Here is a 55,970-nt window from a genome sequence, read left to right as displayed (position 1 = left end):
AAAGCGCAAAATGTGTGGATAACTGAGCTTTTTCAGGGTTCATGTTGAGAATATTTGAAAAAATTGTGGATAACTACAAAGTAGATCCTGGAAAGCTGGACTCTTTGGTATTACGCAAAGGTCTTATACCATCCGTGGACTTGCCCAGATAATCCTTGACAATTTATCGCCGCATGAGATTAACGCAACTGAAAAGGATCTGCGCGAAAACATCCGGGATGCTTATGAAAGCAAGCAAGAGACTGAACGCGCATTCACCAACCCGTTAACCAGGAGGTTACCGATGCTTAAGAGAAGAACTTCACGTCGCCTGTTCGCGACGTTTGGCTTCATGCTGCTGGCGCTCACCGTGTTTGGCTGCGCCTCCGTGAAGCACGTGAACACCACCGATGAGACGCTGGACCTCAGCAAGAACTCTGTGCTGCTGCTCAAGCTGGATACCAACAACCTGATCAACCCCATTTTCAAGCCGCGGATCGAATGGCTGCATCTGAAAAACATCACCACCAACAAAAGCTACAGGGTCTTCATCCCCTCTTCCGGAGTGGACATCGGCCAAAGCGACAGGGTGCTTCACTGGCTCGCCGTTTACCTTCCCGCCGGATATTACAAGATCGAGCGCATCAAAGGCTCCGCCTCCGCAATCCTCATGGACGCCGAGTTCGATTTTCCCACCACCCTCAATTTCAACCTGCCTGCCCGATCAGTTTCTTACGCCGGCACCATCGCCCTTTCCCTGCGGGAACTGAACCCCGACATCGGTGAAGTGCGCGCAGGATCCATCCTGCCCCTGATCAGCCAAACCGCCTCCGGCTTCGGCAAAGGCACTTTCGACCTGGCGCTGGATTCCAGCCAGGACGACCTGCGCCAGTTCCGCCTCAGGAAACGCGCCCTGGCCAACGCCGAGATAGTGACCGACACCGTCACCAAGCCCTGATCCGGCCGGAACGGTCCTGAACATCTAGGGTTTGGCAGGGTTTGGCAGGTTTCCGGGCTGCTTGGAAACCCCATCGGCTCCCAATATCAATACGGTATCAATACGGAATCAATACGGATTTCATCCGTAATGATTCCGTATTGATACCGTATTGATATTGGGAGCGAGCCAAGGAAAATCAGAAAAGGGCGGGGAAAATTCCCGCCCTTTCGATATGGTTTAGCGTTCCGCGAAGGATCAGCCGAGTTGTTTGATCACGGCTTTGCCGGGGAAGACGGCGGCAGCGCCGAGTTCCTCCTCGATGCGGATGAGCTGGTTGTATTTGTCCACGCGTTCGCTGCGGGAGATGGAGCCGGTTTTGATCTGGCCGGTGTTCATGGCCACGGCGAGGTCGGCGATGAAGGTGTCTCCGGTTTCGCCGCTGCGGTGGCTGACCACGCAGGTCCAGCCGGCTTTGTGGGCGGTGTTGATGGCGTCGATGGTCTCCAGCACGCTGCCGATCTGGTTGAGCTTGATGAGCACGCTGTTGGAGGCTTTGGCCGCGATGCCGCGTTTGATGATGGCGGGATTGGTTACATAGAGGTCGTCGCCCATGATCTGGATCTTGTCGCCGAGGGCGGCCTGGAGTTTGATCCAGCCTTCCCAGTCATTTTCGGCGAGGCCGTCCTCGATGGAGACGATGGGATATTTGGCCACCATGGCCACCCAGTAGGCGATCATTTCGTCGGTGGAGGCGAGTTTGCCCTCGAAGGCGTATTTGCCGTCGATCCAGAAGCTGGAGGCGGCGGGGTCGAGGGTGATGAAGACGTCTTCGCCGGGTTTGTAGCCGGCGGCGGTGATGGCTTCCATGATCACTTTGAGGGCCGCCTCGTTGTTTTCGAGGTTGGGCGCGAAGCCGCCTTCATCGCCAACTCCGGTGGCCAGGCCGCGGTCCTTGAGGATCATTTTGAGGGCGTGGAAGATCTCGGCGTTCATGCGGATGGCTTCGCGGAAGGATTTGGCGCCCAGGGGCATGATCATGAACTCCTGGATGTCGATATTGTTGTCGGCGTGGGAACCGCCGTTGATGATGTTGCTCATGGGAACGGGCAGGGTCACGGCGCCCACCCCGCCGAGGTAGCGGTAGAGGGGGAGGTCCAGTTCGATGGCGCTGGCGCGGGCGGCGGCCATGGAAACGGCCAGGATGGCGTTGGCGCCCAGCTTTTCCTTGTTGGGGGTGCCGTCGAGGGCCAGCATCACCTGGTCGAGCTCTGCCTGGTGGGTGGATTCCAGTCCGCAGAGGGCCGGAGCGATGATGTTATCGATGTTATCCACGGCCTTGAGGGTGCCTTTGCCGCCGTAGCGGGCTTTGTCGCCGTCCCGCAGTTCGATGGCTTCGCGTTCACCGGTGGAGGCACCGCTGGGCACGGCGGCGTGAGCTATCACACCGCTTTCCAGCTGGATGTCGGCTTCCACGGTGGGGTTACCGCGTGAATCCAGTATTTCCCGTCCCTTGATATAGAGAATTTCTGACATGGGGTTATGCTCCTTGGAGGTGTTTATTTTTCGAAGATGTTGGCCAGGGTCTTCACGGAACCAAGCAAAGCGGAGGATTCGTAGGGAATCACGACGGTCTTGTCGCCTTGTTTGGTCACTTCGGAGAAGGCGGCCACATATTTGAGGGCGATGAGGTATTGGGCGGGGTCCGTTTTGCTGTCTTTGACGGAGGAGGCGATGAGTTCGATGGATTTGCGTTCGGCCTCTGCCACCAGCAGCTTTGCCTGGGCCTCACCCTCGGCGCGGGTGATCTTGGCGGTCTTGTCGCCTTCGGCCACGCGGATCTGGAATTCGCGTTCACCGTCGGCCTGGAGGATCTTGGCACGTTTGTCGCGTTCGGCGCGCATCTCTTTTTCCATGGCGGTGCGGATCTCTTCCGGAGGCAGGATCTCCTGCAGCTCCACACGGTTGACCTTCACGCCCCACTTGTCGGTGGCTTCGTCCAGGATGTCGCGCAGTTTGGCGTTGATGGTGTCGCGGGAGGTGAGGGTGAAATCGAGGGTGAGTTCGCCGATCACGTTACGCAGCGAGGTTTGGGTTAGTTTTTCGATGGCCTCGGGGAGGTTGCCGATCTCGTAAACGGCCTTGTAGGGATCGGTGACCTGGAAATAGAGCAGGGCGTTGATGTTGATGGAAACGTTGTCGCTGGTGATCACGTTTTGACGGGGGAAGTCGTAAACGGTTTCGCGGAGGTCGATGCGGTTTTCCTGGCGCTGGGTGACGATCACGTTGCCGCGGTAGTCCGCCTTGTTGTAGCGCCAGTGGATGGGGCGGATCTTGTCGAAAATGGGAACGATGATGTGGATGCCGGAGGGCAGGGTCTTGAAATACTTGCCCAGACGTTCCACGATCACGACCTCGGCCTGACGGACGACAATGATGCTGCGGGAGATGAGGGTTATCACAAAGAGGGCGATAGTGATCCCAACCAGAATAGGAACTGTCATGATTCACTCCTTAGGGTTAAGCTTTGGTTCACGATATTTACGGCCCATAATCTGACAAGGAAAAAAAACCTCGGGCCGGGGCAGCGGAAAATTGCACTTGACAAATATCAAAACTTCCGGCGGAGATGTTTTTTTCCGGACAAAGCGGGTTTTGGGGCCGGACATCCCGGTTCACTTGCAGATATATTAGTTCAAAGCAGGGAGATAACAATGAAAAAAGTTCTGGTTTTGCTGCTGTGCGCGCTGGCCCTCTGCGGCTGTGCCCCACGGCGGCTCAACGGCTGGAACGAAGAAGACGGGATCCTGCTGGCCCGGGAACTGGCGGCGGACATCGTTGGCAGCGCCTGGCTGCGCGAACACTTGGAGAGCCAAGGCCGCGCGCCCGCCCTGCTGATCCGCCCGCTGGAATGCCACGGCGAATGCCAGGCCTGCCTGAGCGGCCTGGAAACAGCCTTGGCGCGGGAATTGCTGCTTAGCGGCCAGGTCCGTCTGGTGCGGTTCCGGGGAGGGGAAAGTCCGCCCGCGGACAGCATCGGCCTGCTGCTGCAAGACCTTTCGCTGCAGGACAGCGGGGCCGACGCCCTGCTGACCGGCTGGCTGGAAGAACTGCCGGACCCCCAGCTGTTGACCCACAGGATCACGCTGCGACTGGTGGACGCGAACAGCCAGGAGCTGCTGCTGCAGACCGCAAGAACGCGCAGCAAACCGCTGTGGCTGAGGCTGGATGAAAAAGCCTGAGCACAGCTGACAAAGCATGATAGCAAAAATAACATACAGGGAGAATTAATGCAGATCACCAAACTGGACCAGATGTTCGAAATTCTGAAACCGCGTCCGAACAAGCGCCTGGTAGCCGCCTGGGCGGTGGACGCCCACACCATCTGCGCGGTGCATCAAGCCGTGGAAATGGACCTGGTGGAAGGCATCCTGGTGGGCGATGAAAAGCTCATCCGCAGGGTTTGCGAGGCTGAAAAGATCGATCCCTCGGTGTTCCGGATCGTGCCCTCCAGCTCAGACAACGCCGCCGCCAAAGCCGTGGACATGATCAACAGCGGCGAAGGGGATTTTCTGATGAAAGGCCTGCTGAGCACCGACCGCTACATGAAGGCCATCCTGAACAAGGAACGCGGCCTGATGGAAAACGGCGCCATCCTGGCCCACGTGACCGTGGCGGAACCCAAAAGCTACCACAAACTGCTGATCTTCGGCGACGTGGCCATCATTCCGCTGCCGGATCTGGCACAGAAAGTGGCCATCACGAACTATCTGATCCGCACGGCGCATTTTTTGGGCATCGAAAGACCCAAGGTGGGGCTCCAAGCCGCTTCGGAACAAACTTTGCCCAAGATACCCTCCTGCGCCGACGGCGCCCTCATCGCCAAGATGGCCCAGCGCGGGCAGATCAAAGGCGCGATAGTGGAAGGACCGCTGGGCTTCGACCTCATCGTGGACAAGGAAAGCGCGCTGATCAAAGGCGTGCAGAGCGAAGTTTGCGGCGACGCCGACTGCATCCTCTTTCCCAACATCGAGGCCGGAAACTGTTTCTACAAATCCGTGGTGAAACTGATGGACAGCGAACTCTGCGCCGTGGTGATGGGCGCCCGGGTGCCCTGCGTGCTCACCTCCAGGGGTGACAGCGAACGCTCCAAACTCTATTCCATCGCCCTTGCCGCGCTGCTGGCCGGAGCGGGACAGCCATGAACCCCATCCGCTCTTTGGAAGAGCTGGCCAGCCACGTGCGCGGGCTGGGCGGCAAAACCCGCATCGCCGTGGCCGCCGCGGAGGACCCGAACACCCTCTCCTCCATCGCCAGAGCCGTGTCTGAAGGTTTCGCCCTGGGCTTTCTGCTGGGCGATGCCCAAAAAATCGCAGCTGTCTGCGCCGCCGAGGGGATCGACCCCAGCCTGTTCGAGATCAGAAACGTGCCCGATCCGGGCGCAGCCGCCACCGAAGCGGTGAGAATGACGCGCAGCGGGGAAGCCGACGCGCTGATGAAAGGCCTGGTGGGCACGGACAAGTTCCTGAAAGCCGTGCTGAACAAGGAAAAGGGACTGCTGCCGCCCAAGGCGGTGATGAGCTACGTCTGCGCGCTGGAATTGCCCAAGCATAACAAGCTCCTCTTCATCAGCGACACGGCGGTGCTGCCCCAGCCGGACCTGGAGCAAAAGATCGCCATGGTGAACTACAGCGTGGCGATGGCCCGCCGCTTCGGCATCGAAAAACCCAAGGTGGCCCTCATCTGTGCCACCGAAAAGGTTTCCCCGGGCATGGAAAGCACCCTGCACAGTGCCCTCATCGCCAAAATGGCCCAGCGGGGCCAGATCAGGAACTGCGTGGTGGACGGACCGCTGGACGTATTTCTGGCCTGCGATCCCGCCGCGGGCGAGATCAAGGGCGTGGACAGCCCCATCGCCGGAGAGGCGGACATCCTGATCTTTCCCAGCCTGGAAAGCGCCAACAGCTTCTATAAAGGCCTGATGCTCTTCGCGGGGGGCGAACTGGCCGGGCTGATCCAGGGAACCGTGAAACCCGTGGTCGTGATGAGCAGAAGCGAAAGCGCGGCCTCAAAATATTATTGCGTGGCACTTTCGTGCCTCATGGCAGGTGAAAAATGAAAATAGCGATAGCAAGCGACCACGCCGGCTACGAACTCAAGGAAGCCATCAAAGCGGCCTTTCCGGAACACGAGTTCGAAGATTTCGGCACCAACTCGGTGGACTCGATGGATTATCCGGACACCGGCGCGCCCGCGGCGAAAGCCGTGGCCGCCGGCAAAGCCGAACGCGGCATCCTGATCTGCGGCAGCGGCATCGGGATGAGCATCACAGCCAACAAGGTGCGGGGCATCCGCGCCGCTCTGTGCACAAACACCGATCTGGCCCGCCTTTCCCGCATCCACAACGACGCCAACGTCCTCTGCCTGGCGGGGCGCTTCACCGCGGTGCCCTACGCCCTGGAGATCGTGAACAACTGGCTGAGCTCGATGTTTGAAGGCGGACGGCACCAAAGCAGAATTCAAAAAATCAAGCTACTGGAAGGAGACAAACAGTGAAACACATCCAAAGGCAAGATCCCGAGCTCTACGCGGCCATGGCGGCGGAACTGAAGCGCCAGCGCGAAAACCTGGAGCTGATCGCCTCCGAAAACTTCACCTCAATGGCGGTGCTGGAGGCCCAGGGCAGCGTTCTCACCAACAAATACGCCGAAGGCTACCCCTACCGCTGGAGCAAAAAGACCGGCAAGATCAACTATGACCTCTACGGCCGCTACTACGGCGGCTGCGAATACATCGACGAGGTGGAGCGCCTGGCCATCGAACGCGCCAAGCAGCTGTTCGGCAGCGAACACGCCAACGTTCAGCCCCACAGCGGTTCCCAGGCGAACATGGCCGCCTATTTCGCCCTCGTGAAACCCGGTGACACCGTGCTTTCCCTGGAACTGGCCCACGGCGGGCACCTCACCCACGGTCACCCGCTTTCCTTTTCAGGACAGTTCTACAACATCATCCACTACAATGTGAACAAGGACACCGAGCAGTTCGACTATGAAGAACTGGAGGCCCTGGCCAAGGAACACAAGCCCCAACTGATCCTGGCCGGCGCCAGCGCCTATCCCCGCAAGATCGATTTCGCCCGCTTCCGTGAGATCGCGGACCTGGTGGACGCCAAACTGATGGTGGACATGGCCCACATCGCGGGACTGGTGGCCGCCGGTTTGCACATGAACCCCGTGCCTTACGCCGATGTGGTGACCTCAACCACCCACAAGACCCTGCGCGGACCCCGGGCGGGGATCATCCTCTGCCGGGAGGAATATGCCAAAGAGATCGACGGCCGGGTGTTTCCGGGCATCCAGGGCGGCCCGCTGATGCACGCCATCGCCGGCAAGGCCGCCGCGCTTTACGAAGCCTTGCAGCCTGAATTCAAGGCCTATCAGAAACAGGTGATCGACAACGCCCAGGCCCTCGCCGCGGCTTTGACCCAGCAAGGGCTGAAACTGGTTTCCGGCGGCACGGACACCCATCTGATGCTGATGAACATGGGCACCGAGGAAGAAGGCGGCCCGAGCGGCAAAAAGATGGAGGAATCCCTCGACAAAGCCGGCATCACCGCCAACAAAAACACCGTGCCTTTCGATACCCGCAGCCCCTTTGTGGCTTCCGGAGTGCGCTTGGGCACCCCCTCCGTGACCACCAGAGGCATGGGCGTGGACGAGATGAAGCTGATCGCCGCCTTCATCAAGCGCGTGCGCGACAACCATGCCAACGACGAATACCTGGCCGCGATGAAGGCCGAGGTGCGCGAGCTGACGGATAGATTCCCGCTGTATCCGGATCTGGACTGATCCCGGGTTTTTCCAGACAAGGGCGGACGCTGTTCCGCCCTTTTTCTGTTGGCTGGGGTCGGGCGACGCGGGTGCATGACTGCAGCAAACATCCATCCCCCCAACGTCATTCCGGGCTTGACCCGGAATCCAGCAGCAACCTTCGCCCAAGCCTGGATTCCGGATCTCCGGAGCTAAAGCACCTGCGTCCGGAATGACGGTTCAGGGCGGGATGGTGGATGTATAAATCCGTGTAATCAATTAAATCAGTATGATCCGTAGGGAAAACGAAAACGGGAGCCGGTAAGGTGGGACCCGGATGTTTTAACTTGCGTGACAGTTGACCAATAAATATCTTGGCAATGTAACAAATCCCGATTATATATTCTGCAACAAAAAGATAATCCAGCGGCGACAGAGCCGTACCAAGGAGAAAGAAAATGAATATCAACTGGGAAGAACTTCCGGGAAAATTGGGAGCTTTCGGGATCAAGCTGGCCATTGCCCTGGTCATCTTTTTCATCGGCAATTGGATCGCCAAAGCCATCGGCAAGATGGTCCGCAACATGATGTTGAAACGCAAAGCGGACAATTCCATCGCCACCTTCATTGGCAACATCGTTTACGCCATTTTGCTGCTGATCGTGGTGCTTTCCGCGCTCAGTGTGCTGGGTGTGAATACTTCTTCCTTCATGGTGATCGTCGGCGCCGCCGTATTGGCCATCGGCATGGCCATGCAGGGCACGCTGGGTCAGTTCGCCAGCGGCGTGATGCTGATCGGCCTGCGTCCCTTCAAGATAGGTGACGCCGTGATCGCCGGCGGACAAACAGGAACTGTGCACGACATTGGCATCCTAAGCACGACCATCCTCACCAGCGACAACAAAAAGATCATCGTGCCCAACAGCGCCATTGCCGGCGGGGCCATCACCAATTTCTCCGCCATGCCCACCCGCAGGGTCGAGCTGGCCATCGTGGTGCCCGGAGCCACCGACCTGAACAAAGGACGTGACATCCTTAAAGGCATTCTGGACGCAGAAAGCCGCATCCTCAAAGATCCCGCGCCCTCCATCGCCATCGCCGACGCCTCCGCGGCCGAGATCAAATACGGGATCGCCGCCCACGTTAACAACGCGGACCTCGGCGCCGTGCAGGCCAGCCTGCTGGAAAACATCAAGCAAGCCCTCACCGCCGCCGGAATCTGGGCCTAAGGAGAAGATACATGAAAAACCTTATCCTCGTCACCACCATCCTGCTGGCTATGTGCTTTCTCGGAGCCGAAGCCTGGGAGATCGATTCGGACATCATGGTGAACCTCACCCAAAGCCAGTTCAGCGACAACTGGAACGGCAGCGAGCTCAGCAACATCACCTGGGCCGCCACCATGAACAACACCGCCCAGAAACAGCTGGCCGAGTGGCTGAAGAACAAGAACACCCTCAAGCTCGCCTTTGGCCAGACCCACCTCCAGAAAGAGAATGCCGCCGGCGACAGCGTTTTCTGGGAAGCGCCCCAGAAATCCACCGACCAGATCGCCTTCGAATCCCTAATGCAATTCACCCTCAAGAGCTTCGTGGATCCATACATTTCCCTGCGCGCGGAATCCCAGTTCCTGGATGAAACCGGCACCGAGACCCTGTTGGTAAATCCCGTGCTCTTCACCGAAAGCGCCGGCATCATGAAGACCATCATCGACGCCGAAAAGACCAAGCTGAACGTCCGCCTCGGCGGCGCCGTGCGCGAGAACTGGAACCGTCGCGTCTCCGGCATCCCCATCGACGGCGGCGTGGAGGGGATCGTGGAATTCAAACAGATCCTCGGGCTGCTCAACGCCAGCTATAACAGCCGCCTTTCCGCCTACCAGGCCCTGTTCAAATCCGACGCCACAGCCGCCGATGACAACTGGAAGGCCCTCGACTACAAGTGGGAAAACCTGCTCAGCTTCAACCTCTGGAAGCTGCTGAGCCTGAACCTGAACTTCGACGTGATCTATGAAAAGGAGCAGAGCCCGGACATCCAGTGGAAAGAGATCCTGGGCCTCGGCTTCAGCTACGCCCTGTTCTAGGAAACACTCATAAACCGCTTCAGGGGAGGATCTTTGGTCCTCCCTTTTTTGTGGGTAAACTTGGATGGAACCATCATCACGACAGGGTTTCGGGCGCAAAGAGGCGGAGGAACAGCGATGCGGATGTGAAAATAATCAACACCCCGGCTGAAACGGAGGCGATTTTCCCTTGACATATTTCCCCAAGTTATAAAGATTGATGTACGCGCCTTGGAGCGGATCGCTTTTCGTTTTCACCAGAAAATCAAAATGAGGAAAGAATGTCTCGATCAACCATCATCCTCTGCGCGGTCCTGCTGATGGGCTCCGCGGCGCTTACAGCCCAGGGCGGGGAGTGGGAATACTTCATTTACGGCAATGAAGTCCGCGCTTTAGCCCACAACTCCGGGAACGTGTGGATAGGAACCACGGCCGGATTGGTGCAATACGACACCCTCACCCAGCAAAAACAATTTTTCAACAAAGCCAACTCCCCCCTTGCTGACAACTGGATCAGTGCCCTGGCTGTGACGCCCTCAGGAATCCTCTGGATCGGCACTTCCAAAGGACTCTACCGCGTTGAGGGGGACAACTGGCAGTTTTTTGACAGCCTGAACAGCGGCCTGCCCACCAACGGGGTGCGCGAGATCCATTGCCTGTCCGACACCGAGCTGTGGCTGCTGATGGCCAACAACGGCGGAAATGACCACGTCTGCCACCTGGAGGGGGAAAACTGGGTGTCCTACTCCGCGGGCTCCTGCCCCATCGGGGGCCAGGCGATCAGGGACATGGCGCTGGACGCGCAGGGCGTTCCCTGGCTGGGCTGGTACAACACAAGCACCGGCACCTTTGGCCTCTCGCACTTCGCCGGCTCGTCCTGGATCACCCAGTCCTTATCCGCTCTGGGCCTGCCCAACCAGGACATCTTCAGCCTTGCCCACGACGGCAGCCGTCTCTGGCTGGGAACCAGCACGGGCCAGCTGTTCAGCCTCGGTGACGGAGGCGCGCAGGTTCATGATTTAACCCAGTATCCCTACAACATGTATTTTGTCACCGAACTCGGGGTGGACAGCCAAAACAGGCTTCTGGCCTCCTTCCATGCCTGGGATGATCAGGAATACCTGCTAAGAAGGCAGGGTGATGGCTGGGAATTACTGGACCCCAACCCCCAGGTGCCGCATCTGGAACTGGCCATGGCCCTGATGGAGGATGCCGGGGGCAGGATCTGGCTGGGAACCAATGGTGGGCTGGCCATCCATGACGGAAACTCCTGGAGCGCTTTCGACTGCTCGAACTCACCTCTGCCCACCAACAGCATAGGCTGCCTGGCGACCGACCACCAGGGCGACCTTTGGATGAGCTTACACAACTTTCAGGGAGGCATCTCCGCCCTGGCGAAAAAAAGCGGGGATGACTGGACCTTCATGTACAGCACGGACCATCCCAATATCCGCAATCCCAAAGACCTGGCCTTCGGCCCGGAGGGGACCATGTGGTTCAGGGACGATTACATCAGCAACGGAGCTGTGGTCAGTTTTGACGGAACCAACTGGGTCCAATACAGTTATAACGGCCAAAACCTGCCCGAAGGCATGCTCGCCCACCTTAACCTGGACGGCGACGGCATACCTTGGGTTGCGATCCACAGCCCGGACTACCAGACCCGCATTTACAGGCTGGAGCAGGGGGCCTGGGAAGAAAAGGCGGTGCTGCTGCCCCATGTGACCGACATGGCCTTTGACGGAGCGAACAATGCCTGGCTGGCCACCTGGGACGGCTTGGTTTACCTGGGGGACACCACCGAGATCTACACCACCCAAAACTCCGGCCTGCCGAACAACCAGGTCAGCTGCCTGGCTTACGGAGCGGACAGGAAGCTCTGGATAGGCACCTCGACCGGCCTTGGCAGCTATCTGGACGGTGTTTGGGAGGCCTGGGACCTGTTGCACGGAGACCATCCCTTCCGCTGTTTTGTGGATCTGGAGACCGCTCCGGACGGGCGCGTTTGGGGAGCCACCCAAAACACTGGCCTGGTCAGCTTCAACGGCACTGAATTCAGCACATTCGCGGAGAATAACTCCCCCCTGCTGGACAATTGGGTTTCCGGACTCGCGCTGGATCCCCAGGGTAACCTGTGGCTGAACGACCACGGAGACGGCCTCATCCGCTTCCACCCCTCCGCCACGCCGGCAACTGACCCTGCCCAGGTGCCGGAGCAGCAATTGCCCTGCCTCAGCGGCTTCCCCAACCCCTTCAATCCCTCCACCACCCTCAGGTTCACCCTGCCAGAAGGCGGCCCTGCCAGTTTGGCTATCTTCAACCTCCGGGGCCAGATTGTGCGGGAGCTCTGCTCCGCTGACCTGAAGGAAGGCGAACACAGCTGCGTTTGGGATGGCCGGGACAGCTTGGGCCGCGAAGTTCCCAGCGGCGTCTATTTCGCCCGCCTGAAAACGCGCGCGGGCAGCCGCGGCCTGAAGCTGCTGCTGCTGAAATGACCGGGATCCGCCCGCTTCCCCGGCCAGCCTCAGGAAAAATAGTTGACAGGGATGCGGCCCGCCGAAAGTAATAATATCAGAATTTCCTTTCCAAGGGAGGAGAGATGACCAAGAGACTTATGCTACTGCTGGCGGCCGTGGTGCTGCTAAGCTTCAGCCTGGCCCAGAGCCAGAGAACCGGGATCATCAGCGGAGTGGTTCGCAACGAAGCCGGCGAAGCGCTGAAGAACGTGAAGGTGGCATGCTATTTGGACTATCAGCAGGTGGCGGTGGTAAGCTCCGACGCGCAGGGCAATTTCCTCGCCCGCGACCTCATCCCCGGCAAATACCTCGTCCACGCGTCCCTGGAGGGCTACGAGCTCTGGAAACGCGATCAGGTGGACCTAAAAGCCGGCCGCAACGCCATCCTGAACATCCGCCTCAAACCGGGGACCCTGGTGCCTGAACCGGTGGTGGAGCCTTTGCCGGATATCGTGAAACTGCAATCCGGCGTGACCAAAGTGGGGGAAATCCACGTCCGCGGAGGCCGCGCCAACGAAATGCACGCCACGGTCTATGATATGGGCGACGGCGGCTACAGGCTTGCGCCCGCTCCCCCCGGAGGCGCTTACGGCCATGCCCTCAATCAGGGCCAGTATCCCCCGGACTGGAACACCGAGGACTACGCCGCCATCACCCCGAACATCTTCCACAGCCCGCTCACCGACCCCCTTTCCACCTTTTCCATCGACGTGGATACAGCCACCTACAGCAACGTGCGCCGGATGCTGAACAACGGCCAGCTGCCCTCGCCAAACACCATCCGGGTGGAAGAGATCCTCAACTATTTCGACTATGATTACCCCCAGCCCCAGGGTGAGATCCCCTTTTCCATCTACACCGAGATGGGCGTTTGCCCTTGGAACCAGAAGCGCAACCTCGTCCACATCGGCCTCCAGGGCAAAGAGATCGACATGAGCCAGGCCCCGGCCAACAACCTCGTCTTCCTGCTCGATGTCTCCGGCTCCATGGACTATCCGAACAAGCTGCCCCTGGTGAAACGCTCCATGGACCTGCTGCTGGAAAACATGAGGCCTCAGGACAGGATCGCCATTGTGGTCTATGCCGGCGCGGCGGGCCTGGTGCTGCCCTCCACCTCCGGAGAGGAAAAGGCCAGGATCTCCGCCGCCATGAACAACCTTGAGGCCGGAGGCTCCACTGCCGGCGGAGCGGGCATCCAGCTGGCTTACAAGACCGCGGTGGCCAACCTCATCCCCGGCGGCAACAACCGCGTCATCCTCTGCACCGACGGCGATTTCAACATCGGCGCCTCCTCCGACGCCGACATGACCAAACTCATCGAAGAGAACCGCAACAAGGGCGTCTTCCTCACCGTGCTCGGTTTCGGCATGGGCAACTACAAGGACAACCGCCTGGAACTTCTTGCCGACAAAGGCAACGGAAACTACGCCTACATCGATGACATCATGGAGGCCCGCAAGGTCCTGGTGAACGAGCTCGGCGCCACCCTTTACACCATCGCCAAAGACGTGAAGCTCCAGGTGGAATTCAACCCCGCCCACCTGAAATACTACCGCCTGATCGGCTATGAGAACAGGCTACTGCGCGACGAGGATTTCAAGGACGACACCAAGGACGCCGGCGAACTGGGCGCGGGACACTCCGTGACCGCCATCTACGAGATCGTGCCCGCCAATTCCAAGGAAGAGATCCCCGGCCTCGACCCCCTCAAATACCAGAATACCACCATCACCGACGAGGCGCGGAACTCGCCCGAGATCATGACCGTGAAGCTGCGCTACAAGCTGCCCGACGGCGATACCTCCATCCCCCTGGAAACCCCGGTTTACAACAAAACCCTCGGCCTGGCCGACGTTTCCCGCACCTTTGGTTTCTCCGCCGCCGTCACCGGATATGCCCTACTGCTGGCTGACAGCGAACATAAAGCCGCCCTCACCTGGGACATGGTGCGCTCCCTCGCCAGCGAGAACCTCGGCGCCGATCCCGATGGCTACAAAAAGGAATTCCTTTCCCTCATCGACAAGGCCCAAACCATCATGCAAGCAAACAGACCCGACTGATCATCCACTCCTCGAACACGTCTCTGACGTGAACCGGCGGGGCCAGACAGGTCCCGCCTTTTGTATCTTTTCTGGAAATGGTTGTGGAAAGAGAGATGCCCGGAATCAGGGCAGGGTAGGCGTGAGAAGGGGGATCACGCTCTGGTCGAAGACCTTGCCGCGGAGGTCGTGGGCGCTGAGCAGGAGGCTTTGGCCCTGGCGTTCGAGGAGCAGAAAGTGGAATTTTAGTTTGAGGACCTGGCTGCGGGGATCGCGGCGTTTGAAGCTGGGGCGCTTGATCCCGCCGCCGCCGCCGGAGACGAGGTAGGTGGTTTCGCCGTGGCTGAGGCGCTCATAGTGATGGTCGTGGCCGGAGAGCACGGCGCTCACGCTGTGTTTGGCGCAGAGCGCGGGCAGGAAGAGCTGAAGGTCCTGATCGCCCCCGTGGTAGCCGCTGCTGAAGGGCGGGTGGTGAAGCACCAGGATCCGCGGCAGCGGTGATCGCAGCTGCTCCAACAGCCAGGCGTACTGGGGCGAGCCGGGCAGCAGGCTGAGGTTGGAATCCAGGCAGATGATCAGCAGGCTGTCGTGCACGCTGCTGTACCAGGAATTGATCCGGCCGAGGTTGGCACTGAAGAGTTCCGCGGAGCCGTCGTGATTGCCTCTTACGGCGAGGAGGGGGATCCCGGCCAGAGGGGCGCTGAGCTCAAAAAAGCGGGTGTAGGCTGCCTGATCTCCCTTGTGGCTGAGGTCACCGGTGTGGATAACGAGGTCTGGGATCTGGGCTGCCATGGCGGTGGCGAGGGCTGTTTGCACGCGGGGATGGGCCTGGGTGTCGCCCCAGACGGCGATTTTGGCCGCGGTCGGCAGGGCCAGCAAGGCCAGGCAAAGGAGCAGAACGGCCTTCATCCCAAGGAACGGTAGTGGTCGCGGAATTTCTGCAGATCGGCCCAGGCGGGCCGTTTCCAGTTGGGATTACGCAGCAGGGCGGCGGGATGGTAGGTCACATAGCTGGGAATGCCCTGGAAAGTATGCACCTCGCTACGCAGCTTTTCGAGGGTGAGCCTGCTTTGCAGCAGGGTTTGGGCGGCAATGCGGCCCAGCATGAGGATGATTTTGGGCTGGATGATCTCGATCTGCTCCAGCAGCTGGGGCAGGCAGGCATCGCGTTCGGCTGCCTCGGGATCTCGGTTGTGGGGCGGGCGGCACTTCAGGATGTTGCAGATGTAGATGTCTTCACGGCTGAGTTCGATGGCCGCCAGCATGTTATCCAGCAGTTTGCCCGCTTCACCCACGAAGGGGCGGCCGGTGCGGTCTTCCTCAGCCCCCGGGGCTTCGCCGATCAGCATGGCGCGGGCCCGGGGATTGCCTTCACCATAAACAATGTGGTTTCTGAGGGCGCCCAGGGGGCAGTTCTGGCAATTGGAGTGGCTTTGGCGCAGGCTCTCCAGGCTGGCTTCATCCTCCCGGGCCGCTGCGGCGGGGCGGTAGAGTTCCCTCAATCCAAGGTTGCGCAGCAGTTCCAGGTGTTGCAGCAGGGCGCGGGGCATCGGTCCGGCTATTCTTCCTCGTCGTCCTGGTCGTCGCCGAAAGTGAATTCTTCGTCGTCGTCTTCGTCGGAATAACGGTCGAGGTTGTCGTGAAGCAGTTCTTCGATGTGCTCCTCGGAATCGTCGAAGGTCTCTTCTCCGGTTTCGGGGTCTTCATCGGCGAAAGGTGAGGCCATTTTGGCCATCATCTCGTTTGCCTCCTCGATCTCGGCGAAATAATCCGGAACCTCGTTCGAGGCCACGTGTTCCATGGACAGCACGGAGATCTTCTCAGGAAAGCGCTGGCGCACATAAACCGGCAATTGGGTGAGCCTCTGCGACTCCAGTTTGGCCAGGAGGCAGAAAAGGTAGTTGAGGTCGGTTTTCTCGAGGAATGTTTCGATGTTTTTATCGATCATGAGTTTGCTCCTTGGGCAAGGAAGCCGGCGACCGGCTCCCGGTAGCGGCTGACGCGGTTTTCCTCGGCGCGAACGATGGCGAGGACGTCGGCAACGGCGTCGGACAGTAAGTCGTTCACCACCAGATAGTCGTAGGCGGGGATGAACTCCAGTTCCTGGCGGGCAACGGTGAGGCGTTTGGCGATCTCCGCGGGTGAATCGGTGGCGCGGTCGAGGAGGCGCTGGCGCAAAACTTCCATCGAGGGCGGCACAATGAAGACCTTCACATAGGGTATGGCGGTGGCGCTGATCTGGGCGGCGCCCTGGACGTCGATGTCCATGATCACGTGGCGGCCGGCGGCAAGGCGGCTCTGGATGAAGCTGATGGAGGTTCCGTACCAGCGTCCGAAGACCCTGGCGCTTTCCAGAAAATCCCCTTCGGCCTGGCGGGCCAGAAATTGTTCCTCATCCACGAAGTGGTAGTGCACGCCGTTTTGTTCCTGCCCCCGGGGTGGCCGGGTGGTGTAGGAAACGGAGTAGTCGATGCCCGCGTGAGCCTTCAGCACTTCGTTCAGAATGGTGCTCTTGCCACCGCCGGAAGGGGCGGAGAGAATGATGAGGAAGTTTTTGTTTTTGGTGATCACGGCTTGCCGGGGTCAGCCTTCTATGAGTTTGGAATATTCGAGGGCGGTAAGGAGGTTGGCCAGTTCTTCTTCGTTGTTCAGGCGCACGCGGTACAGCCAGCCTTCTTCATAGGGCGACTGGTTGATGCTTTCGGGGCTGTCTTCGGTTTCCTGGTTTTTTTCCTCAACCAGGCCGCTGACCGGGCTGATGAGGTCTTCGGCGGATTTCACGGCTTCGATGGTGCCGCAGGGCTCTCCGGCGGAAACCTTCGCCCCGGCTTCGGGCAGTTCCAGAAAAACTATCTCCCCCAGTTCGTGCTGGGCAAAATCGGTGATGCCGACTGTGGCGAGGCCGTCCTTGACGCTCACCCATTCGTGGCTTTCGGTGTAGTATAGATCATCGGGTACAAACATTGTATCCTCCTGTGTTAGTGCTTATACAGCTGTATCAGGCCAAATCCCCGCAGGGCGTTTTTGTGTCAAGCACAAGTTTGCCAGCGGCTGCCGCTCTTCCGCTGCTGAAACGGGCTTGAGGTGGGGCAACTTTTTTCGGGGGGATTTTTTCCGCTTGACCAAATGCGGCGGCGCCTAACGAGTGGAGAAAATCCCTGCCTGAGGGTAGCAAAGATGACGCACACAGCCAGCAAAAGGATCCTGGCGATCCACGACCTTTCCAGCTTCGGCCACACCTCGCTGATGGCCTTCATCCCCATCATGTACCGGCTGGGGATCAGGGTTTGCGCCCTGCCCACAGCCATTCTTTCCGCCAATACGGACTATCCGGATCCGCGGTGGATCGACCTCAGCGACCATCTGGATGCTTTTGCGCAGCACTGGACGCGGTTGGAACTGCGTTTCGACGCCATCAGCACAGGCTTTCTGGCTTCCGCGGAGCAGGCAGACCTGCTGGGCGGGATCATTGGCCGGCTGAGGCAGCCCGGCACGCTGGTGGCCGTGGATCCCGTGATGGGCGATCAGGGCAGGCTCTACTCCTGTTTCGGCGGATCCATCGTGGCTGCCATGCGCCAGCTGATCACCGCGGCGGAGATCATCACCCCCAATTTCACTGAAGCGGCGCTGTTGGCCGGGGCCGATCCCACCGCCAGGGCGAATCCCGATGAGGTTTTGGCCTGGTGCCGGGCCATCGCGGTCACGGGACCGCGCCAGATCGTGGTGACCTCCGTTCCCACCGGGGATCCCAACAGCCTGGAGGTGCTGCATTACGACGCGCTCACGGACAGCATCAGCAGCCATCCCTTTGCCGTGAGTCCCGGTCAACACCCCGGGGCGGGCGATTGTTTTTCCGCGCTGCTGCTGGCCGGAAGGATGAACGGTTTTTCGCTGCCGGCTTCCCTGCGTGCCGCGGTGGAGATCATGAGCCGCGCCATCCTCGAAGAGCTGCCTCCCGGAGCGGACCGGAGGGAGGGCATCGCCATGGAACACCTGATGCAGTGGGACCTGCGCTCCTACTATGGAGTGAAAGGTTGAAAACAGTCATCCTGCTCTTTGTTTCCAACATCTTCATGACCTTCGCCTGGTATGGGCATCTCAAGCACAAGAACGCGCCCCTGCTCACCGTGATCCTGATCTCCTGGGGCATCGCCTTTTTCGAGTATTGCTTCCAGGTGCCGGCCAACCGCATCGGGCACGGCACTTTCAGCGCTTACCAGCTTAAAACCATCCAGGAGGTGATCACGCTGGTGGTCTTCAGCGTCTTTTCCGTGCTTTACCTCAAGGAGGAATTCCGCTGGAACTATCTGGTGGGCTTTCTCTTCCTGATCGGGGCGGTGTTTTTCATTTTCAAAAAGTGGTGAGCCCTCATCCCTTCAGGCCGCGGTAGATATCCCTGATCTGGCCGGCGCTGATCTCGATGGGGTTGTTCGCCATGTTGCGGCTGGCCAGAACCTCGCCCACGCTCTTCTCGATGAAGGAGTCGTCAAGCTCCAGCTTCACGCCGATGGGCAATTCCCCCAGCCAGGCGGTGAAACCTTCACGGTTCAGTCCCAAAGCGGCGAAGAGGGCATCCAGTTCTCCATTCAGGGCGGGATAATTAAGCTCCAGCACCTGGCGCATCACCACGGCGTTGCTAAGCCCGTGGGGCAGGCCAAATGAGGTTGTGAGCGGATAGCCGAGCGAATGCTGCAGGGTGGTGCCGGTCTGGGCGATGGTGATGCCCCCGAAAAGCGAGGCCCGCATCAGCTCAGTTCTTCCGGCCAAGTCTTGCGGCTGCTCCAAAACAGATTGCAGATGCTTTAGGATGGCCCCGGCACCGCTGTGGATGAGAGGGTACAGCAGGGGGTCGCGCTGGTTCGAATAGATGCCTTCCAGCAAGTGGGAAAGGGCGTCCAGAGCTGTGTTGAGCGTAACGGCGGGATCCAGGCTGAGGGTGTGGCGCGGATCGCAAACCGCCAGACGGGGAAAGGCCAGATCGTGTCCAAAGCCTGCCTTGATGCCGCTGAGGGGATCGGTGAGCACGGAGTACTGCGTCACCTCCGTCCCGGTGCCGGCAGTGGTGGGAATGGCGGCCACGGGCAGGGCGGTCCTGAATCTGTCCGTCTGATAGAGCTCATCGCGGCCCAGAGAGTTGGCCGCGGCCAGGGAGATGGCTTTCGCGGCGTCGATGGGGCTGCCGCCGCCGATGCCGATCAGGAAGTCACAGCCGCTCTCACGTAGGACTTTGGCCCCGGCCAGAACGGTGTCCAGGCTGGGGTTTTCCTCCACCTGGTCAAAGAGCTCCCAGTCCAGATCGGCCCGTTCCAAAACCACGATCAGTTCGTCCAAAGCGCCGCTGAGCCTGGCACTGGAACGCCCCGTAACGATCAGGGGCCGGCTGCCCAGATTCAGGAGCTGGCCCGCCGCTTGCAGCAGCGCTCCCTCTCCGAATTGGATCCGCGTGGGTAGATGGATCATGCTGTGTACCTCGCTAGGGCGTTTCTAACCTTTCGCGGATTTGCTGTCAAGGATTTTTTAGGCTATCTTTCAAATCGAGTAGGTGGAGGGATCGGCTGGACTGGCTATTCCAGCAAGGGCTGGATTCCGGATCTCCGGCGCTAAAGCACCTGCGTCCGGAATGACGAATCGATACTTGTTGGGTTAAGGTTCTTCGATCATTTTGTCCCTCAAACCGCTCGGTTTGAAAGAGAGCTTTTTTGCCTCACAGAAAAGGCTGGAGTCGAGGAACCCAAGCGCCTCGGCTCCAGCAGAACTTACACCGCCCAGCCCCAAAGGCCCGGTGAGAACCATTGGCATTCCCGGCAGTGGGCAGGGCGTGAAATTGAAACGGTCAGCTCGGGCTGGCCCGTTTTACATACAGCCTTTCCTTTGTGTCTCCTGGCTGTTGTCGATCAATTTGCCAGTGTCGTCGATCCTGCGGTTGGGATTGGACACAGGGTAATTGTATGGATGGAAGCGGTAGTGGATGTTTTCCAGATTCCTCGCATGGGCGTTTGGCAAAACATCTTCGTAATTGCCTTCAAAGGTATTGCTGTAGAGGATCTGGTTGGTGGCGGGATTCTCCACCCGCACGTTCATGATCACCCTGGCGTTTCTTGTCACATCCTCCACGTAACCGGCTGAGTTTTTGATGGGCGTATACATGATGCCGAGTTCGTTGATCCTGTAGGTGACAACTTTGGTGGCGGGAGTAAGTTCGAAAGCGCCATTCTTGGTCACTTCATAAGCCGGTTTCATCCCCTCCTGGAACTTGAATGAAAGATTGGCTCCATTGATTTTTCCGGAGTCTATCCAGTTTTTGTGGATCTGGTCGAAATCCCGCTCCAAAACCTTGTAACCCGAATTCACAAATTGGCGGATCACAGCGTCTTCCACTGCCACGATCACATCAGCGTCTGAAGTCGTTACTTCTTCGATCGAGCCAAAAGTGATCATGTCTGAGGTTGATACCGTGCCGGAAAGCTTGGCGGGCAGGTTCATGTCGATGATGGCCTTCTCGATGGCCAGGGCGGCCGATTGTTCGTAGGACAGAACGTAGCTCTTGGTGGTCGAGCAGCCGCTCAGCAACACGATTACAGCCAGGAAGAGAACATAGTGGAGTTTCATTTTCACTCTCCTCTTATTTTTTTCGTACTGGGGTACGTTTAACTATTAAGTTTCACGCAGGTACCCTAATAAATCGGGGTTCGCTGCGCCGTCCTTCCAGCCTGCCCAGGTAGGTTCCGGAATCATCGTAAACATCCCTGAACGCGGAAACCTTGTACCAGTAATCACCTGGCAAAACGGAATACCAGGGCTCCGCACCGTGATTGCAGATGCTGGTGGCCACAGAGTCCACCACGGCATAATCCGAATTATAGGCCAGCCCCCGGTAAACATAGTAGCCATCGGTGTTCAGGGCCGGGTTGGCGATCCATCGCACCTCTACGAATTTGTTGGCGGAACCCGCCGGGGAGGCGAAACACTGCACGCCGCTTACCTGGTCCGGCACGATGATGTCCGGATTGTCATAGGGATCGAGGGGGTTGTTGTGTTTGAGGCAGGCCGCGGTGAGCAGCAGGACCATAGCGGCAAGCAAAAGTTTGGTTTTCATCGGGGCCATCCTAAAAGCGCACCCGGATCCCATCCAGACATAAACCTACAGTCTTACTGTCATAGTTTTCAAGGCGATCGATCAGAGCTTCGAAGCTTATAACATCAGTCGTCAGGAAATAGTCAAAAACGGTATAGCCCAAGATTACAATGCCCAGTCCCAAAAAAACTCCTGAATAATATCTTGGAGTTTGAGCCAGGCTGAAATACTGCTGGATCTCATCAATTTGGGTCGCTGTCAGGTATTGATCGTAATAATAGTTGCTGCGGTTGTACAAGTAAAAAGAAGTGCCGAATGAAGCTGCTGAAAGTCCCAAGGTTACAATACGCAGAATTCTCTTATTTTTTGAGGTTGAGTAATGCTCATAACTTGCAGGTGCAGCATAACCTCCGCTTACGCCATTGAGTTCCAGTCCGACAGAGTTGGCACCCGTTAATCCACTTTCCCCTGTACGTATGTAGGATATGATCTGAGCCAGATCGACATCTTGCCCATGAATATTCTCAGCACCCAAACCATTTCCCACAAACCCATCAGCCAAGACGGGGATTGTCACCAAAACACATACAAAAAAAGAGAACCAAGACAATTTCATCCTTTCTCCAATGTTACTCATGAATGCATTTGGTCATCCAAAAAGTCTGTATGAATTTGTCAATGAAAATATGTCGAAATCAAGTCTGGATTGACACTGGCGTCATCAAGCCATCTGTTTTATTCCCGCACCGCCTTTACATGATAGAACTTTCTTACCGCGGTAGCATCCAATTCCAACCAAGTATTCTCAGTGGCGGGCAGCTCTGTCCAACCCGGGCCACTCAAGGGGAGAGGCGAATCGGCCTGGCATACCACGTAGCTGAGGGCGTTGGGTACGGCGTTCCAACTGAGGTGGAGCTGTCCGGTATCCGTTCTGGATATCTGCAGGTCCGGTGGCTCGATGAAGATGCCGGGAGTCACGAAGACGTTGGAGACCACCAGTTCGGCCTCCTGTCCGTTGGTGGGGGCCATGCCGCCCAGCAGCCAGAGATTGATGTGCAGCAGCATGTCCGCGGATTCGGCAGGGATGTCTGCGCCGGTGTAGGTCCATTCTTCGATCACGTAGTAAGGCTGAGGCGGCTCAAAAAAATGGTCGTGCAGGCTACGGAAATACACGTAATCCGGTTGCCAGAGGAAGGAGTGGGAGGTCCAGGATCCGTTCAGTTCCACCGGGAAGGGATGATGGTTGCCCGCGGTGTAGTAGGGCTGAACGGTGTAGCTGCCGCAGGGGTAGCCCGGATCGCCCCAGCGGGAAAACTCGATGTCGATCTCGCGCAGGTCGTCGGCATAGAGGAAGGGCGCGGCCACCACGTTCTGGTCATAAAGATCGACCCTGCTTTCCAGCCAGAAGAGGTAGATGCCGTAGCCGGCAGGGGCCAGGGTCCAGACCTCGGCGCAGTTCCAGACGCCATTGATCTGGCGGATCTTCAGATGCAGCTTGCCATCGGCATCCACCCAGACGCTTTCCTCGCTGTCGGAAAAGTGGTTCGGTCCGGGACCCCAGAATTCATTTTTCACCCACCAGTCCCTTCCGGCGAAGCTGATCACCCGGCGGGAAGATTTATCCGGTTGAGCGGCTTCAACGGCAAAAAGCAGTCCCGGCAGGATCAGTGCCAAGACTATTGAAAACAGCAGGGCGGAGCTGTGAACTCCGCCCTGAAGCTTGATCTTGCCCATTTTTCCTCCTTGCCGGAGATGTTTAGAATCTCACCTGCGTGCCCAGGGTCAGATAGTGGAAACTGGCGAAGGTGAGCAGTTCATCGATGTCCGAGCCGCCTTCCAGGAAGCGGTAGCCAAGGTACATGGTGGCGTTGTCATTGATGTTGTAGCGAGTGGAGAGCAGAAAATCCTCCGCGCGTCCGAAAGGCGACCAGAGGCCCTCGCCTTTGAGCAGGATGCTGAATTTATCGTTGAAGTCGTAGCCCAGCTCGATGCCGATCAGCGGCACGGGCGCCAGATCGGTCTTTTCCGCATAGACATCGCCCTGCTCGAGGGAGATCACGGCGTCGCGGAGCTTCACGCTCAGGCCGATGGCCCGCAGGATCTGCTTCTGGTTTTTGAAGCGATAGAGATATTGAGCCCGGAAGCTGTTGAATTTGTAGCGTCCCTGAATGGGGATTCCGGCCACGAATGTGGAATCCATGAAGATGATGTCACGGTCCAGGGTGCCCACTGGCTCGATGTTCAGCGGCGCGGCCAGCAGGGAGATCTCGTGGCGGGGATGCACCAGCCAGTGCAGGTTGAGGCGTCCAAAGAGCTGGGGATCGACGTCAAAATCGTCCACAAAGGAAAAAGGGGTGCTAAGGTCTGTATCTGCGTTGGGAATGCGCGCGTCGTTGTAACCGGGGAAAACAAAGCCGGTTTCCAGATCGGCGGAAAACTGGCCATAAGCCAGGCTCAGCGCCACCAACAGGGATAGTGCAAGCAGGAATCGTTTCATTTCATTCTCCAGGAAATTTATCTTGCTTACAATTTAAGCGGGAAAAGCTCCGCGCAAAGGGATTTTTACTGTCGTACCGCAAAAGTTTGCAGATCAATCGGCCCTTGGCCCCATCCCATTCACCCCTTGTCTGCCTCCCGCACACTTCCCGCCTGGCAGGCGGGAAGTGTGCGGGAAGCCAAGGGGAGGTGGACCGGAAGTGTAATAAGGGCGAGGCTTGGAGTAAACAGAGAAATGTTCAGCACAGAGCAGCAGAGTTCGGCAGAGAAGAAGCGGATGGAGGAACTTTGTAGCATAGACTTCAGTCTGTTGGGTGCCCGGAATTTATTCCGAGGCACAATGGGGGATGACTAATCTAAAAACAGAGGCACAGAGATGGGGAGGACACAGAGGTTTATTACCACAGAGAAAAACAGAGCAAAAGCGGAGTAAAAGCAGAGTACTGGAGGCTTAGGTTTTTGTCCGTTGGGGACGTCTCTCCGGAACCCGGGTGGGTTAAGCTAAGACTATCGTGAGCTAAAATGGCAGCCGCTTAGCGCAAACCTCAAAAAGAGAATTCGTAGGCCAGACCCAAGGCCAGACGGAGATTGTTTTCGTAGCCGTTGCCTTCCGACCCTTTGGCCAAGTCCTCCACGGCTTCGGCCCCCAGTCTTACGTCCAGGTTTCGATAGGAGTACTTTATCCCGGCGTTGAAATCCTTGCCGTCATATTCGCCCATGAACGATATTTCGTCGAATGGCCGAACCTCAACCGAGGCAAAGACACCGCTTAACATACTTGGTACCGTGCCAGTGAAGCTGTTGGCTCCCATACCCATGCTTAATTCGACTCCTATATACACCTCTTTCGAGAAAACAAAATATGGCGAAAAATACTCATAGTCGACCTTGTCGGGATGATCGATCCAGCCAAGATCATGAGGATCATAAACGGACGATGGTGCCCCTTCATCTCCAATCTCCGGATCCCAATAGGGCCGATAATCCTGAGAACGGCGCCGATTGACCGGAGAAAGGATGTTATCCATGCCAACCGCGATCTGGGGGATGTACTTGGATTCTTTCAGCAGCCGCAGTTTGGCATCGAAAAAGTAGACATAATCTCCGCCAAAGAAAGCCACTTCAGCCCAGTCGAACATACCCACCCCAACCATGCCGTAAAAATGGAGGCCGTTTTTGTCCTGGTCAACATAGGAAGGCCTTTCCACATTCCTGTAATAGCCGACCAGGGTCACTTTCACGGATCTGTGGGGAATAAGATAGGCGTCCGGGGTGCGCAGCCCTCCCAAAGTTTGCAGGGGCGCGGCTTCGCTTACAGCAGTCAGAGCCGACAGAACAAACAAAATTAGGATCACTTGTTTCATGCTATCCTCCACCGATTGGTGTTTTTCTCAGTCTTAGGTAATCGTTCGGCGGGCAGATTTTCCGTCAAGACATATTTTGTGACAAAGCCACAAGAAAAACTTGACAGAAGTAATGGGTGAATAGAGTGTCACCGCTCGTGGATAAAGTTTCCGCTGGTGGGGCCAGCCCTGCGCAGTGGATGCTGGAATGCGGAAAAGAGCAGGCTGATCCGGCCTGATATGCGCGATCAAAGGGTTCGCGGCAGCTGCCAAGCCGACCGTGGACGCAAAAATAAAGGAGTCACAAAATGGACAGGTACATCGTACTAACCGCTTTGTTTTTGGTCGTTTCTGTGGCGGCAGCCTGGGGTCAGGCGGCAGCCGTGCCGGAAGCGGAGAGCTTTGAAGTTTCGCAGGAAATGTCCGCTCCCGTAAGTTTTGGCGGAGCGCCATCCGGATCCGGCAACGCATACTACCCCGAAGTAATCCCCTCCGGAAACCTGCCCCAATCCGACGTGTTGGGAAAACCGGCGGATTACGTTACCGACTATTCCGTTCAGTATCAAAGCCGGGACGGCGGTTTGACCACCGGGCTGATCATCGGTGTGGGTGTCTGCGCGGCAGCCTGTCTGCTGTATTATCTGCTGTACGCGGCCTCTTTATAACGATCACAGACCCGGCCAGCCGGGCTGATCCCGGCTGACCGGCCTTTTTCCCATGGCGAAACAAGCCCTCGCGGCCTTGGCGCTGTTGCTGTCCCTGAGCTTGGGGGCGCAGGCCTTTCCAGGTTTTGGGGCTGACTTTGAGCGCACGCTGCAAACCGCCGGAGGCGAAGAACACAGCTCCGGCAAGATCCGCATCCAGTTTCCGGGCGAAGTGATGATCTTCGTGGAGGAGCCTCTGTCCCAATGGCTGCATTACACTGATGACTACTTTCTGGTGCACTATCCGGAGCAACAGGCCAGCTACAAGATCCCCAAAAAAACTGAGGTGTCGCCGCCCTTCATCTCCGCGCTTATCTCGGCGGTGCAAGAGGATTTCGGGCTTTCCAAACTCGGCTTCACCATCCTCTCCAGCAGCGTGGACCAGGACACGCTCACCGTGCTGTGGCAGGCCCCGGATGAGCTGAAGGCAAGGATAAGCCTGGTGGAACTGAACTACCTGGGGCAGGCGTTGGTGGCAAGCAGAAGTTACAACTCCGAACAGGTGCTGGTGGCCGCCAACACCTATGCGCGGCACATATCCCACCACGGCTATCAGGTGCCCCTTAAAACCTGCGCCTGGCAGCTCACCGAGGCGGGACCGAGAACCGAGACCATCGAGTATCAAAACCCGGAGTTCGCCGATTACTCCGTCCTGTTGGACCAATTCAAGGCGCTGGAGCGGGAACTGGACCAAAGCAAGGAATGAAAAAGCTGATCTTTTGGCTGTTGCTGCTGCTGGCAGGGGTGGGCCTGAATGCCACTCCGGCGGAGGATTACGCGCGGACTGTGAGCCCGCCCCCGGCAACCCGGCCAGCCCCAGACCCGGAAGCCTCATCGGCACCAGCACGCGGATTCACCAACGCGGACCAGCTGAAGCTGCTGGTGAACGGAGCGCTGACCCTCTATCAGACCTTCATTTCCTCGCAGAATGAGCCCGCCTGCATGTTTGAGCCCAGCTGTTCCGCCTTCACCCGGGAGGCTTTTTCCAGATATGGAATCCTCGGAATCCTGATGGGCGCGGACAGAGTTCTGCGCTGCAACGGACTGGGCTACGAATATTACGATCCTGCCGACATCAAAGACGGGATCATCCGTGACCCGGTGGATAAATACCGGCTTTGGCCCTGAATTGATGCGGCAAGGCTGCAAGATGCCCCTCCTGGCCGTTCTGGCCTTCCTGCTGGCCGCTGTGCCTCTTTTTGCCCAAAACCCTGGCCTGGAACATATGCTGCGGCTGAACCGCCGCTTCGCCTCCCAGCTTCTGGCCGAACAGGATTACCATCGCGCCGCGGATGAGTATCAGAAACTGGCCTGGCACTATTCCCTGGCGGATTCCACCCTGGCCACGGCTGATACCTTGCGCTATCTGGCGGGACTCTGCCAGCGCCGGCTGGGGGATTTTTCCCGCTCCAACCTGCTCCTCGCCGCGATTCGGGACAGGGAATCCAGCCTCGGGGTGGAGGCCGGTCTGCTGCAGGCAGCCAACCATTTCAACCTGAAGGCGCACGCACGAAGCCTGGACCTGCTGGCGGAAATCGATTCCACCAGCCTCCGGCAAACGCAACGGCTGGACCATCTGCGGATGGCCAACCATCTGGCCACCGGGCAACTGGACCTGGCCCGGGAGCTGAGCTTCGGACTGGGCGGGGCCGATTCTCTGAAGTTTGCGGAACTGATCTCCCGGGTCGCATCCGCGCCGGCCAAAAAACCTGCTTTGGCCGCGCTGATGTCCACCCTGGTGCCCGGCAGCGGCAAGCTCTACACCGGCCAGATCTGGGACGGCGTGACCACTTTCATCATCTGCGTTTTTTCCGGCTGGCGCGCCTGGGAAGGCTTCAGCGAAGCGGGGCTCAAATCCTTTGACGGCTGGCTGTTCGGGGCGGTGACAGCCTATTTCTATCTGGGCAACATATACGGCTCCGCCGTATCCGCCAGAAACTTCAACGAGCGCACGCAGAACGATCTGCGCAAAGAACTGGAACGCATCATCAATGCGGAGAATTAGCCTGCTGATCCTCTGCCTGGCCTGGCTGGCCTCACTGCCGGCGAAACACGGAGCCCTCCTGGCCGTGGCCGACTCCCTGCGGGCCAGCGGCGATACCTATGCCGCCATCACCGAATACAAGCGCTATGTGAGCTATGAGGGCGAGGATCGCGTTTCCGGGGAGGTTTTTCTGCGGCTCGCCCTTGCCAGCGGGGAATTGGGAGAATACCGGGACGCCCTGGCATATGTGGAAAAAGCGTTTTTCGCCGCGGCTACGGACAGCTTGAGAGCGGAGTACACCATCGATAATGCCATCCTGCTGATGAACGCGCGAAACTTCAGCCTGGCCGAGTTCATCCTCTTCCGCGAAGCCCGCACGGGCAGATATCCAGCGGTGCGGGAACGAGCCGCCTTTCTGCTGGGGTTGAACTACATCCTGCAGGCCAAATGGTACGAGGCCGGACCCGCCATCCGCGACTATGCCCAGCTGACCGGCAGGCAGGACGCGCCGGAAACGCAAACGCTGCTTGCCGCAGTGGATGAGGCTCGCGTCGCCCGGACCAAAGACCCCGGCCTGGCCAAAAGCCTGTCCAGCTGGCTGCCCGGGCTGGGCCAGTTTTACGCGGGCGACTGGAGCAACGGCGTGAACTCCCTGGCCATCAATTCCGCCATCATCTGGTGGTTTGTGGAAAGCGCTTTGAGCGGCCAGTACGTGAAGCTGGTCCCCATCGCCTGGCTATTCTGGAAATACTATCAGGGTTCCCGGGTCCGGGCGGCGCTCATCGCGGAAGACAAGAACAGGGAGAGGCGGGAACAGCTGGTCCAAACGGCCACAGAACTCTACGGAGAGCTGATCCGGCAATACTGACGGGATGGCCGGTCCGCCAGGCCAGACAACCGCTCTCAAGACCAGCCCCATCTCCCACAAACAAAACCGGGACGCCATAGCCTGGCATCCCGGAGACAATTCTGTAATGCTTTGCGCCTACTCCATCGGCAGGAAATTCAGGAAGGCGTTGATGCCCAGGCTGGAGATCACGGTGCCGACAAGCACGCAGATCACGATGAGGATCTTGAAATAGTCCTGGGCCTTGAGCATGGCCACCAGTTCCACGTTGCGGGAAAGGTAGGCCGAGGCGGCGTAAAATTCCTCGCCGATGAGGGTGTAGTCGCAGGTGGTGATGAAGAAGGGGATCTGGGTGATGGCGTCCGAGCCGGCGATCTGGATGGCGCCGCTTTGGTTGCCTGTTTCGGTCATCAGCAGGGCTTCCGCGTAGAAGTAGCCCATGTAGAAGATGGTGGCCACCTTTTCCCGGACGGTGATGCCGTTCACGGCGGCGCAGAAAGCGAACTGGGTGTCGGAAACGAAGTAGATGTCATCCTGGTTGTAGGCGTCGGGGCGGCCGGCCTCGTTGAAAGCGGTCTGCACCATTTCCTGGGCCAGCGGCAGCACCAGATAGTCCACTTGGGGCGCGATCAGCCGGATGTCATATTCCGCGGCTTTGCCGCCGATCTTGTTGAGGATCATCATGGCCGAGATGGTGCAGGGATCTCCCAGCGTGCCCCAGCCGGGCACAAACATCACCGGACGGCCCATCTCCGTGGCTCGGCCCACGGCGTTGTCCAGTTCTTCCAAACCGGCGATGGGACGGATGTAGAGGTCCTTGCGCCGGGCCTGGAAGATGGCATAGACCACCATCAGCCCCAGGATGATGGAGGCCAGCAGGGTGGCCAGCTTGGTTTTGTCGAACCACTCGCCCCTGGGATGCAGCGGAGCATCGATCCCGGGACCGGACGGTTTGAGTTCCGGCTGATCGCTCTGATCCGCCCAGAGCCCTTTGCCGTTGGTGGCCAGCAGTTCATACTGGTAGGCGCGGGAGTTCTGGTCCAGTTCCTTTAGCATTACGCGGCGCCAGGCCTTGTCGTTGGTGGCTTTGCTGCCGGCCTGATACGCCGGATGGCCTTTGATGAAGGCCAGCTCCGCCTCGCTGGCTTTCAGTTCCTGGGCCGCTTCCGAAAGGGTGTCCCCCGGGGCCACCGTCTGTTTCAATTCCGCGATCCCGGCAGCCAGGCCTTTGAGATGCTCTTCCATGTCCTGTTTATACAGGCTGGGAGAGAGGGTGGCGCCGGAGGCCGGATCAACCGCTACGGTGAAGTGCGGGTCAGTGAGCACCAGGCCCGTTTTGGGGTCGATCTTGCTGATCAGCGGCATCTGGGTATCCTCAAAGGGCACCAGATGCTCGTAGTAACGGCTCAGGGCCCCTATGCGCATGCCGGGGCTGTAAGAACCGCTCAGATTGTTCTTGCTGAAAATGTCGTAGTAGATGCGGTTCAGTTCCTGGTTGGCGCTGGTAACCGTGCCTCCGTTGAAGCGATAGGCCTGGGGATCGTAAACCACCTTCTGGCTGATGGGCGGGGCCGGGAACTTACCTTCTCCCTGCAGTTCGGTGAACACCTCAACGCTGAAGCCGGTTTCGGGGTTTCGGCCGGCTGGTAAGTTCGCATGGATGATCTTGTCCGGATAGTTCTCCAGAACTTCATCCAACACTTTGCCATCGGCATCCAGAAAGAGCAGCCGCAGCCGCGAAACCTTCTCGTGGCCGTTATCGGCGATCTCATAGTTCACCCGCAGCCTGGTTTTGGCCTTGTTCACCCAGGAGGCCTGGGTCACAAAGGCAAAGGGCCGGCCGAAGGAGACGATGATGTTGTCGCCTTTGTCGTAAACTTTGTCCAACACCCTGAATTCGGGCAGCCGGGGCAGGTCCGCTGAGGCCTTGATCTGCAGCTTTTCACCCAGGGCCGCCGCCTGGTAAGACTCCTGGCGGCTGCCGTCCTCCGATGACCAGAAATTGGCGTAGGTAAGCACCGGCACCCAGTTGGCCAGTTCCGCCGGGGCGGGCAAGCGCACCTGGGTGGCGTTGAGGTCCACCTTGTCGTAAAAACTTTGGGACCAGTAGCTCGGTTCCATCTGGTGAACAAGGATGGAGCCCTGTTGCCAGTTGGCGTTGAACACGCTGTCCGGAGCGGTGGCGTTGGCCTTTTGGTCCGCCTGGAACTGCGGCAGCAGGCTGCGGGGCATCAGCCAGGCCTCCCAGGCCACGATGTTTTCGCTGCCCAAAGGCGGTGACCACTCGAAGCGAAGCTCGTTCGTATCGGTAAGATAGCTGGTGTGCAGCACTGCGGTGGAATCCGGCCGGTTGTTCACCGGAACCACCTTCAGCACCGGGGTCGCGGCCAGGAATTTTCCCGTCTCGCTGACTGGCACCACGCAGTAGTAATAGCTGTGTTCAGCCTTGGGATTGGCATAGAGGTTGTTGAACTGGTTCAGCCGGTAGCCGGCCCAGACCTCTTTGTCCTCACCCTGGCCCAGTTCCACCCGCTGCGAGCCGTTGTAATATTTGGAAGTTTTGATGTCTCCGATCACATCATAGTGCCGGAGCATTTCACCCAGGATCTTGGTATCCCGGGGAACGCCTTTGTAAAGGGTCCCCTCAGCCACCTGCTGCTTTTCTTTTTTCAGCTTGCCCGGGGCGGTCTCGAACTCGATGAGGGGGTTGAAGCCCTTGTCCTCAAAATTCAGCCAGTTGCCGGCCACTCCGGCGTTGGGGTCCACTTCCTGGCGGGAAAGCAAAAACAGGCTGTCCGGGCTGGCGCCGCGGTAGATGTTGTATTGGATGATCCTGTGTTCGCCGCCCAAGGGCTTCCATTTCAGCAAAACCCCGCTGCCGTCGTCGTGAGGCATGTCGAGGACGACAAATTCCCCTATCTCCGCCTCAGTTGCGTCCCCGCCCACACAGGCCGTCAGTAACAGCGCCGCCGCCAGAAGCAGCAGCAACCCAAGCTTCATCATTTCATTCATGCGTTCATCCCATGGGCCTCGCCCACCGGTTCAGATTCAAACAAACAAGGATGGGAAGCCCGGAAAAGCTTCCCCCATATTCATAAACGCGGTAACGCTCAGCCGGCGATGGCCTGTTTGATGGCCAGGAAGACGTCGTTCACCAGGAACTGGATGCGCCCGATCAGCAGCGAGATACGGGCCATCACGGTGAGGCCGAAGGAAGCTCCGAAGCCCACCATCATGAACCATTTGCCCACGCTCACAAACTTCCCATAGACCCCGGTGTGGGCCTTGGAGAAGAAGAAATAGAGCAGCACGGCGATGGTGCCCAGGAAGATGAGGGCCAGGTTCACGTTCTCGATCGGCACCATGGCCTGGCGCATCTGCACCAGGATGCTGTTGTGCATGGCCAGCGCCACCGAGGCGCCCACTCCCATCATCGAAAAGGCGATGGGATAGCGCGACAGCCAGCTGAGCTTGCGGGAAAAGCGCAGCAGATAGAACATGCCGATGATGCTGGGGATGATCAGGATCCACTCGTGTTTGAGGAAGATGGGCTGGTAGAAATAAGGTATGAACACCCTTTCATAGGTGAGCACCAGCGAATAGCCCAGCGAAATTCCCACCAGGAGCTGCTCGGACATCTGATAGAACGGATTGTCCTTGTAAAGGAAGGAGAAGATGCAGAGGGTGAAAAAGGCACCCACGAGGTTGCTGAAGAGTTCGAAGGTCATTTTTTCCTCCCTTTATTGCTTGCCGAGGCGAGCTTTCTGGATGAAGTAGCCGATGTTTCCGATCAGGATGAACACGATGATCATGATGTGGGCCACGGACTGGGCGTTCATGCCGATGCGGGCTACCTTGAACTTGTAGAGGGTGTTCCGGGTCATGCGGTTCAGCGCGTCCCAGGTGGCGGGGGCGAAATCGTCCTCCTTCAGTTTGCTTACGTCGATCACGATCTTGCCGTCGGCCTCCTGTTTTGCTTGGTCCAGTTTGGCCCGGTCCTCCTCGGAATAGGTCTGGACGAATTTCTGGAACTCCGCGGGCGTGAACTTGGCCTCGGTCTGGGTGGTGATCTTGATCAGGTCCTGCACCTCGGGTTTTTCCAGCACGTCGTCGCTGAAGGAACGGCCGGGCAGCACTTTGTTGCCTTCCGCGTCGGTGTAGGGGTTCATCTCGTCGCCGGGAGCCCGGTAGGCGGCAAAGACGTCCACCAGTTTTTCATATTCGGCGGCGCCCTTCAGGCCTGCCAGCATGCCGATGAACTGTCCGGTCTGCAGGTAGGGATATTCATCCGCGGCCATCACGGCGGTAACGCCCACGGCGATGTTGGTGCCGAATTTGGGGCGCGCGTAGGTGAGCCAGTAGCCCCCCGCGACGGAGCCGGAAAACTCGATCACCAGGTTCATTTCCGTGTAGTTGTTGATGCCTTTCATGATGGGCAGGTTTTCCACCTTGCGGCCTTCGGCGTCGGTGGGAACGGCGGTGGCGATGTTGTCGCCCATGCCGATGATGGTTTGCATGATGAGAGCGGAAGGGATGTAGCCGAAGTTGCAATAGTCGGTGCCGCTCTTGATGTTGGGATACTCTTCCTTCACGGAGTTGATGGCCATGTCGATGATGGGCGCGCCGGTGGGCAGGAAGGAGAGGAAAAACACCTTCACGTTGCGCTCGAAGCAGTGGCGCAGAATGGCTATCTGCATGGGATAGAGCTCCGGCATGGTGGAGGCGTCGTGGAAAAAGCTCATCAGGATGGCGCGGTCTTCGCGTCCGGCGAAGGAATCCACCATCTGATAGACGTTTTCGGTGGGCGGAGAGGTCACGTTGTCGGAGTTGTAGGGGATCATCAAAGGAATGATGATGGCCAGGGCGACAACGATGTAGATCCAGCGGCGGTCGAGCCTTTGGATGCGCTCAAAGAAGGTCAGTTTTTCTTCCATGATCAGTCTCCTCCCAGGTAGGAACGTTCAATTCCCAGCAGGATCTTCAGGGTGGTGGCCACGCTGCCGAGGCCCACGCCGAGCATGATCCCGCGTTTGGAGGCCAGGTTCGGCACGTCCAGGATCCATTGGGAGATATCCGGCAAATATTTGCTGATCTTCACCCCCAGCGGCACCTGGGCCAGCATCACCACTATGGCCGCCACCAACAGCACGGTGGCTTCTGGCGATCTGGCACGGAAGGCTTTGTAGGCCGCGGAGGCCATGTAAAAGGCCAGCAGGGAAAACATCGTGGCGCTCATCGGCATCTGCAGGTTTTCGAACAGCCACATATAGAGCCCGCCTTTCTGGGTCCCGCCGATGAAGCCGGCCAGCGACGTGATGATGAAGCCGGCGAAGAAAAAGAAGCTGTACTGCCATTTGGGGGCTTTGCGCTTGATCTTGCCGTAGTGCATCATGGAGAGGCTCATCACGCCCAGCAGCATGCCGAATGGCGCCATGGCGCGTACCCAAGGCACGTAGAACTCGTAGTAGAAAACATCCTGCAGCAGCCTGTGGGGCACAAACACCCAGGCCAGCCAGATGAATCCTCCGATTATCACTATCAATAGGGGGACTGTCTTCTTCATCTAAGACCTCTTTTATTTTAAGGGAAACATTTGCATTAGGCCGGTAACCTGGAAGGTGGCCAGCAGAGCGCCAATGATCACGAGGATCAGGATCAGGAACTTGAAGTAGTCCTGGGCCTTGAGGGTCCCCAGCAGCATCGGTTCGCGGTTCAGGTAGGCGGAGGCGGCGTAGAGTTCCTCGCCGATGAGCGTGTAGTCGCAGGTGGTGATAAAGAACGGGATCTGGGTGATGGCGTCCGAGCCGGCGATCTGCACGGCCCCCACGGCGTTCCCGGTTTCCGTCATCAGCAGGGCTTCGGCGGCGAAATAACCCATGAAGAAGTTGGTGGCCATCTTTTCGCGGATCATGATGCCGTTCACGCCCGCCACGTAGGCGAACTGCACGGAGGTGAGGTAGAACACGTTGTTCTTGTCAAAGCTGTCCGGGCGGCCCACCGCGTAGTGGGCTTCTCGCACGATCTCCTGGGCGATGGGCATCACGATGTAGTCGTAGCAGGGAACGATCAGCTTGGTGTCATATTCGGCGGCTTTTTTGGCCACCAGGCTCAGGATGCCCATGGAGGCCAGGGTGGCCACGTCGGAGAGCCCGCCGTTGCCCATGCAGTAAAGCATCGGGCGTCCCATTTCGGTGGCGCGGCCGATGGCGTTGTCGATCTCCTGCAAACCGGCAATGGGCCGCATGTAGAGGTCCTTGCCCTTCTTGGCCAGGTTCACGAACACCACCACCATGATCCCGAAGATGATCACTGCGATCAGGGTGATGAGCTTGTTCCAGTCGAACCAATTGGAAACCGGCGCGTAATACACCGGCTCTCCGGTTTTGAGGGTGTCCGGCGCCGTTTCGGAGAAGAGGCCTTCGCCGTTTGTCCTCACGATCGAATAGGTGTGTTTGCGCGATTCCGGCTCGCGGATGGAGGCCACCAGGTTCATCAGGCCGCGGTTGTTCTTTTGTTTGAGGGCTTCCTGGAAGAGCTTGTTGCCGCTGTAGGCCTTGATCTTTTTCTCCAGGCCCTCCACCTTTTGGGTGAGGCCGGCGACCTTGCCCTGATAGGCCATCACTGCTTGCGGCAAGCTTGCCTGGGCCAGGGAATCCCCGTAGGCGGCCAGCTCTTTTTGGGCGTCGGCCAGATCGGTCTTCATGGTGCCGATGGTCTTTTTCGCCTCGTCCAGATAGATGCTGGTGCTCAGCGTGGTCTCGTTTTCCTGGTCATAGGTGAAGTCGATGTCCGAGGAGACCAAGGTGAGGTCCCGGGCTTTTTCACCTGCCGCTAGCTTGCGGGAGAAGCGTTTCCCGCCCATGTAGGTGTAGAGCGAATCGCCCTTCACAAAGTTGAATCCGGATACCTGCTTGCTCACCGTGGTCAGGTAGCCGATGGTCACGTCCAGGTTGTTTTCATAGGAGGTGCTGCTTTTCACCAGGGTGTAAGACGAGCCCCGGTAGCTTTTACGGTAAACTATGTTTTGCACCTGGGAAACGTCCACCCCGTTCAGATACAGTCCCCGCGTGGGCATGTAGGCCATCATGGCGGGGTCCGGCTTGATGTACTGCACCATCTCATAGTCTGGAAGCAGTTTTTTCTTTCCGTAGGTGATGCGGCCGTTTTGGGGATTGATCTTGTAGGGCTTCACAGCCATGGTTATCTTCACCTTCAGGCTGTCGTCCGGGACCTCCCCGCCGCCCTTCAGCGAGTATTGTTTGGGAATGTTCACATAGATGATGTTGTCCTGGTGAAATTCGTTGACTTTGGCAAAGGGGGTGGTTTTGCCCGGCTCAAAGAACTCGAAATGGATGTTGCTGATGTTCTGATGGTCGGTCTTATTCACCTGGTAGTTCACTTTCAGCTTGGTGCCGTCCTTGCGGAGCGACGACGTTTTGGTGAGCGAAACCACGGGATCCTGCCAGGTCACGCTGATGCGGTCGCCTTTGTCCATGGGTTTGTCTTCCACCCGGAATTTGGCGATCTGCGGCAGAGCGCCGCTCACAACGTTTTGGGGCGTTGCCGGCAGGCTCAGCGGAGACTGGTTCATGCCGTAATCCGTGAAGCGGATGCTGTAGCTGCTCCGGCTGGCCAGTTCCCAGCTCAGGCCGGGCGCTGCCTGGCTCAGATCCGCCTCGGTGATCACGCAGTTGTTCTTCAGCGAACCGCTGCCAACCCCGCCTTCGGCGATCTTCACCGCCGCTCCGGCCAGGGCTTCCTGCTGCTGAGGGCTCATCTGGTTCCAGAGGGAATCCGGCATGGCAGGCACCATGTGGATGGTGTAGGAGGCCAGGTCGTCGTGGTTCAGGGGATATTGCCACTCAAATTGCAGGGTGCGGCTGTCTTCCACCGCGGCCGCGAACAGCCCGGGTGAGGCTTCCGGAGCGTCGTCCACCGGAGATCCGGCCACGGGTTTGGCGATGCCCAGATACTGGTTGCGTTCGTTCACGGGCACCACTGTATAGTAATAATCAACCGGCTTCTGCCCGGGTTGGGCGCTCATCAGCGAAGCCAGGATGGTCTGTTGGTTGAATCTCAAGCCGGCATAGATGCTCTCGTCTTCCGGGTCGGCCGATCTGGCCTTGACGGTCTTGTAATAGTAGTCGCCGTCTTCGATCTGGGAGAGCAGGCCAAAGCTTTCGCTCAGCCGGGCCACCAGTTCGGTGTCCCGCGGAACGCCCCGGTAGAGGTTGCTGCCGGGTGCCCCTTTTTCGTTTTTCAGCCGGGCGGGCGAATCCAGGCTTACCAGGCTGATGTAGCCGCTGTCGTAATAGAGCATTTCGTCGGTGGCCACGCCGGTCTTCACGTTCACCTGCACCGAGGTCAGGAAGAACAGGGTGTCCGGATGCACACCCCGGTAGATGCGGTATTCCTGCACCCGCTTGTCCTTGTGCAGGGGCTTCCAGCTTAGCATCAGGCCGTCACCGCCGTCGTTGGGGATGTCTTTCACCTGAAGGTTAGCCACCACCAGTTGCTTCAGTTTTGCCTGGTCCTGCGCGTCCGGTCCGCCGCACCCGAAGGCCAGCAAGCCGGTTAGCAAAGCCAGGATGAAGAGCCGTATGTACAACTTCATACGTTGTCTCCTATGCCGTATTGAGCTATTTTTTTTCATTGGATTGCATCCCGCGTAAACGGGGGGATATTGTCAATCCTTTTTTCTGTGAGGCCTGATATTGCGTGCCTGCGGCCGCCATGCAGGGAGCACGCCGCCATTTGGGGACAAATGTCAACGCTGGAATACTTTGGAAAAAACTTTCACCTGGGGCAAACAAACGCGGATCGGGAAGGGGCGGGGAAAAAGTGGTGGGTGATACTGGATTCGAACCAGTGACCTCTACGATGTGAACGTAGCGCTCTAACCAGCTGAGCTAATCACCCCGGTCAGGAGGTGGTGGGTGATACTGGACTCGAACCAGTGACCTCTACGATGTCAACGTAGCGCTCTAACCAAGCTGAGCTAATCACCCGTGTCAGGAATGCCATCCCAAAAAGCGGCGGATTTTTGTCAATCAAATTTTGCCGGGCTCTCTCCGGCCACAAGGCCAATACCTTTTCCAGAGGGCGATCCCGTCCTAACGCAGCCGCCCCGTCCAGGGATGGGATCTGCGCCAGCCGGCCTGGGAGCGGTAGGGCACGTAATAGACCAGCAGATCCGCCTGAGAGCGGTACTTCACTATCTTCAGCGTGAAATGCGCGTTGCTCTTGTATTTCTCAAAATACCAGATCCCGTCCTTGTCCTTCGCCTGGGAACGGTACTCGGCCACCCAGACGCAGAGGTCGGCCTGGCTTTTGTAGGCGCAGACCCACACCTTCAGGTCCGGCGTGCCGCTTTCCAGCACGTGCGCCGAGCCCGCGAAGGCCAGGGCCGCCCCCAGCGCCAGCGCCAGCAGCAAGGTCAGCTTCTTCATCCGCACCTCCTTTGGTTTTATTTTCAGCTTGGAGACAGTCTGGCCTCCGGCCCCATATTTGTCAACGCCAAATTTATCTTTACAGGATTCGGAATCCAAATTGCATGCCTCTCCAGTGGAGGAAAGATGAAAAGATCTCTGTTCCTGATCCTGTTTGCGGTGCCGCTGCTGCTGAGCGCGGCCAACTTTTCCGATCTGCCCACCGAGGTGGCGCAGCCGGATGGCTCCGTGCTCAAGTTGCTGGCTTCCGGAGACGAATACGCGAACCGCCTGCACGACGCGGACGGCTTCACCGTCATCCAGAGTCCCTCCGATGGCTGGCATTATTACGCCATCCGCTCCGGCGGCGAGCCCGTCCCTTCCGCCCACCGGGTGGGTTCCGCGGATCCGCGCGCCCTGGGCCTCGAACCCGGGATAAACATCTCTCCCGCGCGTTACCGCCAGAAAGTGCAGTTCATGAATTCCCACCCCCGCTCCGGCTCCAAAGGGCCGAACACCGGCACCGTTAACAACCTGGTGGTTTACATCAAATTCAGCGACCAAACGGAATTCAGCGATCCCCGCTCGGTTTACGACGCCAAATTCAACGCTGTGGGCGACGACCAATATTCCCTGCGCAACTACTTTCACCAGGTGAGCTACGACCAGCTGGATTACGTTTCCCACCACTTCCCGGACTGCGCTCCAAACCTGAATCTTTCCTACACCGACAGCCATCCCCGGGCCTACTTTCTGCCCTACAATTCCGTCACCAATCCCACCGGCTACCGCGATTTCCAGCGCACCGACCGCGAACATCAGCTGCTGGCCGACGCTCTGAACTTCATCGCCGCCCAGGTGCCCTCCACTTTGAACATCGACGCCGACAGTGACGGCTATGTGGACAACGTCTGCTTCATCATCCGCGGCCCCCACTCCGCCTGGGCCGACCTGCTCTGGGCGCATCGCTGGGCCCTTTACACCCAGGACGTTTACATCAACGGCAAAATGGTCTGGGATTTCACTTTCCAGCCGGAAAACCAGAACAGCGTGCGCACCCTCTGCCACGAAATGTTCCACAGCGTGGGCGCTCCGGACCTCTACCACTACGATTTTGACGGCATCACCCCCGCCGGCTGCTGGGACATCATGGAAAGCGGCGCCGGCCACATGGGCATGCACATGAAATACCGCTACGGCGGCTGGCTGCCCACCCTTCCCGCCATCGGACCCGGAACTTTCACCCTCAACCCCGTCACTTCGCCGGTCAACAACGTTTTCCGCTATGAACTGAACTCCACCGAATCCCTCGTTTTCGAATACCGCAAACGCGGCGCCGACATCTTCGAGGAAAACCTGCCCGGAAGCGGATTGCTGATCTACCGCGTCAATTCCACTATGGATGGCAACGCGGACGGCCCGCCGGATGAGGTTTACGTTTACCGCCCGGGAGGCTCCCAAACCGCCAACGGCTCTGTCTTCGACGCCACTTTCAGCGCCCAGGACGGCCGCACCGCCTTCAACCAATACACTGATCCCTTCTGCTTCCTCAGCTACGGCAACCCCGCCCCGGTGAATATCCACAGCGTCTCGGAAGCCCATGATACCATCACTTTCACGCTTTCCACCCCCGCCGCGGCCTACCCGCCCCTGATCTCGGATCTGGTTCCCGCCGACGGCGCCATCCTTACCGCCGCCATGACCCAGGTCTCCGCGGACATCGACGCCCTGGGCTCGAGCCTGAGCCTGGTGGAATTCCGCCTCGACGACCTGATCGTGGGAACCGCCTACGCCGAACCCTGGACGGCGAACATCCCGAACGGCTGGCTCACTCCGGGGGCGCACATCCTCGAGGTCCGCGCCGTCAACGCCGCCAGCCTCGAAACCAGCGCCCTGGCCCGGGTGCGGGTGGTCGATCCGCTGCAGCCCACCTGGTTTGGCTGGCTGAGCGATGCTCCGGCCTGGGACGAATACGGCCGCGGCGCTGTGCCCATCCAGATAGCGCTGGAACTGGATCTGGGCCCCCAGGAATATCTGGTGAAAAAACTGGCTTTCGACGCGGTGGCCGATCCCTGGGGCCTTCCGGCCCAGCCGGGACTGGTGAACGCGAAGATCCACCGCTTTGCCAGCGGCGCCATCTCGGATGAGATCCTGCTCGACATCGGCAACGTCACCAGCCCCATGAACGGCAGGTTCGAACACACCGTGAACAGCCTCACCCCCGTCTCCGGGCACGTGGCCGTGGTGCTAAACCTCTTTGAATACCAAAACCTGCGCTTCGACGTGAACGGCGCCTGCGGCCACAGCTGGACCACCGAACCCGGCCGGCCCTGGACCGACGCCCTCGCCCGCGGCGTATTGGGCGCGGCCGCCATCGAACTGGAGCTGCAAACGCCGGGCTCTGCAACCGAAGACCTGGTTTTCCCCAGCCCGGATCCCACGCTGCGCGCCTGGCCCAATCCCTTCGCCGCCAGCGCCGTGATCTGCCTGGAACTGAAAGCCGCCGGCCCAACGGAACTCGTTGTTTACAACCTCCGCGGTCAAAAGGTCCGCGCCCTGCTGGATTCCCGCCTCGACAAGGGCCGTCACGAGATCGTCTGGGACGGCCTGGACCACTCCGGCCGCGCCGTTTCCCCCGGCATCTACCTCTGCAGCCTGAAAACAGAAGGGTGCGCCACAACCTTGCGCCTCGCCAGGGTCAGATAGACATCTGGCCGCGAGCGTGTCATTCCGATCCCGCGTAAAGCCCCGTAGCGCAGGATTCCGATCCTGCGTAAAGACCAAACGCAGCATTGGCATGCTGCGCTACGCCTTCAGCCGCTTCGTCATTCCGGGACGACGCAGTCGGGCCCGGAATCCAGACGGTGTGGGTAATGCCCTGGGAGGGTGTCGATGCAGACTACGTCTGGATCGACCCCGCATTGGCCTGAGACTGGGATGGGCTATTCCCGCCAGGTCTGGATTCGATTCACCCCACCGGCCAACAAGTTGTCCGGCGAGGACCCCGACGGATCTCCGGCGCTGAAGCACCTGCGTCCGGAATGACGTGCGTTTGAGGCGGGGAGAGGGATGTTCTGCTGTAGTCGATGCTCCTGCGTCGCTCGACGCCAGCGGGGTGGTGATGTTAAAATCCGTAAATCCGTTCAATCCGTAAATCCGTATGAAATGTGAATGCCCCGGTTCTGCTGTAGTCGATGCTCGTATCTCGCTCGACTCCAGCGGAGTGAAGTTTCGCTTGACAACTTATTGGTTTTCGGGCGTTAGTTTTCGAACGCGGCCTTGAGCGGCCGCGCCCCTGGAATCATCATGAGAAAGGGTGATGGAGGTTCGATGCGATATCTGCCTGAAGGTATTTTTGGCCAGCCGCCAGCGGGCGCGCCAGCGTCCTGTGGCGGTGGGGGTCCGCCCCTTTCCCTCCGCTTCTATCCGCGGGGATATTCCATCCCCCGGCCAGATTCCAAGCCCACTGAAGCTAATAAACAGATATGGAGAGTATCATGAAATGCCCCGCGTGCAACGCCACCAATCCCGACCACGCCACTTTCTGCAAATCCTGCGGCAAAGCGCTGCGCAGCAACCTGCGCACCTGCCCGAACGGCCACGATTACGATGCCAGCCTGCCTTCCTGCCCGCATTGCCCTCCGCCCCGCACGGCGAATCTGGGCCAAGCACCCACCGCCAGGATGGGCGATGAAGCCGACAAAACCAGGCTGGACACCGCCAAACCGAAGCTGGGGCCAAGCGGTTCCGGACCGGGAGCCCCGCTCAACGACAAAACCGTGATCCTGGGCAGGCCGGAAGCCGTTCCCGGCGCCGCTCCCGCCACGGACGGAAAACCGCGTCCGCAGGTGAACCGGATGCTCACCGGCTGGCTGGTGACCTTCGATGTGGATGCCAACGGCCTGGATTTCAAGGTCTATCAGGGCCGCCACGTGATCGGCAGCGCCCCGGGCTGCGACATCCAGCTGAAGCTTCCCGGCGTTTCGGCCGAGCACGCCATCCTGCTGAGCCGCAACGGCAAATTCATCATCGAGGACAACCTTTCCTCGAACGGGACCTTCGTGAACGGGGAAATGATCGAAGACAAGGTGTATCTGAACGAAAACGACATCATCCGGATCGCCACCATCGACCTGAAACTGAAGACCGTGTGAGGTGCACGATGCGCAGAACGCTGATCCTGCTTTTGCTCTGCACGCCGCTCTGGGCGCAGAACATCAGCCTCAACCACCTGAAGACCAACACCGACAACTTTCCCCAAATGGTGCACAGCTCCGTGCTGGCCCTGGACAACGCCAGCGAACCGCTCAAAAACCTGAACGCCGGGAACTTCCGCATCTCCCTGGGCGGCGCGGCGGTGGACACCCTGCTGAACGTGACCACCTTTGAAAATTCCAAGCAGGGCCTCTCCATCCTCGTGTGCGTGGACGTTTCCGGCTCCATGAAGGGCAAGCCTCTGGCCAGCGTGAAAGACGCCCTGCTGAGCTTCATCGGCGAAAAGCGCGACAACGACGAGATCGCCATCCTGGCCTTTGCCGAACAGACCGAACTGATCTGCGATTTCAGCACGGACACGGAGTTTCTGCGCGAGAGCATCGCCAACCTGAAGATCCTGCCCGGCGACACCTCGCTGTATTACAGCATCGACAAGGGTTTGGACCGCCTGAGCGGGCCCGCCGCCAAGAATGAGGGCCGCTTCATGATCCTCTTTTCCGACGGCAAGGAAGACAATCCCGCCACCGCCTTCACCCTGGACGGGGTGATAGCCAAAGCCCGCGCCAAGCAAATCCCCATCTTCGCGGCGGGCTACACCACGCAGGACAGGCAATATCTGCAAGTTTTGGACCGCGTTTCCCAGCAAACCGGAGGCAGCTATTACGACGCGCCGGACGCCCAGAGCCTGAGCGAGCATTTCGGCAAGGTGAGCCGCCAGATCCTGGGCTCCTATATCCTCAGCTATCCTGTGTTCGGGCTGGCCGGCGACGGCCTGGAAAAAGACCTGAGCATCACCCTCGCCCAAGGCGCTTTCAAAGCGGAATTTCCGGACCCCGTGAAGGTGCGGGTGCCGGCCAACCGGGAAGCCATCAGCGGCCCGGATGAGATCGACCCGGAAGGCGGGGGCGGCCAACTTTCCCCGGGCTGGATCATCGGCATCATCGCCGCGCTGCTGGCCGCGGGGGCCGGGGTGTTCTTCTGGCTGAAGGCCAAAAAGAAGAAACGCCTGGCGGAACAGCGCCGCCAACAGGAAGAGGAAGAGCGCCTGCGCCAGGAACAGCAGGCCCGCTACCAAGAGGAACAGCGCCGCCTGGAAGAAGAACAGCGCCAGCTGCAGGAACAAACCCGGCGCGAATCCGAAACCCGCGTGCAGGACCAGGGTCCCCGCTCCCGTGAGCACACCGTGATCCTCAATCCCGGCACGGGCACCGGCGAATTCCGCGGCGGCAGCGGCAAGGGCCTCAGCCTGGAAGTGCTGATGGGCAGCGAGCAAGGCCAGATCTTCAACATCGGGGCCGAGGGCGCTACTTTGGGGCGGGCGCAGGGCAACAGCATCGTGCTCAACGATTCCACCGTCTCCTCACGCCACGCCCGCATCTACTGGAGCGACGGCCAGTTCTACATCGAAGACCTCGGCTCGCTCAACGGCGTGTTTGTGAACGGCCAGAAGGTTACCCTCAGCCGCGTCGAACAGGGCAGCACCTTCAAGCTGGGTTCGAACGAAGGCGTGTTTCGCCTTTACTGAGGCCCCCGATGAGCAGACACACCGCGGACAGGTTCGTGATCAGCAACCTCACCGACGTGGGGATGGTGCGTGAAAGCAATCAGGACTATTACGGCAAATACAGCGGCAGCTTCGGCGAGCTGATCCTGGTTTGCGACGGGATGGGCGGCTACAGCGGCGGCGAAGTGGCCTCCCAAGTGGCCGTGGAAACCATCTCCGCGCATTTCCAAAGCCTCGGCGCCGAATACAACGAGATCAACGAGCTGCACCGCTCCTTCAGCCTGGCCCAGCAAAACATCGCCCACCACGCCTCGGAAAACCCCGAACTGGCGGAAATGGGCACCACGGCGGTGGCACTGCTGATCAAGGACGAGCAATACTGGATCGCCTGGATCGGCGACAGCCGCATCTACCGAAGGCGCGGAGGCAACACCGAACAGCTTTCCAAAGACCATTCCTGGGTGCAGGGGATGGTGGACCAGGGCCTCATCAAAGCCGAAGACGCCAACGACCATCCCAAAAAGAACATCATCCTGCGCTCCCTGGGCGCGGAACCCCACGCCTCCGAAGCAGCTGGACCCTTTCCCCTCTTCCGCGGCGATGTGTTCATGCTCTGCTCCGACGGCCTTTCGGACTACTTTCCCCTCCCCGAGGTGAACCGCTTTCTGGCCCAGGAACCACCCCAGGCCTGCCGGGCCATGGTGGACGAGGCCAAACGCCGGGGCGGCAAGGACAACATCACCATCCAGGTGCTCAAAGTGGCGCAGGGAAAGGCCTACAAGCCCACGCCTCCACCCGGGGGCATCAACCTGCTCACGCTGGGGCTGGCGGTGCTGGCACTGGGACTGCTGCTCGGCGGCGGGATCAACTTCCTGAGGCTGGGGCGCGAGGAAAAACAGCAAAAGGAAACCGCCACGGCCGCTGTGAACGACAGCATCGCGATCATCACCCGCGATACAACCAGGACCGGGCGGGACAGCCTGAAGGCCGTGGACACAGATGGTGTGACCCCGCCTGGGGGCACCATCACTCCAGAGGCCGGAAAACCCGGCAAAGACATCCCCAACCCAGCCAAAGGAACTCCGCCTTTACCCAAAAAAGAGACCAAACCAAGCCCGAGAGGACATTGATGATGAAACACCGGATGTTACTCCTTGTCGCGTTGCTGCTGCTTTTGCTGCTGGCGGCCTGCGACAAGAACGCCATCAACCAGCTGGCCCGCCAGGAGCGCGACAAGATCGAGGCCCAGATCCAGAACATGCTGGGCGCGGACTATGAGATCGAGGAATTTGTGATCCAGGACGAAGGCTACGAGGACAACAAGAGCAGATACGTGATGAACTGCGTGGTGAAGCTCAACAAAAAGCCGCTGGGCTTCGCGCCGCAGGAGATCCCCTGGCGCCTGGAGTTTGAGAAGCGGAACGGCAAATGGGTCTGCAGCAAGAGCGCGGTGAACATTTTGGGCGGGGGAAACCTCTTCAGCCAGGGCGATCCGCCTTCCGGCGACAGTGACCTTCCCAGCGGGGAAACCGGGCCGGATGACATCCTGGCCAGCCTGCAAGGGCTCTTGGGCGGCGTGGACCAGGGCCTGCTGAACATCACCGCCCTGAGCACCGAGGAGGAAAACCAGGTGGGCGCCGAACTGCAAAGCCGGATCCTGGCAGACCTGGGAACCTCCGGCAGCGGCAAATTCAACGCGCAGTCCATCTTCAAAAAGATCAAAGCCCACTCTTCCCGCCAGGACCTGGCCTGGGAATGCACGGTAACGGCCGACAACGAGTTCAACGCCTTCGCCGTGGCCGGGGGCAAAACCTTTCTCAACCGGGGCCTGCTCAGCGGCCTGGACAGCGAGGCCGAGCTGGCCTTCGTGATCGCCCACGAGATCGCCCACAACGACCTCAAACACTGCGTGCAAAGCATCCAGCACGCCGTGCGGGCCAGCCAGATCGACCCCCTTTTGGGCGAGGTGGTGGGCGTGGCTTATTCCATCTACAAACACCCCTTTTCCCAGGAAATGGAGTATGCCGCCGACAAACGCGGGGTGGAACTGATGACCGCCGCCGGCTGGTCCAAGCAGGGCGCCATCTCCTTTTTCCGCAAGCTGCAAAGGTATGAGCCCAGCGCCGAGGACCCCGGCATCCAGGCCGTGAACGATTTCATCTCCACCCATCCCACCGCGCAAAAGCGGATCGAGCGCATCGAAAAGATGTAGCCCCGGATCCGCCAAAGGTTTTGAACATTATGGAAAATCCCCGTTTCTATTTCAGCTTCCGCTGGTGGCACATCCCGCTGATCCTGCTGGTGCTCTTACTGGGCTGGCTGGCCTGGGCAAGCACCTGGGATTTCGAGCCGGAAGTGACGCCCCACATATTCCCCAACCCCTCCCTGGAAGTGAAGAACAACGCCTGGGTGGGCTACCATGTGGAACCCTTCGAGATCCGCTTCATCGACAGGGATAACGACATCCCCCTCATCCTCCACAGTGATGAACCCCAATTCGTTAAAGCCCGCCAATCCACCAACATTCCCCTGAAGATCAAGGCGGGGGACATTGCCAACCTCCAGCTGAAGAGCTTGCTGAGCATCCGGGTGCAGTCCACCGTGACCGCCACCCGCTGGGGCCTGAGCAGAACCGTTCGCGTGAACAAGGACATGAATATTCTGGACCTGATGGGCCAAACCATCAAGCTCGCCACCGATGCTCTGTCCCAGCTGCCATAGGCAGATCGATTCCGACTCGGTCTTTTGCCCCTTCTGCGGCAAACGCCCGTCGGACACGCCCGCCCAGGCCAAAAGCTCCTATGTGATCGGCCGGGCGCCCAGCTGCGACATCATCCTGGACAACATCCGGGTCTCGCGCAACCACGCCCGCCTGTTCCAAAGCGGCGGCAACTGGGTGCTGGAGGACAGCGGCAGCCAGAACGGCACCTTCGTGAACGGCAGGCGGATCAGCTCCACCCCCGTTTCCGCCACCGACACCATCGTGATCGCCGGCATCCCGCTGCGGCTGGAAGAGATAGTAAAAGCCAAACCACAGCAGCTCTGGACCCAGAAACTCCGCTTCGTGGCCCAGAACCTCAGCTACAGCGTGCCGGAAAAAACGCTCATCGACGACATCTCCCTCTGCTTCGAACCCGGCCAGTTCATCGGCCTGGTGGGCCCCTCCGGCTGCGGCAAAACCACCCTGATGCTGATGCTCAACGGCTATTACCAGCCCACCCGCGGCGTGGTGCGCCTGAACAACCTTTCCGTGCACAAAAATCCCGAGGCCCTCAAAGGCCAGATCGGCTATGTGCCCCAGGACGACATCATCCACCGCGAACTCACGGTGGAGGAATCGCTGCGCTACACCAGCCAGCTGCGCCTGGGCAACAGCCTTTCCGAGGAGGAGCGCGCAGCCCAGATCGAGCGCATCATCAAGGACCTGAACCTCCAGCCGAGCCGCCACGTGCTGATCGGCTCCGCGGAACGCCGGGGCATCAGCGGCGGCCAGCGCAAACGGGTGAACATGGCCCAGGAACTGGTCACCGAGCCGCTGCTCTACTTTTTGGACGAACCCACCAGCGGCCTCGACCCCCGCACCGACCGCGAGGTGATGACCCTGCTGAAAGGCATCGCCGACCGCGGCCACATCGTGGTGCTCACCACCCACAAGATCGACCGCCTGAACTTCAGCATCTTCACCCACGTGATCGTGATCGGCGAAGGCGGCAGGCTGGCCTATTACGGCAAGGCGGACGAGGCGGCGGCCTATTTCAAGGTGCAGGACCCGGAGCAGATCTTCGAGGTGTTGGAACGCCGCGGCAGCCGCGATCTGCAGCAGGATTACCTGCGCAGCCCCCATTTCCGCGACATGGTGGCCAACGGGATGGACAAGATCCCCTCGGAACACGTGGTCCAGAGGTCCCGCTTCGCCGTGGATCCCTGGCAACAATACCTGGTTTTGGTGAGCCGGGCCTTCCGCATCAAGGCCCGCGACACCATGAGCACCCTCATCCTGCTGCTCCAGGCGCCCATCATCGGGCTCTTTCTGCTGCTGGTTTTCGGCCAGAACCAAACCCGTCAGTATCTGCCCGCCATGCTGTTCATGGCGCTCATCGCCGCCATCTGGCTGGGCTGCTCCAATTCCGCCCGCGAGATAGTTTGCGAACAGACCATCTTCCAGCGCGAACACAAGGCCGCGCTAAGCCTGGGCGCCTATCTGGGCTCCAAGGTGACCGTGCTGGGGCTCCTCTGCGCCGTGCAGTGCCTGATCCTGGCCCTCTTCGCCCAGATCTCCTTCGCCGGCTCCGGCGTGCTGGGGATCGGCTTTTTTCCCCTCTTTCTGGTGCTGCTGCTCACCTCCTTCACCGCCATGCTGATGGGATTGGCCATCTCCGCCCTGGCCAAAACCGGTGAGGCCGCCATGGCCATCGTGCCCATCACCCTCATCCCCCAGATCGTGCTGGGCGGCCTGATCGTCTATTTCAAGGACCTCGGCGCTTTCGGACAGCTGCTGGCCGCGCCCGTCCTCAGCCGCTGGGCCTACGAACTCACCCTGCTGCTGGACGGCACCCAGGTGGCCGACAGCGTTCTGGGCTTCAACCTGGGCAACATCGGCGCGGACTTCGCGGTGATCCTGCTGCTGGCCCTGGCCTTTACTGGCACGGCCTTCGCCCTGCTGAAGCACAAAACCGGGCTGAAATAAGCCGGCTGATCAGAGCAGCAAACATCTTATCTGCATATAGATAGCGATGTTTTCTGTCTTCCCGGGCAGATTTTAGCTTGACATTCTCCCCCTTGCAACCATGATGGTCTTCCGAGTTGCAAACAATTGTAAATACAGTGCTTGAGTGTCCCCACCCGAACGTGCTTCTGAATATGCGCCGGGGACGCATGCAAAAATGGAGAATTTATGCCGATAGATAGAGCCAAAGTGTCCATCCGGGCAGTGATCCGGATGCTCAAACCCGGCCGCTTCCTGCTGCTGGCAGTGGTGATGATGGCCGAAGCCGTTCAACCCGCGGGAGCCACGATCAGCACCCGCGACAAAAGTTACGCCGAGATCACCCGCAGCATGGTGGAAACCAGCCGCCTCCATCTCGGCCGCCCCTACCAGTTTCGCAATCCCCAGGGCGCCATCATGGACTGCAGCGGTTTTGTGCAGTGGATCTTCTCGCTGCACGATGTCCGCATCCCCCGCACCTCCAGGGACCAGGGCGCCAGCAGCCGGCGGATCCCGCTTTCCGACGCCCGCCCCGGCGACCTGATGTTCTTCCGCGGCACCAAGGGAAATTCCAACGTGATCGGCCACGTGGCCATGGTGGTGGAAAACACCGGCAAGACGCTGAAGATGATCCACAGCTCCTCCCGCGGCGTGGTGATCGACGAATATTATTCCAGCCCCAGCTACGTCCGGCGCTTCCTCTACGCGGGCCGCATGCCCCAGCTGGAAGCCAAATATCCCAGCCATGTGCCTCCCGCCCGCAACATCACCGTGATCGGCGTGGGCGACATCATGCTGGGCACGAACTACCCCTCGGCCCAGTATTTGCCGCCCAACGACGGCAAGGACCTGCTGGCGCCCGTGAAAGACATCCTGCAGGGCGCGGACCTCACCTTCGCCAACCTCGAGGGGGTGATCCTCACAGGCAAAGGCACGCCGAAGCAATGTTCCAACCCCTCCACCTGCTTCGCCTTCAAGAGCCCGGACCACTATGCCCACTACCTGAAGGACGCCGGGATCGACGTGGTGAGCCTGGCGAACAACCACAGCGGCGATTTTGGCTATATCGGACTGCGCAACACCGTGATGAAGCTGGATTCCCTGGGCATCAGCTTCGCCGGCCGCAAAGAATATCCCTCCAGGACCTTCGAACGGGACGGCGTCCGCTACGGCTTTGCCGCCTTTGCCCCCAACACCGGCACCATGCAGATCAACGACTATGCCACCGTGACCAAAACGATCAGGGAACTGGACGAAAAATGCGACATCGTGATCGTCTCTTTCCACGGCGGGGCCGAAGGCGCGGACAAGACCCGCGTGACCGGCAAGACGGAATTTTATCTGAATGAAAACCGCGGCAATCCCCACGAATTCGCCCGCGTGGCGATCGATGCCGGAGCGGATGTGGTGTTCGGCCACGGTCCCCACGTCACCCGCGCCATCGATCTTTACAAGGGCCGCTTCATCGCCTACAGCCTGGGCAATTTCGCCACCTACGGCCGTTTCAACCTCTCCGGCAAGCTGGGCATCGCCCCCGTCGTGAAGCTGAACCTGAAGAGCGACGGCGAGTTCGTCGAGGGCGAGATCATCTCCGTGAAACAGCCCGGCAAAGGCGGTCCCGTGCCCGATGAGAGCAAGGCCGCCCTCAGCGAGGTCATCACCCTCACCGGCCTCGATTTTCCGGACAGCGAACTGCTGATCAGCCCCGAAGGCAAGGTAACCCGCAAGAACGCGGAGCCGGCCATCAGCCTGAACAAATAACCCGCCACCCGAAACCACAGCCATTCAGCCGGCCCAGAGCCGGCTTTTTTCGCGCCCGGCCTGCCCCGGGAGGAAAATCACTTGACCAATGTGCCGCCTCCAATATCCTCGCCCGCATGGATATGAACCGCAGCAAGCTGTGGCTGGCGCTGAAATACCTGCGCGGCCAGGGTCATGGCTTCATCAACCGCTCGCACTGGCTCACGATCGCCGGGATCACCCTCGGCGTCACGGCCCTGATCTGCGTTGGCAGCGTGATGAACGGGCTCCGGGAGGATGTGCGCCAGCGCATCACCGGCACCCTCAGCGAGATCAAGCTCAGCGCTCCCGGCGGCGCGGCGGTTCCCCATCCCCGCCCTTTGGTGGACAGCCTTCGCGCCCTGGGCTACCAGGCGGCCCCGGTGATCCGCAGCGAGCTCATCCTCAAACAGGGCGACCGCATCTGGTCCACCCTCTGTTTCGGGATCGATCCCCAGCTTCATGCCGGGATCAGCGCCGCCTTGCAGTCCCGGCTGTCCGCCACAGGCTCCGAGGTGCAGGGCATCCTCTCCGGCGGGATCGACGGCCCGGATTTCGCGGTCAACGGCATCGCCCTGGGCTATGGCCTCGCCGCCGAGATCAACGCCCGCGTGGGCGACGAACTCCAGTTGCTGTCCCCCGTTTTTGACGTTCCCACGGCCTTCGGCATGCTGCCCAAGGTCCGCCCCGTTCGCGTGGCCGCCATTTTCAACGCCGGCATGCCCGAATACAACTCCACTTTCAGCTATGTCCCGCTGTCCACCGCCGCCTTTTTCCGCGGCTACACGGACGAGGTGGACTACGTGGAGGTGAAAAGCCCCAACGCCAGCTCGCCCCAGCGCCACACCCGCCGGATCCGGAGCCTCTTCAAAGGCTGGCAGGTGGAGGATTGGAGCGCCTACGACGCCAGCCTTTACAGCGCCCTCCGTTTCGAGAAATTCCTCATGTTCGTGATCATGCTCTTCATGTATGTGATCGCCAGTTTCAACCTCACCGGCTCCATGCTCAAGACCATTGCCCAGAAGAAGCGAGAGCTGGGCCTGCTCAAGGCTTTCGGCTACCGCGAAACGGACCTGCGCGAACTCTTTTTGTATCAATCGCTGATCCTGGCCACCCTCGGGATCATCCTGGGCCTGATCATCTCCACCGCCCTGCTCCTGGTGCAGAAGCGCTTCGGCCTGCTCTCCATGGGGATGGGTGACGCCGGCCCGCTGCCCCTCCCGGTGATCTTCTCCTTTTCGGATTATCTCACCGTGGTGCTCGTTTCCTATTTCATCACCCTCATCAGCGTGATCCTGCCTTTGCTCAGGCTTAAAAAGATCAAACCCATCGAACTCATCCGCCAAACCACCTGAAGGAACCATCATGGACAAGAAAGAACTGTACCTTATCGCCCTGGCCCAGGAGATCCGCTCCCAGAGGCTCTACGCCGCCCTGGCCAAAAGCTTTTCCCAGCCTGCCAACGCCGCCCTCTTCACCGAACTGCGGGTCCTCGAGGAAAACCACGAGGCCAAGCTGCGCCAGGCTTTTCATTTTCCCGGACTGGAGCCGGAACCGCTTCAGCTGAAAGAGCCGGACCTCAGCGGAGTTGACCTCAGTGATCCCGCCCAACTGCTCCAGTTCGCCATCGGACGCGAGGCCAAGGCCGGCGGACACTATCTCGCCTTCGCCGAACAGACCTCCGAGCCGGAACTCAAGCAGCTGCTGCTGGATCTCGCCGCCGAAGAGGACAAACACCACTCCCTGCTTTTGGCCGAGAAACAGCGGATCCTGGGCGCGCTCGAATGGTTCGACCCCAGCGAGCTCGGCGGCTTCATGGATTTCTGAAGGACTGCCTGTGAACGGCGATCAGACCGACTTCCTGGCTGAGCCGGAACAGGACCGGCGCGACGCCCCCCTGGCCGAGCGGCTCCGTCCCTCCAGCCTGGAAGACCTTCGCGGCCAAGCCAAGCTGGTGGCCAAAAACTCCCTGCTGAGCCAGATGATCGCCTCCGGGGAATATCACTCGTTCATCCTCTGGGGCCCGCCCGGAACCGGGAAAACCACCATCGCCCGCATCATCGAACGCTGTTCCGGCCACCGCTTCGTCCAGTTCAGCGCCGTCCTTTCCGGCATCGGCGACGTCAAGGCCGTGATGAAGGATGCCGCCTACGCCCATAAACGCCACAACCAGCGCACCATCATCTTCATCGACGAGATCCACCGCTTCAACAAATCGCAGCAGGACGCCTTTCTGCCCTATGTGGAAAGCGGCGCGGTGATCCTCATCGGCGCCACCACGGAAAATCCCTCCTTCGAGGTGATCCCGGCCCTGCTCTCGCGCTGCCACGTGTTCGTGCTCTCGATGCTTTCCGAGGAAGACCTCGCCGCCATCCTGGCCAAAGGCTTCGCGGAACTGGGTTTGGAGGATGACGAGGCCGTCCGCGGCTGGCTGGCCCAACAGAGCGGAGGCGACGCCCGCCGCGCCCTCAACCAGCTGGAACTGCTGGAGCCCTGGCTGAAAGAGGATCCCCACCCCGACCTCAAGGAACTCGCCGCCATCCTCGAAAAGAAGACCATGTTTTACGACAAGGACCGCGAGGAACACTACAACCTCATCTCCGCGCTCCACAAATCCCTCCGCGGCTCCGATCCCCAGGCCGGGCTCTACTGGCTGGCGCGGATGCTGGAAGCCGGCGAGGACCCCCGCTATCTGGTCCGCCGCCTCATCCGCTTCGCCTCCGAGGATGTTGGCCTGGCCGATCCCCAAGCCCTCCTCCAGGCCATCGCCGCCAAGGAAACCGTGATGTTCCTGGGCATGCCGGAAGCCAGCAATGCCCTCGCCCAGCTGGTGGTTTACCTGGCCACCGCGCCCAAAAGCAACGCCCTCTACACCGCCTATTCAGCCGCCGCCGAAGAAGCCCGCAAAACCAGCCACTACGGCGTTCCGCTGCACATCCGCAACGCCCCCACCCAGCTGATGAAAGAGCTCGATTACGGCAAGGATTACCGCTACGACCACGCCAGCGCCAACCACTACGCCTACCAGAAGTATTTCCCGGACCAGATGCCGGAAAAGACTTACTATGCCCCCGGCGAATTCGGCTTCGAGAAAGAGATCGCCAAACGCCTCGAATGGTGGCTGAAACTGCGGCGGAAAAATTAACATAAGCTTTGGGCGCAGCCTGGAGTCCAGCGAGCCCGCGAGCTTGGACTTCAGGAGCTGTTGCTGCCGTCGATACTGCGTCGAGGCACAAACGGAAAGCTGAAAAACAGAGGCGCAGAGAGACAGAGAGGTGATGGGACGAGGGAAAGCGCGGGAAAAACAGGCTCTCTTTCAAATCAAGTGGGTTGAGTGACAAAATGACCGAAGAACCTCAACCCAACAAGTATCGACGCGTCATTCCGGAAAAGCCACGCTGGAGTCGAGCGAGGTACGAGCATCGACTACAGCAGAACACCCCCCACCCTTCCCCAAACCCACGTCATTCCGGACGCAGGTGCTTTAGCGCCGGAGATCCGGAATCCAGACGGTGTGGGTAATGCCCTGGAAGGGAGTCGATGCTCCTGCGTCGCTCGACTCCAGCTTCACCGCCCGGAATGACGGAGCGGGAGAGGGAAAGTCTGTATCCAGCCGATCCCTCCACCCACTCAGTTTGAAAGAGAGCCGAAAAGAAAACCCTTGACATCCCTGTAATGTGTCACTGAAAACTTCAAATTCTTATCACTTGGACAAGTGACGCTACCGCATTGTCTATAAATGGGATATGGGAGGTGAATCAGTTCTGTGTTGGGCTTGGACACTCCTATTGGATATGGACTTTTCTATCATCAAAAACTTCAAATCCGGTCACTATACTGATTTACGTGGACATTTACTGGAACAAAGCAAGTTCCAAGTTTCTGGGCGTAACCATCTATAATGAAATAAGATAGAAAGTCAGCAACACTTGGTGTTTTAGGCTTGGAAACCATCGGACTTGGACATTTGAAGTTTTCGGTGACACATTACACTGGGGAAATAAAAAAAGGCGGAAGCTCTTCCGCCTTAAGGGTCTATTTCTATAAACCAGCAGTCAGTTTAGACCGGGAGCTGTTTGATGATGGATCTGCCCGGGAACCGGGCTGCTTTACCGAGTTCCTCTTCGATCCGGAGGAGTTGGTTGTATTTGTCCACGCGTTCGCTGCGGGAAAGGGAGCCGGTCTTGATCTGACCGGTGTTCATAAACTGGTGGTGTTTCTTTAATCCTAAGCGCTATTTCGTTAGAGTTAGTTTCAGTGTAGCAATTCTGCCGATCAGATCCAATCTGGCCAGGTATACACCAGTGGAACAAGCGATTCCTTGTTCGTCCCGCCCGTCCCAGAGAACGATGACATCGCCTTGGGTAAAGTTTGACCGAGTTAAGTGCCTTACTTTCCGTCCTCTTAAATCATAAATGTCGATGACAACTTTCTCGTGGATACTATCAGGCTCCCTTCCTGTTACGGTTATTGCCGTGGTTGCAGCAAAGGGGTTGGGACTGGCCGATAGAAAAAGGTTTGGTGCGGGATTGGAGAAATCATCCTCTACCGGTGTTCCAAAGGAGAGTTTGGCGACGAAGATATCAAATACATCCCAATCACCGCTGGAAGTAATTGTGTAAGGTCCGAAGGCTGCGCTTCCTGCGAAACAACCAGTCAGATATGAGTTGCCGGCGCTATCGATGTCTATACTATAGGCAACGTCATTGCTGATGCCGCCGGCACTCTGCGCCCAAAGCCAGTTCCCAGCACTATCTAGGCTGGCGACGAAAATATCAGGGCCTCCATTGGACGTGAGCGTGATAGGGCCGAAAGCGTTGCTGCCTAAGAAATACCCGGTCAGATGGGGGTTGCCCATACTATCAGTCGAAATACTGAGACTATAGCCACCGGATGTTTCTCCATCACGGACAGCCCACAGCCAGTTGCCGTCTGAATCCAGTTTGGCGACGAAGATTGCGTGAGACCCGGTGGAAGTGAGTGTGTAAGGACCGAAATCGGCGCTACCCACCAAATATCCGGTCAAGTAAGCGTTTCCGAAACAATCAAGGGATATGGCACTGGACTCACCGCCTGCTCGAATGACCCAAAGCCAGTTGCCGCCTGAATCCAGTTTGGCTATAAAGAGGTTTCTCTCACCTATGGAGGTGATCGAATAGGGACCAAAATCAGCGCTGTAATAGAAAAATCCTGTGATCCAGCTATTACCTGAGCAATCCAAAGTAATGCTCAAACCCATGTCTATATATGGCCCCCCTGCTCTGACAGCCCACAGCCAGTTGCCGGAGGAATCTATCTTGGCGACAAATATTTCGATGCTTTCATTGGCGGTGAGCGTGAAAGGTCCAATTGAAGCGCTATGAAAAAAGTACCCTGTCAATAACGCGCTTCCCGCACTGTCAACAGCTATATCCTCGGATATCTGGCATTCCCCCATTTTTTTATACCAGCCTGATTTTCATTTGCCATGGTTCGATCAGATCGGCTCTATATGGTGACTTGTTGTAGTGGGTGACGCGTTGCAGGCAGATTCTGATCACTTGGCAGA

Annotated in this window: 50 protein-coding genes, 2 tRNA genes and 1 pseudogene; 29 read left to right on the top strand and 24 right to left on the bottom strand. The window is 59.0% G+C overall.

The genetic code is table 11. From position 1 onward, the window contains the following. The first annotated feature begins 283 nt into the window (after window positions 1-283). Entirely contained in the window at window positions 284-937 is a 654-nt protein-coding gene (locus LHW45_05915) for a hypothetical protein (GenBank protein MCB5285108.1), read from the top strand. 237 nt (window positions 938-1,174) lie between these two features. On the opposite strand, the gene eno (LHW45_05910) is transcribed toward LHW45_05915, so the two are convergent. Continuing rightward, complete coding sequence (eno, locus tag LHW45_05910) at window positions 1,175-2,452, bottom strand: phosphopyruvate hydratase (protein MCB5285107.1); 1,278 nt, start codon at window positions 2,450-2,452, stop codon at window positions 1,175-1,177. A gap of 23 nt (window positions 2,453-2,475) precedes the next feature. Further along, complete coding sequence (locus LHW45_05905) at window positions 2,476-3,420, bottom strand: SPFH/Band 7/PHB domain protein (protein ID MCB5285106.1); 945 nt, start codon at window positions 3,418-3,420, stop codon at window positions 2,476-2,478. Between the two features lie 210 nt (window positions 3,421-3,630). Between LHW45_05905 and LHW45_05900 the strand changes: the two genes are divergently transcribed. The 9 genes from LHW45_05900 (at window position 3,631) to LHW45_05860 (ending at window position 14,363) form a co-directional block, all read left to right on the top strand. Then, window positions 3,631-4,158, top strand: coding sequence for a hypothetical protein (locus tag LHW45_05900; GenBank protein ID MCB5285105.1), 528 nt, complete (start codon window positions 3,631-3,633; stop codon window positions 4,156-4,158). 48 nt (window positions 4,159-4,206) lie between these two features. Beyond that, on the top strand, window positions 4,207-5,121 hold the full coding sequence (locus LHW45_05895) for a phosphate butyryltransferase (GenBank protein ID MCB5285104.1): 915 nt from the start codon (window positions 4,207-4,209) through the stop codon (window positions 5,119-5,121). Beyond that, window positions 5,118-6,035, top strand: a complete 918-nt coding sequence (locus LHW45_05890) for a phosphate acetyltransferase (protein MCB5285103.1) — start codon at window positions 5,118-5,120, stop codon at window positions 6,033-6,035. Before LHW45_05895 ends, LHW45_05890 begins: the two co-directional genes overlap by 4 nt. Beyond that, complete coding sequence (gene rpiB / locus LHW45_05885; protein MCB5285102.1) at window positions 6,032-6,472, top strand: ribose 5-phosphate isomerase B; 441 nt, start codon at window positions 6,032-6,034, stop codon at window positions 6,470-6,472. The genes LHW45_05890 and rpiB overlap by 4 nt, the downstream gene beginning before the upstream one ends. After that, on the top strand, window positions 6,469-7,764 hold the full coding sequence (locus LHW45_05880; GenBank protein MCB5285101.1) for a serine hydroxymethyltransferase: 1,296 nt from the start codon (window positions 6,469-6,471) through the stop codon (window positions 7,762-7,764). The genes rpiB and LHW45_05880 overlap by 4 nt, the downstream gene beginning before the upstream one ends. 419 nt (window positions 7,765-8,183) lie before the next feature. Further along, window positions 8,184-8,954, top strand: coding sequence for a mechanosensitive ion channel (locus LHW45_05875; GenBank protein MCB5285100.1), 771 nt, complete (start codon window positions 8,184-8,186; stop codon window positions 8,952-8,954). Between the two features lie 11 nt (window positions 8,955-8,965). Beyond that, window positions 8,966-9,808: a DUF3078 domain-containing protein gene (locus tag LHW45_05870; GenBank protein MCB5285099.1), complete on the top strand. Its 843-nt coding sequence runs from the start codon at window positions 8,966-8,968 to the stop codon at window positions 9,806-9,808. A gap of 260 nt (window positions 9,809-10,068) precedes the next feature. Next, window positions 10,069-12,282 (top strand): hypothetical protein, encoded by a 2,214-nt coding sequence (locus LHW45_05865; GenBank protein ID MCB5285098.1) that lies wholly within the window; start codon window positions 10,069-10,071, stop codon window positions 12,280-12,282. 104 nt (window positions 12,283-12,386) lie between these two features. After that, the gene (locus LHW45_05860) at window positions 12,387-14,363 is read left to right on the top strand and encodes a von Willebrand factor type A domain-containing protein (GenBank protein MCB5285097.1); all 1,977 of its coding nucleotides are present in this window, start codon (window positions 12,387-12,389) and stop codon (window positions 14,361-14,363) included. A gap of 105 nt (window positions 14,364-14,468) precedes the next feature. Here the strand turns inward: LHW45_05860 and LHW45_05855 are convergent, their stop codons facing one another. The 5 genes from LHW45_05855 to gcvH are packed head-to-tail and all read right to left on the bottom strand — an operon-like array spanning window position 14,469 to window position 17,306. Further along, the gene (locus LHW45_05855) at window positions 14,469-15,251 is read right to left on the bottom strand and encodes a metallophosphoesterase (GenBank protein MCB5285096.1); all 783 of its coding nucleotides are present in this window, start codon (window positions 15,249-15,251) and stop codon (window positions 14,469-14,471) included. Continuing rightward, window positions 15,248-15,892 (bottom strand): uracil-DNA glycosylase, encoded by a 645-nt coding sequence (locus LHW45_05850; protein ID MCB5285095.1) that lies wholly within the window; start codon window positions 15,890-15,892, stop codon window positions 15,248-15,250. The genes LHW45_05855 and LHW45_05850 overlap by 4 nt, the downstream gene beginning before the upstream one ends. Before the next feature lie 8 nt (window positions 15,893-15,900). Then, window positions 15,901-16,290 (bottom strand): hypothetical protein, encoded by a 390-nt coding sequence (locus tag LHW45_05845; GenBank protein ID MCB5285094.1) that lies wholly within the window; start codon window positions 16,288-16,290, stop codon window positions 15,901-15,903. Next, window positions 16,287-16,913 (bottom strand): guanylate kinase, encoded by a 627-nt coding sequence (gene gmk, locus LHW45_05840; GenBank protein MCB5285093.1) that lies wholly within the window; start codon window positions 16,911-16,913, stop codon window positions 16,287-16,289. The genes LHW45_05845 and gmk overlap by 4 nt, the downstream gene beginning before the upstream one ends. A 12-nt stretch (window positions 16,914-16,925) precedes the next feature. Further along, complete coding sequence (gene gcvH / locus LHW45_05835) at window positions 16,926-17,306, bottom strand: glycine cleavage system protein GcvH (protein MCB5285092.1); 381 nt, start codon at window positions 17,304-17,306, stop codon at window positions 16,926-16,928. Window positions 17,307-17,519: 213 nt separating this feature from the next. Between gcvH and LHW45_05830 the strand changes: the two genes are divergently transcribed. Continuing rightward, window positions 17,520-18,380 (top strand): pyridoxamine kinase, encoded by an 861-nt coding sequence (locus LHW45_05830; protein MCB5285091.1) that lies wholly within the window; start codon window positions 17,520-17,522, stop codon window positions 18,378-18,380. After that, entirely contained in the window at window positions 18,377-18,706 is a 330-nt protein-coding gene (locus LHW45_05825) for a DMT family protein (protein ID MCB5285090.1), read from the top strand. The genes LHW45_05830 and LHW45_05825 overlap by 4 nt, the downstream gene beginning before the upstream one ends. Before the next feature lie 4 nt (window positions 18,707-18,710). Here LHW45_05825 and LHW45_05820 read toward each other — a convergent pair whose 3' ends face one another. The 7 genes from LHW45_05820 to LHW45_05790 all read right to left on the bottom strand — a co-directional run bounded on the left by LHW45_05820 (window position 18,711) and on the right by LHW45_05790 (window position 25,277). Next, entirely contained in the window at window positions 18,711-19,802 is a 1,092-nt protein-coding gene (locus tag LHW45_05820; protein MCB5285089.1) for an iron-containing alcohol dehydrogenase, read from the bottom strand. 393 nt (window positions 19,803-20,195) lie between these two features. After that, on the bottom strand, window positions 20,196-20,951 hold the full coding sequence (locus LHW45_05815; GenBank protein ID MCB5285088.1) for a hypothetical protein: 756 nt from the start codon (window positions 20,949-20,951) through the stop codon (window positions 20,196-20,198). Between the two features lie 52 nt (window positions 20,952-21,003). Next, on the bottom strand, window positions 21,004-21,438 hold the full coding sequence (locus LHW45_05810; protein MCB5285087.1) for a hypothetical protein: 435 nt from the start codon (window positions 21,436-21,438) through the stop codon (window positions 21,004-21,006). A 10-nt stretch (window positions 21,439-21,448) separates the two neighbouring features. Then, window positions 21,449-22,033, bottom strand: coding sequence for a hypothetical protein (locus LHW45_05805; GenBank protein ID MCB5285086.1), 585 nt, complete (start codon window positions 22,031-22,033; stop codon window positions 21,449-21,451). A 119-nt stretch (window positions 22,034-22,152) separates the two neighbouring features. Next, the gene (locus LHW45_05800) at window positions 22,153-23,151 is read right to left on the bottom strand and encodes a hypothetical protein (protein MCB5285085.1); all 999 of its coding nucleotides are present in this window, start codon (window positions 23,149-23,151) and stop codon (window positions 22,153-22,155) included. Window positions 23,152-23,173: 22 nt separating this feature from the next. After that, window positions 23,174-23,914 carry a hypothetical protein gene (locus LHW45_05795; GenBank protein MCB5285084.1) on the bottom strand — a complete coding sequence of 247 codons (741 nt, stop codon included), beginning with the start codon at window positions 23,912-23,914 and terminating at the stop codon, window positions 23,174-23,176. 544 nt (window positions 23,915-24,458) lie between these two features. Further along, window positions 24,459-25,277: a YjbH domain-containing protein gene (locus LHW45_05790; GenBank protein MCB5285083.1), complete on the bottom strand. Its 819-nt coding sequence runs from the start codon at window positions 25,275-25,277 to the stop codon at window positions 24,459-24,461. A gap of 287 nt (window positions 25,278-25,564) precedes the next feature. Between LHW45_05790 and LHW45_05785 the strand changes: the two genes are divergently transcribed. The 5 genes from LHW45_05785 to LHW45_05765 are packed head-to-tail and all read left to right on the top strand — an operon-like array spanning window position 25,565 to window position 28,812. After that, entirely contained in the window at window positions 25,565-25,921 is a 357-nt protein-coding gene (locus LHW45_05785) for a hypothetical protein (GenBank protein ID MCB5285082.1), read from the top strand. A gap of 52 nt (window positions 25,922-25,973) precedes the next feature. Continuing rightward, complete coding sequence (locus LHW45_05780) at window positions 25,974-26,666, top strand: hypothetical protein (protein ID MCB5285081.1); 693 nt, start codon at window positions 25,974-25,976, stop codon at window positions 26,664-26,666. Beyond that, entirely contained in the window at window positions 26,663-27,088 is a 426-nt protein-coding gene (gene yidD / locus LHW45_05775; protein ID MCB5285080.1) for a membrane protein insertion efficiency factor YidD, read from the top strand. The genes LHW45_05780 and yidD overlap by 4 nt, the downstream gene beginning before the upstream one ends. 22 nt (window positions 27,089-27,110) lie before the next feature. Beyond that, window positions 27,111-27,965, top strand: a complete 855-nt coding sequence (locus LHW45_05770; protein MCB5285079.1) for a hypothetical protein — start codon at window positions 27,111-27,113, stop codon at window positions 27,963-27,965. Then, window positions 27,952-28,812 carry a hypothetical protein gene (locus LHW45_05765; protein MCB5285078.1) on the top strand — a complete coding sequence of 287 codons (861 nt, stop codon included), beginning with the start codon at window positions 27,952-27,954 and terminating at the stop codon, window positions 28,810-28,812. Before LHW45_05770 ends, LHW45_05765 begins: the two co-directional genes overlap by 14 nt. A 117-nt stretch (window positions 28,813-28,929) precedes the next feature. Here the strand turns inward: LHW45_05765 and LHW45_05760 are convergent, their stop codons facing one another. The 8 genes from LHW45_05760 to LHW45_05725 form a co-directional block, all read right to left on the bottom strand. Then, a complete protein-coding gene (locus tag LHW45_05760; GenBank protein ID MCB5285077.1) occupies window positions 28,930-31,803 on the bottom strand; it encodes a hypothetical protein in 2,874 nt (957 codons plus the stop codon). 98 nt (window positions 31,804-31,901) lie between these two features. After that, window positions 31,902-32,519 carry a hypothetical protein gene (locus tag LHW45_05755; protein ID MCB5285076.1) on the bottom strand — a complete coding sequence of 206 codons (618 nt, stop codon included), beginning with the start codon at window positions 32,517-32,519 and terminating at the stop codon, window positions 31,902-31,904. Between the two features lie 12 nt (window positions 32,520-32,531). After that, on the bottom strand, window positions 32,532-33,725 hold the full coding sequence (locus LHW45_05750) for a hypothetical protein (GenBank protein MCB5285075.1): 1,194 nt from the start codon (window positions 33,723-33,725) through the stop codon (window positions 32,532-32,534). Window positions 33,726-33,727: 2 nt separating this feature from the next. After that, window positions 33,728-34,354 carry a hypothetical protein gene (locus LHW45_05745; GenBank protein MCB5285074.1) on the bottom strand — a complete coding sequence of 209 codons (627 nt, stop codon included), beginning with the start codon at window positions 34,352-34,354 and terminating at the stop codon, window positions 33,728-33,730. Between the two features lie 12 nt (window positions 34,355-34,366). Next, window positions 34,367-37,405, bottom strand: a complete 3,039-nt coding sequence (locus tag LHW45_05740; protein MCB5285073.1) for a hypothetical protein — start codon at window positions 37,403-37,405, stop codon at window positions 34,367-34,369. A 228-nt stretch (window positions 37,406-37,633) separates the two neighbouring features. Further along, window positions 37,634-37,710: transfer RNA gene (locus tag LHW45_05735), tRNA-Val, on the bottom strand. Window positions 37,711-37,721: 11 nt separating this feature from the next. Further along, window positions 37,722-37,799: transfer RNA gene (locus LHW45_05730), tRNA-Val, on the bottom strand. Window positions 37,800-37,904: 105 nt separating this feature from the next. Next, complete coding sequence (locus tag LHW45_05725) at window positions 37,905-38,240, bottom strand: DUF6150 family protein (protein ID MCB5285072.1); 336 nt, start codon at window positions 38,238-38,240, stop codon at window positions 37,905-37,907. Window positions 38,241-38,366: 126 nt separating this feature from the next. On the opposite strand from LHW45_05725, the gene LHW45_05720 reads away from it, so the two are divergent. The 12 genes from LHW45_05720 to LHW45_05665 all read left to right on the top strand — a co-directional run bounded on the left by LHW45_05720 (window position 38,367) and on the right by LHW45_05665 (window position 53,567). Then, window positions 38,367-40,925, top strand: coding sequence for a hypothetical protein (locus tag LHW45_05720; GenBank protein MCB5285071.1), 2,559 nt, complete (start codon window positions 38,367-38,369; stop codon window positions 40,923-40,925). Between the two features lie 186 nt (window positions 40,926-41,111). Next, a complete protein-coding gene (locus tag LHW45_05715; GenBank protein MCB5285070.1) occupies window positions 41,112-41,264 on the top strand; it encodes a hypothetical protein in 153 nt (50 codons plus the stop codon). A 452-nt stretch (window positions 41,265-41,716) separates the two neighbouring features. Continuing rightward, on the top strand, window positions 41,717-42,373 hold the full coding sequence (locus LHW45_05710; protein MCB5285069.1) for an FHA domain-containing protein: 657 nt from the start codon (window positions 41,717-41,719) through the stop codon (window positions 42,371-42,373). A gap of 8 nt (window positions 42,374-42,381) precedes the next feature. Beyond that, window positions 42,382-43,959 (top strand): FHA domain-containing protein, encoded by a 1,578-nt coding sequence (locus LHW45_05705; protein MCB5285068.1) that lies wholly within the window; start codon window positions 42,382-42,384, stop codon window positions 43,957-43,959. 8 nt (window positions 43,960-43,967) lie between these two features. Then, entirely contained in the window at window positions 43,968-45,068 is a 1,101-nt protein-coding gene (locus tag LHW45_05700; GenBank protein MCB5285067.1) for a protein phosphatase 2C domain-containing protein, read from the top strand. Window positions 45,069-45,070: 2 nt separating this feature from the next. Then, window positions 45,071-46,150 (top strand): M48 family metallopeptidase, encoded by a 1,080-nt coding sequence (locus LHW45_05695; protein ID MCB5285066.1) that lies wholly within the window; start codon window positions 45,071-45,073, stop codon window positions 46,148-46,150. A 29-nt stretch (window positions 46,151-46,179) separates the two neighbouring features. Next, entirely contained in the window at window positions 46,180-46,659 is a 480-nt protein-coding gene (locus LHW45_05690) for a hypothetical protein (GenBank protein MCB5285065.1), read from the top strand. Further along, on the top strand, window positions 46,637-48,625 hold the full coding sequence (locus LHW45_05685; GenBank protein MCB5285064.1) for an ATP-binding cassette domain-containing protein: 1,989 nt from the start codon (window positions 46,637-46,639) through the stop codon (window positions 48,623-48,625). Before LHW45_05690 ends, LHW45_05685 begins: the two co-directional genes overlap by 23 nt. Before the next feature lie 207 nt (window positions 48,626-48,832). After that, entirely contained in the window at window positions 48,833-50,404 is a 1,572-nt protein-coding gene (locus tag LHW45_05680; protein MCB5285063.1) for a CapA family protein, read from the top strand. A 122-nt stretch (window positions 50,405-50,526) separates the two neighbouring features. After that, the gene (locus tag LHW45_05675) at window positions 50,527-51,777 is read left to right on the top strand and encodes an ABC transporter permease (GenBank protein ID MCB5285062.1); all 1,251 of its coding nucleotides are present in this window, start codon (window positions 50,527-50,529) and stop codon (window positions 51,775-51,777) included. A gap of 10 nt (window positions 51,778-51,787) precedes the next feature. Beyond that, entirely contained in the window at window positions 51,788-52,249 is a 462-nt protein-coding gene (locus tag LHW45_05670) for a ferritin family protein (GenBank protein ID MCB5285061.1), read from the top strand. Window positions 52,250-52,259: 10 nt separating this feature from the next. Beyond that, window positions 52,260-53,567, top strand: coding sequence for a replication-associated recombination protein A (locus LHW45_05665; protein MCB5285060.1), 1,308 nt, complete (start codon window positions 52,260-52,262; stop codon window positions 53,565-53,567). Between the two features lie 915 nt (window positions 53,568-54,482). On the opposite strand, the pseudogene eno (LHW45_05660) reads toward LHW45_05665, so the two are convergent. Together eno (LHW45_05660) and LHW45_05655 are read right to left on the bottom strand one after the other, a co-directional pair. Continuing rightward, window positions 54,483-54,626, bottom strand: a pseudogene (gene eno, locus LHW45_05660) (phosphopyruvate hydratase). Between the two features lie 30 nt (window positions 54,627-54,656). Further along, on the bottom strand, window positions 54,657-55,802 hold the full coding sequence (locus tag LHW45_05655) for a hypothetical protein (protein ID MCB5285059.1): 1,146 nt from the start codon (window positions 55,800-55,802) through the stop codon (window positions 54,657-54,659). Window positions 55,803-55,970 lie beyond the last annotated feature (168 nt).

It is taken from the genome of Candidatus Cloacimonadota bacterium, assembly GCA_020532085.1.
GTDB lineage: Bacteria > Cloacimonadota > Cloacimonadia > Cloacimonadales > Cloacimonadaceae > Syntrophosphaera.
The sequence above is the reverse complement of the archived record's forward strand: the minus strand, read 5'-3'. Positions and strand labels throughout refer to the sequence as shown.

Excerpts from the sequence above, each read along its gene's own strand:
- LHW45_05740 (MCB5285073.1), bottom strand. The coding sequence starts at position 37,405 with ATGAAGTTGTACATACGGCTCTTCATCCTGGCTTTGCTAACCGGCTTG.
- LHW45_05780 (MCB5285081.1), top strand. The coding sequence starts at position 25,974 with ATGGCGAAACAAGCCCTCGCGGCCTTGGCGCTGTTGCTGTCCCTGAGC.
- LHW45_05685 (MCB5285064.1), top strand. The coding sequence starts at position 46,637 with ATGCTCTGTCCCAGCTGCCATAGGCAGATCGATTCCGACTCGGTCTTT.
- LHW45_05820 (MCB5285089.1), bottom strand. The coding sequence starts at position 19,802 with ATGATCCATCTACCCACGCGGATCCAATTCGGAGAGGGAGCGCTGCTG.
- LHW45_05875 (MCB5285100.1), top strand. The coding sequence starts at position 8,184 with ATGAATATCAACTGGGAAGAACTTCCGGGAAAATTGGGAGCTTTCGGG.
- LHW45_05810 (MCB5285087.1), bottom strand. The coding sequence starts at position 21,438 with ATGAAAACCAAACTTTTGCTTGCCGCTATGGTCCTGCTGCTCACCGCG.
- LHW45_05755 (MCB5285076.1), bottom strand. The coding sequence starts at position 32,519 with ATGACCTTCGAACTCTTCAGCAACCTCGTGGGTGCCTTTTTCACCCTC.
- LHW45_05815 (MCB5285088.1), bottom strand. The coding sequence starts at position 20,951 with ATGAAACTCCACTATGTTCTCTTCCTGGCTGTAATCGTGTTGCTGAGC.
- eno (MCB5285107.1), bottom strand. The coding sequence starts at position 2,452 with ATGTCAGAAATTCTCTATATCAAGGGACGGGAAATACTGGATTCACGC.
- rpiB (MCB5285102.1), top strand. The coding sequence starts at position 6,032 with ATGAAAATAGCGATAGCAAGCGACCACGCCGGCTACGAACTCAAGGAA.
- LHW45_05905 (MCB5285106.1), bottom strand. The coding sequence starts at position 3,420 with ATGACAGTTCCTATTCTGGTTGGGATCACTATCGCCCTCTTTGTGATA.
- LHW45_05720 (MCB5285071.1), top strand. The coding sequence starts at position 38,367 with ATGAAAAGATCTCTGTTCCTGATCCTGTTTGCGGTGCCGCTGCTGCTG.
- LHW45_05750 (MCB5285075.1), bottom strand. The coding sequence starts at position 33,725 with ATGGAAGAAAAACTGACCTTCTTTGAGCGCATCCAAAGGCTCGACCGC.
- LHW45_05725 (MCB5285072.1), bottom strand. The coding sequence starts at position 38,240 with ATGAAGAAGCTGACCTTGCTGCTGGCGCTGGCGCTGGGGGCGGCCCTG.
- LHW45_05790 (MCB5285083.1), bottom strand. The coding sequence starts at position 25,277 with ATGAAACAAGTGATCCTAATTTTGTTTGTTCTGTCGGCTCTGACTGCT.
- LHW45_05695 (MCB5285066.1), top strand. The coding sequence starts at position 45,071 with ATGAAACACCGGATGTTACTCCTTGTCGCGTTGCTGCTGCTTTTGCTG.
- LHW45_05745 (MCB5285074.1), bottom strand. The coding sequence starts at position 34,354 with ATGAAGAAGACAGTCCCCCTATTGATAGTGATAATCGGAGGATTCATC.
- LHW45_05670 (MCB5285061.1), top strand. The coding sequence starts at position 51,788 with ATGGACAAGAAAGAACTGTACCTTATCGCCCTGGCCCAGGAGATCCGC.
- LHW45_05705 (MCB5285068.1), top strand. The coding sequence starts at position 42,382 with ATGCGCAGAACGCTGATCCTGCTTTTGCTCTGCACGCCGCTCTGGGCG.
- LHW45_05895 (MCB5285104.1), top strand. The coding sequence starts at position 4,207 with ATGCAGATCACCAAACTGGACCAGATGTTCGAAATTCTGAAACCGCGT.
- LHW45_05795 (MCB5285084.1), bottom strand. The coding sequence starts at position 23,914 with ATGAAACGATTCCTGCTTGCACTATCCCTGTTGGTGGCGCTGAGCCTG.
- LHW45_05805 (MCB5285086.1), bottom strand. The coding sequence starts at position 22,033 with ATGAAATTGTCTTGGTTCTCTTTTTTTGTATGTGTTTTGGTGACAATC.
- LHW45_05770 (MCB5285079.1), top strand. The coding sequence starts at position 27,111 with ATGCCCCTCCTGGCCGTTCTGGCCTTCCTGCTGGCCGCTGTGCCTCTT.
- LHW45_05785 (MCB5285082.1), top strand. The coding sequence starts at position 25,565 with ATGGACAGGTACATCGTACTAACCGCTTTGTTTTTGGTCGTTTCTGTG.
- LHW45_05890 (MCB5285103.1), top strand. The coding sequence starts at position 5,118 with ATGAACCCCATCCGCTCTTTGGAAGAGCTGGCCAGCCACGTGCGCGGG.
- LHW45_05800 (MCB5285085.1), bottom strand. The coding sequence starts at position 23,151 with ATGGGCAAGATCAAGCTTCAGGGCGGAGTTCACAGCTCCGCCCTGCTG.
- LHW45_05915 (MCB5285108.1), top strand. The coding sequence starts at position 284 with ATGCTTAAGAGAAGAACTTCACGTCGCCTGTTCGCGACGTTTGGCTTC.
- LHW45_05690 (MCB5285065.1), top strand. The coding sequence starts at position 46,180 with ATGGAAAATCCCCGTTTCTATTTCAGCTTCCGCTGGTGGCACATCCCG.
- LHW45_05865 (MCB5285098.1), top strand. The coding sequence starts at position 10,069 with ATGTCTCGATCAACCATCATCCTCTGCGCGGTCCTGCTGATGGGCTCC.
- LHW45_05850 (MCB5285095.1), bottom strand. The coding sequence starts at position 15,892 with ATGCCCCGCGCCCTGCTGCAACACCTGGAACTGCTGCGCAACCTTGGA.
- LHW45_05860 (MCB5285097.1), top strand. The coding sequence starts at position 12,387 with ATGACCAAGAGACTTATGCTACTGCTGGCGGCCGTGGTGCTGCTAAGC.
- LHW45_05870 (MCB5285099.1), top strand. The coding sequence starts at position 8,966 with ATGAAAAACCTTATCCTCGTCACCACCATCCTGCTGGCTATGTGCTTT.
- LHW45_05765 (MCB5285078.1), top strand. The coding sequence starts at position 27,952 with ATGCGGAGAATTAGCCTGCTGATCCTCTGCCTGGCCTGGCTGGCCTCA.
- LHW45_05830 (MCB5285091.1), top strand. The coding sequence starts at position 17,520 with ATGACGCACACAGCCAGCAAAAGGATCCTGGCGATCCACGACCTTTCC.
- LHW45_05760 (MCB5285077.1), bottom strand. The coding sequence starts at position 31,803 with ATGAATGAAATGATGAAGCTTGGGTTGCTGCTGCTTCTGGCGGCGGCG.
- LHW45_05700 (MCB5285067.1), top strand. The coding sequence starts at position 43,968 with ATGAGCAGACACACCGCGGACAGGTTCGTGATCAGCAACCTCACCGAC.
- LHW45_05710 (MCB5285069.1), top strand. The coding sequence starts at position 41,717 with ATGAAATGCCCCGCGTGCAACGCCACCAATCCCGACCACGCCACTTTC.
- LHW45_05900 (MCB5285105.1), top strand. The coding sequence starts at position 3,631 with ATGAAAAAAGTTCTGGTTTTGCTGCTGTGCGCGCTGGCCCTCTGCGGC.
- LHW45_05855 (MCB5285096.1), bottom strand. The coding sequence starts at position 15,251 with ATGAAGGCCGTTCTGCTCCTTTGCCTGGCCTTGCTGGCCCTGCCGACC.
- LHW45_05680 (MCB5285063.1), top strand. The coding sequence starts at position 48,833 with ATGCCGATAGATAGAGCCAAAGTGTCCATCCGGGCAGTGATCCGGATG.
- yidD (MCB5285080.1), top strand. The coding sequence starts at position 26,663 with ATGAAAAAGCTGATCTTTTGGCTGTTGCTGCTGCTGGCAGGGGTGGGC.
- LHW45_05675 (MCB5285062.1), top strand. The coding sequence starts at position 50,527 with ATGAACCGCAGCAAGCTGTGGCTGGCGCTGAAATACCTGCGCGGCCAG.
- LHW45_05845 (MCB5285094.1), bottom strand. The coding sequence starts at position 16,290 with ATGATCGATAAAAACATCGAAACATTCCTCGAGAAAACCGACCTCAAC.
- LHW45_05715 (MCB5285070.1), top strand. The coding sequence starts at position 41,112 with ATGCAGACTACGTCTGGATCGACCCCGCATTGGCCTGAGACTGGGATG.
- gcvH (MCB5285092.1), bottom strand. The coding sequence starts at position 17,306 with ATGTTTGTACCCGATGATCTATACTACACCGAAAGCCACGAATGGGTG.